Genomic DNA, 57,671 nt, shown 5'->3' on the forward strand with positions numbered 1-57,671 from the left:
GGCTCGCCGTACCAGCGATCCTGCTGAGCCTCGCCGCATGCGGCTCGACCGAAGTCGCCGGCTCGCCCGTCGCGCCCACGACGAGCAGCGCGCCCAAGACGTCCGAGCCGAAGCCCGGCGCTCCGACCTACCAGGCCGCGGTCGAACGCTGGGTCACCCAGATCCTGCAGAAGCACTACGAGAAAGCCTGCCTGTCCAGCGCTCCGGTGCTGCCGCCCGGCCAAGACGCCAAGACGCTCTGCAAACGCCCCGAAGCACAGAAGAGCGCGGCGTCGCTGCACGAGGCCTGGGCCAAGCCCGGCGTTGCCCTGCCGCCACAAGGGAAAGTCACCGTCGACGAGGTCAGCGCGACCGGAGACCAGGTCACCGTGCCGGACACCGCGGTCAAGCTCGACGGCCGTACCTTGCGCAGCCTCGAACTCATCGGAGCCACCGGGAACACGGGCTCGTTCAGCCTCACCTTCAAGGTGCAGAAGCACGAAGGAGCCTGGTACGTCCAAGGCTTCGACCTCGGCTTCTGAGCCGATCCCGACTTTCGTCGGTCCGATAGGTCTGGACAACCCGCTAAGTGGTCTAGACAATAGCGGCCAGGGGGTCGCATCGGACCGGAGGAACGCAATGAAGCGTGCTCGTTTCCTCGTCGTGCTCCTGCTCGCCGCCGCCGGACTTGTCGTCGGCGGGCCCGCGCAGGCGGCGAACCTGCTCGCCAACCCCGGTTTCGAGGCCGGTTCGACGTCGGGCTGGACGTGCCCCTCGGGCGCGGCCGTGAAGACGCCAGTGCACTCGGGAACCTACGCGCTGGCCGTCACACCAGGCGCGGCTGACCTGGGTAAATGCACTCAAACGGTCTCAGTGCGCCCGAATACGACTTACTCGATATCGGCCTGGGTACAGGGCTCGCCGGTCTACCTCGGCGTCACCGGCGGCTCCTCCACCTGGACGAATGCCGCCGCGTACAGCCAGCTTTCGCTGTCCTTCACCACCTCGGCGAACCAGACTTCCGCGGAGCTGTACCTGCACGGCTGGTACGGCGGAGGCGCGTACTACGCGGATGACCTCGTCCTCGACGGCCCCGGCGGCGACACCCCAGGCGCCCCCGGCGTCCCGGGAACCCCGACCGTCGGCACTGTCACCAGCACATCGGTCACCCTGAACTGGGGTGCGTCCGCGGGCACCGTGACCGGCTACCGCGTCTACGAGGACAACACTCTGCGCGCCACCGTGACCGGCACGTCCGCGACGCTTTCCGGTCTGGCCGCCTGCACCTCGCACAGCTATTCGGTGACCGCCTACAACGACGCAGCCGAATCCGCACACACCGCCGCGGTTTCCGCGTCCACCACCGGCTGCACCAGCACCGGCCTGCCGAAACACGCGCTGATCGGCTACGTCCACGCGAGCTTCGCGAACGGCTCGGGTTACCTGAAGCTCGCCGACGTCCCGGCCGCCTGGGATATCATCAACCTCTCCTTCGCCGAACCGACGTCGGTGACCTCCGGCGACGTCCGCTTCAACCGCTGCTCCGCCACCGAATGCCCCAACGTCGAAAGCGACGCCGACTTCATCGCGGCGATCCGCGCGAAGCAGGCGCAGGGCAAGAAGGTCCTGATCTCCATCGGCGGCCAGAACGGCGAGGTCCGGCTCACCACCACCGCCGCCCGCGACGCCTTCGTCAACTCAGTCGCGGCGATCATCGACAAGTACGGCCTCGACGGCCTTGACGTCGACTTCGAAAGCCAGTCCCTGTCCCTGAACTCCGGCGACACCGACTTCCACAACCCGACCACGCCGGTGATCGTCAACCTGATCTCCGCGCTGAAGACGCTGAAAGCCCGCTACGGAGCCAAGTTCGTGCTCACGATGGCCCCCGAAACGTTCTTCGTCCAGGTGGGCTACCAGTTCTACGGAGGCGCGGGCGGCGGCGACAGCCGAACCGGCGCGTACCTGCCGGTGATCTACGCGATGCGCGACGACCTGACCGTACTGCAGGTCCAGGACTACAACTCCGGTCCGGTGATGGGACTGGACAACCAGTACCACACCATGGGCGGCGCGGACTTCCTCATCGCGATGACCGACATGCTCCGCTCCGGCTTCAAGGTCGCCAACACCGGCCAGACCTTCCCCGGCCTGCGCGAGGACCAGATCGCCGTCGGCGTGCCCGCGGCCGTCAGCGCGGGCAACGGTTACGTCTCCCCGGACGAGGTCCACACCGCGGTGACCTGCCTGGCCCACGGAACCGGCTGCGGCTCCTACACCTTGCGCGGCGGGCCCTCGCCGGCGTTGCGGGGGCTGATGACCTGGTCGGTCAACTGGGATCGCTACTACAACTGGGCATTCCAGAACGCACACCGGCCGTTCCTGGACGGCCTGGGCTGAGGCCTGCTGCGCCTGCGCTGCCCCAATACAGCGCAGGCGCAGTCAGCGTCCGCGGCCGTCACTAGCCGGGACAGTCTCCAAAGCGGGTTCCGGCGGCGCGGCATCCGGCCGACGCCGCCCCAGCAACGGCAGCAGAATCGCCGCAACAGCAGTCAGCACCCACCCAACGCAAGCCACCGCACCGATGACCGAATACCCACTGTCCGCGGCGAAACTCTCACCCGCCGCCGTATGCGCCTGCAGGATGGTCACGCTCAACGCCCCGCCGGTCGAGTACCCGACCGTCCGCAGGATCTGGTTGAAGCTCATCGCCCGGCTCGTCTCGTGCGACGGCACGCCGCGCAGGAGATATCCGGGCAGTACCGCGAAAATGCTCCCGGTCCCGACCCCCGCGATCGCCATCACCACCACGATCTCCCAGATACTGCCGCGCGCCAGGCTGAACACCAGCGCGCTCCCCAGCATCATCGCCGTGGACAGCGGCAGCACCACCTCGTACGACGTGCGCCGCACCAGCCACGGCACCGCCTTCGCGATCAGGTAGCTGGCCGCGGAGAACGGGACCAGCACCAAGCCCGCGACGACCACGCTGCCACCCAGCCCGTACCCGGTGCTGAGCGGCGTCTGCACCACCGTGATCACCGGCGTGATCAGCATGTACATCCCGACCGCGGCCAGCAGGGTGACCACGCTCGCGGTCAGCACGGCGCGCTGTCCCAGCAGCCGCAACGGAACCAGCGGCTCAGCCACCCGCAGCTCCCACCACACCCAGACAGCCAGCACCACCACGCCCGCGACGAGAAGCCCGAGCACTGGACCCGATCCCCAGCCCTGCTTCTCGCTTTCGCTGAGCGCCAGCAGCAGACTGGCCAAACCGATGCCGAGCAGCACGGCACCAGCGATGTCGAGCTTTCCCTGGCGACGCTGCGCCGACTCGGGGACGACGCGCCAGGAGACGACCAGCGCGAGCGCGGCGACCGCCGCCCCGAACCAGTAAGCGAGGTGCACGCCGCCCGCTTTCGCCAGCAGCCCGGTGATCGGGTAGCCGAGGCCGATCCCCACCGCGGTAGTAGTGGAGAGCACCGCGATCCCGGCCCGCATCCGTTCCGGCGGCAGGGCTTCGCGGGCGGCCGCGATGGCCAGCGGCGTCAGCCCGAGCCCCATCCCCTGCAGACCGCGCCCGACCAGGAACGGGCCGAACCCGACCGGCAGCGCCGCCAGCACCCCGCCCAGCAGCATCGCGACCAGTGAGAACAGGAAGAACTGCCGCCGGTACGGCCCGTCGCCCAGCCGGCCCATCACCGGCGTGACTACGGAAGCCACCAGAAGCGTCACCGTCAGCGACCATTGGGCGTCGGCGAGCGTCACGTGATTTTCCGCGGCGATGGTCGGGATCAGCGGTGCGCCGAGGCTGCTGACGACCGCCACCACCATGCACGCGAGCGTCAACCCCGGCAGCAGCGCCCGGCTGGCACGCGGTCTCTCCGGTCCGTTTTCCGTTTCCCTGCGGGGGTTTCCGCGGGTCCCCCTGGCCGAGTCCACCGGACCCGGGCCTTCCCCTCGGTTGTCCATAAACGTGATACTACAGTTCAAATGAGACGGCGTGTCAATGTTTTCCGGAGCCAGCTCACCGCCGAAACCGCACGTGGCACAATCAGCGTGTGAACCTGCGGGAGCGGAAGAAGGAGCGCACGCGCGCCGAGCTACAGCGTCATGCCCTGCGCCTGTTCCGGGACCAGGGGTACGCCGAGACGACGGTCGACGACATCGCCGCGGCGGCCGAGGTCAGCCGGAGCACCTTCTTCCGGTACTTCGGCACCAAGGAGGACGTGCTCCTCTTCGACAACGTCGACCCGGTGATGTTCCGCATGATGGCTGAGGTGCCGGAGGGCGTTCCGCTGCTCGAGGCCGTGCGCGGCGTGCTGCGGGATTCGTTCGCCGCGCTGGACGACGAGGCAAGGGACATCGAGGAAGTCCGGATGGAACTGGCCCGCACGCCCGCCGTCGCGGCGATCCTGCGCGAGCGCAACGCGTTCGGGATCGAGCAGTACACCGGGATGATCGCGTCCGCGACCGGCCGCGAGGCCGACGACCCGGACGTGCTGCTGTTCAGCGCCATCCTGATGGGCGCCCGGCACGCCGCCCGGGCCCGGATCGACGCCGGGCACGCGAAAAGCCACGTCGAAGAACTGGACGCGATGCTCGAGCGGCTGACCGGCGGCGTCCCGCTGGCCGCCGAGCCGGTCCGCGCCCAGGACCAGGTCCTGTCCCGCTCCTCCTGACCCAGCGGATGTCCGGCCGCTCCGGCGAGCCGAGTGCGAGCCACATGTCCGGCTCAACCGAAGCGCAAGGCCGTCCCCTTAGCGTAGGCAATGCTTACGGCGAAGGGGACTCCCAGTCATGCGCAGCAAGGAAACACTGCATGCTCTCGTCCAGCGACAGGCGTCGATCGACGGGGACCGAATCGCAGTGGTCCACGGATCGGATTCGATAAATTATTCCGGGCTGATTCGGCGAAGCCACGAAATCGCCGCCGAACTGCTGGCCCGAAAAGTGCGGCACGGCGATCTGGTCGGCGTCTGCCTGCCGCGCGGGATCGATGCTGTCGCGGCGTTGCTCGCGATTCTTGAGGTGGGTGCGGTCTGTGTGCCGCTCGCGCTCGAACAGCCGCCGGCGCGGCTGGCTTTCATCCGGGAGGACAGCGGCCTGGTCCTTACCGTGACCACGACGGAGATTTCCGGCGAGATCGGCATCGACCCCGCGCAAACGGTGTGTCTCGACACCGCTATCGCGCCGGTCCCGGCACCGCGAACCACCGTCGAGGTGTCCAGCGACGATATCGCGTATGCCTTGTATACGTCCGGATCGACCGGAACTCCCAAGGCCGCGTTGCTCACCCATGCCAATATGTGCAATTTCGTCCAGTTCTGCCTGGAGGAAGGCTTCGTCGATCGCGACGGCCGGGTCGTGCACGTCAACAACCTCGGTTTCGACGCGGCGATTTTCGACATCTTCGTGCCGCTGGCCGCCGGAGCGGCGGTCTGCGTGGCCGAACGCGACGTCATCGTGTCGCCTGCCGCGACGGTGCGATGGTTCGTCGAAAACCGCATCACCGCAGGGCTTTTGACCACAAAGGTGGCCGAGGCTTGCATCGCGGAGCAATGGCCCGCCGAAACCGCCATGCGCTGCCTGGTCACCGGCGGCGAACAGGTCACCATGTGGCTGCCGCCGGATCTCCCGTTCAAGGTCGTGCAGGCCTACGGGCCGACGGAATGCACGGTGTGCGCGGCGACCATGTTCCTGCCGCCGGAACCCGAGGGCGGTGGGGTCCCGTCTTTCGGAAAGCCCATCCGGAACGCCCGCATCTATCTGCTGGACCCCTCAGGCCAGCCAGTTCCCGACGGCGAGCCGGGGGAACTCTACATTTCCGGCACCGGAGTGGGTGCCGGTTACCTCGGCCGCCCCGAATTGACCGCCGAGCGTTTCCTGCCGGATCCGTTCGCTCCCGGCGAGCGCATGTACCGCACGGGAGATTTGTGCCGCCGGAACGCCGACGGCGAATTTGAATTCCTCGGCCGGATGGACCACCAGGTCAAGCTTCGCGGCCACCGGATCGAACTCGCCGAAATCGAGGCGACGCTCGGCACCCATCCGGACGTCAGCGGCGTCGCGGTGATTGTCCGCGAGGACCGGCCCGGCGACCGGCGGCTGGTGGCCTATTTCACCGGCGGCGAACCTCCCGCCGCTGAACTGCGCCAGCACCTCGCCGACCGGCTGCCCGCCTACATGATCCCGGCCGCCTACGTCCGTCTCGACCATTTCCCGTTGACCACCAACAACAAAATGGACCGGGACGCTTTGCCCGCGCCGGACAACGTCCGCGAAATGCCGGTGGACTACGTCGCGCCGCGGACGGCTGTCGAACGCGATCTGGTCAAGCTGTGGGAAGAACTGACAGGCGCGGCGCCGGTCGGCGTCGGGGACGAGTTCCACGCGCTCGGCGGTGACTCGCTGATGGCGGGCCGAGTCGTCGAGTGGATCCGCGCCCAGCACGCGACCGAAATCCCGTTCTCCCGGGTCTTGGCCGGTGCGACCGTCGGAGAGCTGGCGGCCCTCATCGAAACGGGATCAGCCGATACCGCTCAAGCACCGGGGCCGACCGCCGTGCGGAAGTCCAGCGGTCCGGTCGCGGCGACGTCGGGCCAGTTCGGTCTCTGGCTGCAGGAGAATCTGGCTCCACAGGACGGCGTCTACAACGAGACGGTGCTGCTCACCATCCGGGGACAGCTCGATCCCGCACTAGTCCAGAACTGCCTCACCGATCTCGTCCGACGGCACGAGGCATTGCGCACCTGCCTGCGGCTGGTCGAGGGAAGGCTGCGGCAGATCGTGCTCGAACCGGCCCCGGTTCCGCTCGAACTGCACGACGAGCGCGGTGGCCAGGACGACGGCGTTCTGTCGTCAGCACAACGGAAACTGGTCGACGCGCTGGCCCGCACTCCCTTCGACCTCACGAACGGGCCCTTGCTGCGCGCCGCGCTGCTGCGGTCGGGCCAGGAGTCGCACGTCCTCGTGCTGGTCCTCCACCACGTCGCGGTCGACGGCTGGTCGCTGGACGTACTCTTCGAGGAGTTCACCGAAAGCTACGCCGCCGCGTCTTCGCAGGTATGGCCGCCCAGCCCCAGCTTCGCCGATTTCGCCGCCTGGCAGAACGAGCAGATCCAGTCCGGCGGCTTCGAACCCGGCGTCTCCTATTGGCGCAAGCAGCTGGCTGGCGCGCCCGAAGTGCTGGAGCTGCCGCTGGATCACCCGCGACCAGCCACCGCCACCGGCCCGGCGGCCGTCGTCCACGCGACGCTGGCGCCGACGACCGTGCGGATGATGCGGAAGTTCGGCAGGTCGGAACGGCTCACCCCGTTCATGCTCGTGCTCGCCGCCTACCAGGCCGCGCTCGCGGGCTGGACCGCGAGCACGGACATCGTGGTCGGCGCGCCGCTGGCCAACCGCCCGGCCGGCTTCCATCGGACCGTCGGGTACTTCCTCAACCTGGTGCCACTGCGGACCGATCTCGCCGATCCGCGGACCTGCCGGGAGCTGTTCGGCGAGGTCCGCGACACGGTGCTGGCCGCCCACGACCACCAGATGGTCCCGTTCCCGCACCTGGTCGACCAGCTGATGACCACCCGGCCGCCCGGCGTCGCACCGATGTTCCAGGTCGCGATCGTGTCGCAGGAGGTGCAGCGGCGCACCTTCTCGGCCGCCGGGATCGAGGTGGAATACCGGCACGGCGACCCCATCGGCGCGAAATGGGACCTGACGCTGCACCTCATCGCGAACCGCGGCGGCCCGCTGCCCGGGATCGACCTGGAATTGGAATATCGCGCGGACCTGTTCGAAAAAGAAACGGTGCAACGCCTCCTCGACCGGTTGTGCGGGCTGCTCGAATCGGGCCTCGCCGATCCGGACCGCCCGATCGGGGAATGGATTTCGCTCACCGGCACTCGCCAGTTGTTGAATTCGTCGAAGGGGAATGGCAGTCATGAGTGAAGCGGTTCACGTTCTCGTTGAACGGCAGGCGTCGATCGACGGGGATCGAGTCGCGGTGGTCGACGGACCGGACTCGGTGAATTACGCCGGGCTGCTGCGGCGGAGCGACACGATCGCTGCCGAACTGCTGGCCAGAAAGGTGCGCCGGGGCGATCTGGTCGGCGTGTGCCTGCCCCGGGGCATCGACGCCGTCGCCTCGCTGCTGGCGATCCTGCGCATCGGCGCGGTGTGCGTACCCCTCGCGCTCGAACAGCCCGTCGCACGGCTGAAACTGATGCGGGAAGACAGCGGCGTGGTCACCACCGTGACGACCACCAGCCTTTCCGAGCAGATAGGAATCGATTCCCCACAGGCCGTATTCCTCGACACCGATCTCTCCTCGAACCCGACCCCGATCGTCCCGGTCGAGATGTCCGACGACGATATCGCGTACGCCCTCTACACCTCCGGATCGACCGGAACCCCCAAAGCCGCACTGCTCACCCACGGAAATATCAGCAATTTCGTTCAATGGTGCGCGGAAGAAGGAATCGTCGACCGCGACAGCCGGGTGGCCCACGCGACCAACCTCGGGTTCGACGCGGCGATCCTGGACGTCTTCGTCCCGCTGGCGCTGGGCGCGTCGGTCCACGTGGCCCGCCGGGAGACGATCGTGTCGCCCGCCGAAACCGTGAAGTGGTTCGTGGAGAACAAAATCACCGCGGGCTTCCTGACCACGAAGGTCGCGCAGGCCTGCCTCGCCGAGCAATGGCCCGCCGACACCGCCTTGCGCTGCCTCGTCACCGGCGGCGAACAGGTCACCACCTGGCTGCCCGAGCACATCCCATTCCAGGTCCTGCAGGTGTACGGGCCCACCGAATGCACGGTGTGCGCCGCGACCATGTTCCTGCCTCCGGAGCCCGAGGGCGGCGGGATCCCGCCGTTCGGACGGCCGATCCGGAACACCCGCATCTACTTGCTCGACCCGTCGGGACAGCCGGTGCCGGACGGCGAAACCGGAGAGTTGCACATCTCCGGAGCTGGCGTCGGCGCGGGCTATCTCGGCCGTCCCGAACTCACCGCCGAGCGCTACCTGGACGACCCGTTCACCCCCGGCGCGCGCATGTACCGCACCGGCGACCTGTGCCGCAAGAACCGCGACGGCAACCTCGAGTTCGTCGGTCGCATCGACCACCAGGTCAAACTCCGCGGCCACCGGATCGAACTCACCGAAATCGAGACGACGCTGGTCGCCCACCCGGCCGTCGACGACGCCGTGGTGCTGCTGCGCGAGGACCGCCCCGGCGAAAAGCGGCTGGCCGCCTACCTGACCTACCGCGGCGACGAGCCACCGGCGGTCAGCGAGCTACGCCGGCACCTCGCCGACCGGCTGCCGCCGTACATGATGCCGTCCGCCTACGTCCGGCTGTCCCAGTTTCCCTTGACCCCGAACAACAAAGTCGATCGGAGCGCATTGCCCGTGCCGGAGGAGACCCAGCGCACCGCCGGGGTGCCCGCCTTGGTGGACCGCGTCCGCGCGATCTGGGAGAAGACGATCCAGGTCACCGACATCGGACTGGACGACACGCTTTTCGAACTGGGCGGTTCGTCGCTGCACGTACCGGAAATCCATCGCCAGGTCAGTGAGCTGGTCGACGCCCCCGAACTCGGCATGATGGCGCTGTTCACCTACCCGACGCTGCGCACATACACGAACCACCTCACGGAGTTGCTCGGAAACACCGCCGCACCGGCCCGCACCGAAGCCCGGCCCACCGCCGATCCCGTTCCAGAGAACGACGACGGCGACCGTTCCATCGCCATCGTCGGCATGTCAGGCCAGTTCCCGGGCGCACGCAGCGTCGACGAGCTGTGGGCGTTGCTGCGGGACGGACGAGAAGGCACCACGCACGGCATCGCCGGTCCGATGGAACCGGACTGGGTCGCCTCCGCCGGGCTCATCTCCGACCGCGACGGCTTCGACCCCGCGTTGTTCGGCATCAACCCGGCCGACGCGGACCTGATGGACCCGCAGCTGCGCAGGTTCCTCGAAACCGCGTGGGCAGCGCTGGAAGACGCCGGATACGGCCCGAAGACACGCGGCCTTCCCACCACCGGGGTTTTCGGCGGCTCGTCGTTCCCCCGCGACTGGGCGGAGCGGTTCGCCGCCCTGCGGCCCGAGCCCGGGAGCCCGGCCGAACTCCGGCTGATGAACGGGAACCCGTGGCAGAACCTGGCCACCCAGATCGCGTACCGGCTCGGCCTGACCGGACCGGCGGTCGACGTGCAGACGGCCTGCTCGACCTCGCTCGTCGCCGTGCACCTCGCCTGCCGGAGCCTGATCGACGGCGACTGCGACCTCGCGATCGCCGGCGGCGTCGGGCTCACCCAGGACACCGGTTACCGCTACGAGGAAGGCGGAATCCTTTCGCCGGACGGCCGCTGCCGCCCGTTCGACGCGGACGCACAGGGCACGCTGCCGGGCAGCGGAGTCGGCGTCGTCGTGCTCAAGCGGCTGTCCAAGGCGCTGGCCGACCAGGACACCGTGCACGCAGTCATCCGGGGCTCCGCGGTCAACAACGACGGTGCGCTCAAGGTCGGTTTCTCCGCACCGAGCGTCGAAGGGCAGCAGAAGGTCCTGCGAGCGGCCTGGCGGGCGGCGAACGTGTCCGCCGACAGCATTTCCTACATCGAAACCCACGGCACCGGCACTGTTCTCGGCGACTCCGTCGAGGTCAGCGCGTTGACCAAGGCCTTCCGGGAGGACACCGGGCGGGCGGCGTTCTGTGCGCTCGGATCGGCGAAGAGCAACTTCGGCCACCTCGACGCCGCGGCCGGCGTAACCGGTCTTATCAAGGCGGCGCTGGCGGTCAAGCACGGCGTCATCCCGGCCACCCTGCACTTCCGGAAGCCGAACGCCGAACTAGCCGTCCCGGACAGTCCGTTCTACGTCAATGCCGACACCATCCCGTGGCCGGACTCCGGTTCGGCCCCGCGCCGGGCGGCGGTCAGCTCGTTCGGCGTCGGCGGGACCAACGCCCACATCGTCGTGGAAGCCCCGCCCGCACCGCAGCCGCACGACCCCGCGACCGGACCGCAGCTGGTGCCGATCTCCGCCCGGACGCCGACCGCACTCGACACCGTGACCCGGCGGCTGGCCAGTCACCTCGGCTCGACCGAACACGCGCTGTCCGACGTCGCCTTCACCCTCCGGCACGGACGTACCGCACTGCCGCATCGACGGGCCGTGATCTGCCACAGCACGGAAGACGCCGCCTCCGCACTGCGCTCGGTTGAGATCAGCGGAGTGGCGAGCCCGCAGCGCCCGCCCCGCGTGGTGTTCATGTTCCCCGGCGGCGGTGCCCAGCACGCCGGAATGGGACGCGATCTCTACGACCTCCACCCCGTTTACCGCGGCGCGATCGACCGGTGTGCGGACCTGTTCGCGCAAACCCTCGGCATCGACATCCGGGAACTGCTGTTCCCCGAACCCGCGGACGAGGAAACCGCCGAGAAGGAACTGCTCCACCCGTCGAACAACATGGCGGCGATCTTCGCCACCGAATACGCGTTGACCGTGCTGCTCGATTCGTGGGGCATCCAGCCGGACGCGGTGGTCGGACACAGCCTCGGCGAGTACACCGCGGCCTGCGTGTCCGGGATGCTGTCCGTCGAGGACGCGGCCGAACTCGTTGCGCTGCGCGGCAAACTCGGCGACGGGCTGCCGGAATCGGCGATGCTTTCGGTGTCGCTCGACCTGCCCGCGCTGAGCGCCCGGATGGACGACCGCCTGACGGTAGCCGCGGTCAACGGCCCGCGCGCCCACGTCGTGTCGGGTTCCCTCGATGCGATCGCGGAACTCAAGTCCACATTGGACGCCGAAGGGATCCGGACGCATCAGCTGCCGCTGCGAGGCGGATTCCACTCGCCGCTGGTGGAACCGGTCATGGACCAGCTCGCCAGCCGGGCGGCCACCAAGACCGTGCACGCGCCCAAGGTGCCGGTGATCTCGAACGTGACGGGCGACTGGCTGCCGGAAGCCGGCGTCACCGATCCCGCTTACTGGGCACGGCATCTGCGGCAGACCGTGCAGTTCGACAAGGGCCTCACCACGCTGCTGGACACGACGGACGACAACACCCTGCTGGTCGAAATCGGCCCCGGCAAGGCACTCACCACTCTCACGCAGCTGCATCCGCTCGTTAGCAAGACCCAGGCCGTGGTTCCGACGCTGTGCGCCACGACCTCGTACGGTGCCGAGCGGGACACGTTGCTGGCGGCTGTCGCGCAATTGTGGTGCGCCGGCGTCGAAATCGACTGGGAAGCGTTCGACGCGGACGAGCGGCACTCCCGGGTCCGGCTGCCGGGTTACGCATTCGAGCGATCGGCGAGCGGCCCGGTGAAGATCGCAGCACCGGTCGCCGCAGCTCCGCGTCCGGCCATCACCGACGAAGCCAGCCTCACGCGCGGCCTCGCGCAACTGTGGAGCGAACTGCTGGGCGTCCCGGCTCCCGGCGACTCGGACAACTTCTTCCAGAGCGGCGGATATTCGCTGCTGGCCGTCGAATTCAGCACCCGCGTCCGCCAGGAACTCGGCAGCCCGGTCGGCGCGCACCTGCTCCTGGAACACCCGACCTTCGGCGAACTCGTCAACCACGTGCACAAGCTCGCCTTCGGCCGCGAACGACAGGCCGTCGAACGCCCGGACGTGCTGATCGAACTCCAGCGCGGCAAACCGGGCAAGGCACCGGTGTTCCTGGTGCAGCCGGTCGGCGGCACCGTCTTCACCTACCAGGCGCTCGCCGGACGCCTCGGCCCCGACCGTCCGGTGCACGCGTTCCGAGCGGTCGGCTTGGAGGCGGACGAGAAACCCTACGAGGACATTCCCGAAATGGCCGCGATGTACGTGGCCGAAATGCTGGCCGTACAGCCCGAGGGCCCGCACATCATCGGCGGCCATTCGTCCGGCGGCGTCGTCGCGTTCGAAATGGCGAACCAGTTGATCGAGCGCGGGTTCGAGCGGCCGCGTCTGGTGATGGTCGACACCGTGACGTCCGAACAGTCCCACTCGCTCAAGGACGCCAAGGACGTGGAGAAGCTGGTACAGACCCTGTTCGGCATCGCGCCGGAGGCCACCGCGGCGCTGCGCAAGGGAATCACCGAGGACCCGCTGATCAGGGGTGTCGTCGTGACGACCAACCTCGCGCTGTCCCGCTATTACCCACAGCCGTGCGCCGCGGACATCGTCTACTTCCAGGCGGAAGAACGAGACGAATTCCTGGACAGCAACGCCGACGTCTGGTGGGAAAAGTACTGCGAGGGCGAGATGACCGTGCACGTCGTCCCCGGAAACCACTTCTCGGTGATGGACGAACCGTACATCGCCCGGACCGCCGAATTGCTCGACGAGCACCTGAACCGCTGGGAAGGGCAGAACTGACATGTCCGAGGAAGAGATCAAGGACGTCATCGTCGTCGGTGCCGGTCTCTCCGGCCTCACCGCCGCCATTTCCTTGCAGCAGCGGGGATACTCGGTCCTGGTACTGGAGCGTCGCCCGGTCGCCGGCGGCCTGTGCGGAAGCACGACCATCGACGGATACCAGTTCACGATCGGCTCCAACGACTTCGGCTCCGCGATCAAGCGATACCTGCACCAATTGGGCGTGGACCTGGAGTTCGAGAAAAACCAGACGGTATTCTACTGCGGACGGGAGAAATACGTCCTCCCCGCCACGTCGCGCACCGTGTTCGACCTGATCCGGCACCTGCCGGACACGACGCGAGTCGGCCGGGCGCTGCGCAACCCCGAAATCGGGAAAAAGTTCGACTACGTGGGCCAGTTTCTCGACGCCACCGTACGCAACAAGACCTTCCGGGACTTCCTGTCTTTGCCCTCGTACGTCGCCGGCCATTCCCCCGCCACCCACCGGTTCGACCTGTTCCGCCAGATCTACAGCAAAAACCCCGATTACGGCTACCACGAACTGTGCGCACCGACGGGCGGCCCGCAAGCGATCACCGACTCCATGACCGCACGCTTCGCCGAACTCGGCGGACGCATCGAGTTCGACACCGACGTACTCGACGTCCGCCAAACCGACGACGGCAAACTGGTGACGACTTCGCGGGGCACCTATCGCGCCAAGCACCTCGTGTCCAGCGAAGCCCGGACGGGAAGCCACTCGGTCCGCTCCAGCCTGGAAATCGGCGTCCTGCACCTCGCCACCCGACCCGACGTCCCGTTCCCGGAAGGGGTCCACACCGTCGGATACCTGCCGCCCGGGGTGCAACACTGGCTAGGCCAACTCGACGACGGCCAACTCCCGGACCAGTTCGGCTTCCACAGCTTCCCGTGCGCCACCACCGAGGAGTACCGCTCGTTCAACGTCTACTTCTACTACCCGCGCGGGGTAGAAGAATTCGACTCAGACACCTTGGCCACCGTCGAAAACTACATCATCAACCGCCTAAGCACATTAATCCCCGGCTTCGGCTCCCGACTCCTGTTCCGGCGAAGCGTGTCCCCCGCACAGTTCAAGAAGGAACACAACCTGCGCCGAGTGTCGATCGAAGACATTCTTCCGCTCGGCGTCGAAAAACCAGCCGTCTACGACGCTGAAACCGACACCTACTACGTCGGAAACACCGTCGGAGCGGTCGCCTACCACGCGTGCGCGGCGATGTACTCCGCCCTGGACGCCGCCGACCAGCTGGCCTCCGCCAATCCGCGCGCCTGACCGGCACAACACCGAATCGCACTTTCACAGAATGGAATGGCGTATGTTCGTCGAAACCGTAATCATCGGCGGTGGCCAGCAGGGCTGCGGGGTCGCCGGCGCCCTCGCCCGGCTCGGCTACGAATCCGTGATCCTGGAACGAGGCGAGGTCGGCCAGGCCTGGGCACATGACCGGTGGGACACCCTTTATGTCAACACCCCCAACCGCATGGTCGCCTTTCCCGGACAGCCCTACGACGGCGACGACCCCGAAGGCTTCATGCCAGCCCGCGAGGTAGCCGACCGGCTGAAGCGCTACGTAGCGGAAATGGGCCTCAACGTCCGCGAAGGCACCGCCGTACAAGCCGTCGAACCCCTGTCCGACACCCCGTCCGGCACCCGATTCCGCGTCCACCTAACCGACGGCGAAGCTATTGATTGCCGCAACGTCGTCGCCGCCCTAGGCGGATACACCTCGCCGCGCGTCCCCGCACTGGCCGCCGACATCGACCCGTCAATCACCCAGCTGCACAGCCGCTACTACCGCAACCCACAGTCCCTTCCGGACGGTGCCATCCTCGTGGTAGGCGCGGGAAGCAGCGGCCAGCAAGTCTGCGACGACCTCCGCGAAGCAGGCCGAGACGTCTTCATCTCGGTCGGCCGACACAAGACCGCCCCCAGGTACTACCGCGGCGCGTGCGTGCTCGACTGGCTGCAGTTCCTGTCCATCGAAGGCCAATTCGAGTCCCCCGACCTAGGCCGCGGCGTCTCGCCGTCCCTAACCGGCGCATCAGTCCTCAGCGGCCGGGACGGCGGCCGCGACCTGAACCTGTCCATCCTGGCCCAAAAAGGCGTCACCCTGGTCGGCTCGATCCGGAGCGCGCAGGGCAAGGTCCTGGAACTGGAACAGAACGTCCGCGAAATCGCCCACGCCGCCGCCCGCGCGGAAAAGAACCTCCTGGAAGCCATCGACGCCGCCATCGAAAAGCGCGGCCTGACCGTCCCCGCCCCCACCCCCGCCAGCCTGGTCGACGACTCGCTCCTCGGCGGCTACGAGCCAACCCTGGACCTCATCGCCGAAGGCATCACCACCATCGTCTGGGCAACCGGCTTCGTGCCGGACTACCGAGTCCTGCCCAGCGAAGCCCTAGACGAGAACGGCGTGCCCATGCACAAAAAGGGAGTCGGCATCCTCCCCGGCCTGTTCTACGCAGGCCTGCCCGAGGGCCGCGTCGTCCGCCCGCTGCTGATCGGAAACGCAAGGGCCAACGGAGAGTTCATCGCCCGCCAGATCCAACTGGACAACCTCCTCCGCCACGATTCCCCCGCCTTCGCCGCCCAAACCCGCTGGACGACAGAATCCCTGGACGTGGTACGGAATCTCGGCGGGGCGTAACAGACGCCCCCGTAGCGGTACGCGGCTCAGCCTCACTGAGCCGCGTACCCGCGTCGCGCTGGTTCGGCGGCCGAATTCGCTGTAGATGCGAGCAGCCTCGCCGCGGTCAGATTCGGCCTGGCTGTTGCGGGCCCGTTTCCCCGGGCCTGCGGCGATAGCGCCGACGGCATTGTCTGGATCCGCGATTCAGACACACGACTTCGTCTCCAAGCATTGCCTTCCGCGAACCAAGATCAAGGAGAGGCTCCGAGACAGCATGAGCAAACACCTCCTTCCGGAGGGATGCCTTGTGCAAGCCCTCGATGGGCATGTCGGCCCTACAGCGCCTTCTGCGTCAGATCGCGGTTAAGGAGCCGCGGCACGACGGTGAGTGGGTTGAACTTGCGCAGCGCGAAATTCCACCTTGAGTCAGCGTCCGCCTCAGCTCTGCTTGCAGCAGATACGCCGCTAAGGCGAGAGTCGGCCTGCGTGTATCGAACGTGTCGAATCACCGACAGTCTCCGAGCCCAGCGCATACGATTCGGATGCGTAGCCGGATCACGCTGCATGTTTTGCCCAGCCGGGCTTTCAACGCATCCAGTTCCTCGAGCGACTCGTATGGATGCACGCACGATTCGAAGGAACCGTCAGCGAGCTCAATTGACAGGAAGGCGAACACCAACGCAGGGCCTTGGCCATTGTTTCGCCGGTCTGCCTGTTGGTCATCCGAAACCGGTGCTCTGCCTACGCACGAACCTGACCACCATCGTTAGAAATAGTTTGATTCCTAGAACCAGTTCGTCAACAGTCAGACGCTCGGCATTCCTAGAGCGAGATCACACCACCTCCCGTTGCAAGTTAACGACGACCAGTTCATCACGGGCACGAGTGGCAGCCACGTAGCGCAGCGATCGACGACGGAGATCGGCGTCAGCTCGTTCCGACGGAGCCAGCGCTTCCAAGCGTGCCAGTTCCATCGGGGACGGACGGTCGGCCGCGATCACGACCTTGGAGAATTCGGTTCCCTTGGCACGGTGCATGGTCATGACTGCCACGCGTCCCTCTGGTGGCCGGTCACGATCGACAGCGCGAGCACCGACGCCACGTTCGGTCAGCGCCGTCACCACCCGGTCACGATGGAAGCGATCCTGGACGAGGACCGCTACGGTGTCGGAATCGGTTCCAGCCTCAACCCAGGCCTGGACTTGGTCGCCAATGACCTGCAATTCAGCATTGAGGGATTCGACAGGAATTATCGTCGGCTCGGGTCCGGTGCGTGCCGAACGGTAGCCGGTGGTCTCCGCCTGGTCTTCCAGATCGAGGTACTGCCCGCCTTCAATGATGTTCATCGCGTAGTGCAGGTTCTGCGCGGTGGTTCGGTAGTTCAAGGTGAGTCGCTGCGAACGACCGACAATCGCCACGCCGTACCGGCTCAGCACCACACGCGTTCCGTAGATGCGTTGGTGTGTGTCCTCGGCTATGAACAGATCGTCCGGATGCTCCCTGGTGACAGCACGCAGCAACTGCCAGTGGCTTGGCGAGAGGTCTTGGCCTTCGTCGATAAGCACGTGGTCGGCGGGCTTGTCGGCCTGCTTGGCCAGATGTGCAGCGGCGACGGCGGCAGCCTCGGCGAAGTCGAGGCTGCCATCGATACGACTCTGCGCTCGATATGCTGCGATTAGCTCCCACACGGCTGAGCGTTTGACTCGATCGAGTGCCACGCCCCGGCCAGGCCGGCGCACCCGGAGGTATCCCGCCTCGTCGTGGATCTTATTGGGCAGCACGACGTGGCCGTACTCGCTGGACAGGAACGACTCGTTGGTCAACTCTGGAGGAAGTGACGTACCGGTCGACTCGACGATCTCCCGCCATCGGGTGCTGGTTGTTCGCGCTAGCGGCGCGGAACGGTCTTCACCAAGCACCTCACGCACGCTGGCAGCCAGGCTGCTGCCAGCACCGCGCAGCACCGCAGAGACAAGCGCGTCCACACCTGTGACGTACACACCCGACTGGCCGAGTTTCTTCGTCTGTGACACTCGCGGATCAAGTTCTGTCAGGCTGGCGCTGAGTGTCTCGGCAAGGTTGGTGGTAAACGTGGTCAGTACGATTCGTGCGTTGGGGTCACGGCGAGCCAGTGCGCGCGCACGGTGCACGAGCACGACCGTCTTACCGGTACCTGCTCCTCCGGACAGCCTGAATGGACCGTTGTAGCTGCGTTCGACGTAGCGACGCTGCTCGGGGTGCAGAAAAATTCGCCAGGCTCCGAAATCGCCCCCTTCAATGACGCGACGCAGCTCGTCCTGATCACCGATCAGGGCGTACTGGAAGGCCGCTCCTGGTCGTTTCAGGGAGTGCAGAACGTCCGCGTCGGCATCGCCCGAGAGAGCGGCCTTTTCAAGGTCCATCCGCGCAACGACTGAATCGACGGTGTCACCAGCTGCGAGATCGACCAAGATCGTGCCTATCCAGCCGTCGTGCTGCTGAGCAAGATCCAACACGGCGTCCTCGTCGACGGCAGCGAGTGCCTGGCCGGCTATCTGCTCCGGCAGTCCGAGAGTCTCGACCAACGCGTTGCGATCATGTCCCAGACTTACGAGCAACGACTGGCTGGCCGGTGGCTTGCTGCCGACCGTGACTGGTTCTGCCGGTGGTTCGATCTCGGTGATCTGTGGCAGGCCGTTGATCGGGTTGACGCTCAGCCGTACCCGGCGCGCCTCGGCAATTGCGTCGTCATGCGGCCAGATGCCGTGGATGACGTAGTGGCGCTCACCGTCGCTGTCGAGGCGGAACATGACTGCTCGCCAGAAGAGGTCCACCCGGCCGGTGCGAACCCGTGGATCGGCAGCGTTCTCGATGGGTTCGATGTGCAGGCCGGACATAGTGTCGTCGGTCCCGAGTTTTTGCAGGAATGACATCGCCTTGCTGCGGATCGATCCGTCGATCTTGCTGGCCAGCTTGCCCATGATGATGGTCGGCATCGTTCCCCGAATTTCTATGCTGCTGCGAGTGCGTCGACGATACGTTCGAGTTCGGCTTCCACGACTTGCCATCCGGCCGCGATCAAGTCCTCTCGGTCCCGCTGGGGCGTGTGATCGAAGGCAACAGCGACGCGCTGTGCCGGCCAGCTGACATCGAGCATGATCCCGTCGGGGCCCTCGGTGCCGATCGCGGGTGGCGCAATTCCGCCATGCGCGGCAAGCTGAGTGATGATCTTGCGTTCGAGGTCCGACGTGGCAGCGTCGTATACGTCCGCCCAGACACCGAGTGGCCTGTCTTCCCGAGTTGGTTCCGCCACCAGTGTCGCCACCGGGGTGACCTGACTGGTCGTGGTGATCACTGTCGGCCAGTCACGCGCGGAAAGCGCGTTGGCCAGCCGCAGCCAACCACGCCACGCATCGGCGTGCGCATCTTCCAACGCCTCGTCGCGGTCGTCCAGCACGACCGCCACTTGCACCACCATGGTCGGCAGCATCTCGACGACGGCGGCGAGCGCCCCCGCCCGGTAGAGGTGAACCTTGCGATCGCCAACGGGGAGGTGTTCGTCGAGCAGGACCGCTCTGGCAACGACCTCAAGGGCGACGGTGTCGGGGACGGTAACCGGTTGAGCGCCGCGGGACAGGAACATTGGCACCGCCCGGCTGACGGCGCGAACAGCGTCCAGTGCCGGCGCGAGCACCCAGTCGACCAGCCAATCCACCGGGCTGCGCCCGAGTGCCCGGTACGCCTCCGGCGGTGCCTGGAACTGCGGCACATTCAGGAAACTTCCCGCCAGATCCGGGTGGTACCAGGGCGGCTGCTCGGTCGGGCCGAGGTCAGCCACGGTGACGGCGACGACGAGCACGCCTGCGTCGCGCAAATTCGCGCGTTTCGCGGCGTCGTCGGCAAGCCGGTTGCAGGTCGACGTGGCATGGTAGGCCCGGCCGTCAGTGAAGATCGCGACGTCCGGAACGTTCATGTCGTTGGTGTGCAGAAGAAAGTCCGGTCGGGAGTCGACCACATTAGCTTGCGGGGTCAGCGTCCATTGCCGGTGCCCGCCGGGCAAGGTGAACCGGACGACGTTCCCGGTGGGACCGGGAGTCTCGGTGACGGTGGCACCCGCGCGGCGGAGCTTGCCGACGAACAGCCGGTGGAACGCACGCTCCAGATGGGATTCCGGTTCCTCGTGTGGTGCCACTTCGGTCACCGTCCAGGTCGTTCCGTCTGCGGTCGACGCGTCGTCAGGCAAGCCGAGCAGGGTGCGCAGGTGCCGCTCCGCCGACGACCTGGACGCTCGGCGGACCATCCCAGGAGCCACGAACGGCAGCAGACAGCGATGGCAGGCCAGACGTTGCTCATGCCTGCATTCGCACTCACGAACCCGTTGCCAGGCAAGCACCAGCAACTCACGCAGCCGCTCCGGGTCGGCGGTTTCGGAGAGATAACCGGTACCGCCGGGCACCACGTCGTGCAGCAGGATCGCGTCGTGATTGTCGGTGCCGTCCGAGTGCGTAGGGTCCACCACGAACTCGACCTGGATGTGGTCTGGGTGACCACCCAGGCTTTCGCGCAATCCGAGCAGCAGCGCAGCACCGATGCTGGGAACCGCGAAGTCGTCACCAAGGGTGACCACGCGTGGCAGCCTGATCAGCAGCCCCTGAGTGCGCAACGTTCTGGACAATGCGATGGTGCTGGTCACCTCGTCCGTCGCCGTCCGATAAGGACACCAGGGCCGGTGCTCGTGCGGCCGGTTACGACCGGTCTCGGTGTCCTTCTTCCCGCATCCGGAGCACACCCGGAACAGCAGGCCCTGCCGCTCCTCACCGCTGATCGTGCGGGTGACGCCCTGTCCGGGTGAGCCAAGATTGATCCAGCGCAGGTCAACGCTGCGCAGGTAGGTACAGCCGAGCCCGGTGTCCTCGACAAACCAGCGACGCACCGCGTTCGCCGGGTCGATGTCGGCGGCGGTGACGATATGGAACGCAGCCCGGTCACGGTCGTCACGACGGTCGGAGATCGCCACTTCGTCCCGCCGGACCTCCGCGGAGACCCTGGTCAGCTCGACCATGTCGAGGCGTTGCCCGGTGTCCGAAATGCCCCGGCTGCCGCATCGGGGACACGGCGGGACGGGCAGGTCGCGGCCGGTCTCGGCGACGTCCGCAGCATAGCCACAGGATGGGCAGAACGCCCAGGTACGAATGGACGCGCCGTCGAGGCCCAGGTCCACCGCATCGATGGTGATCTCCCAGCCTCGAGCGTAGAACGTGGCACCGGGAGCGAAATCACGCAGCGCCAGCGCGGAACCGCGATTGAACTGGGCTGAGCCGTATTCGTGCGCGCCGGTGTCCGGGTCCGTCCAGGACAACCCGACGTCGAGGGTGACCGAGTCGTCAAGCAGCGTGTAGTTGGGGAATAGTCCGTACTCCTCCAGCACGCTGATCCAGTAGGTGCCGCGCAGGTGCCCGAGCTGCCCGGCGGTGAGCTTCGCTGTGGCTTTCGCCGAACGCAGCGCTTGTTTGTCGTCGTCGGTGGCGGCGGGGGAAGCAACCCTGGCTTCGAGATCCGGCAGCAACTCGGTAATCGCTTCCGCCCGTTGTTGCAACGTGCCCACTGTGGCCTGCCAGCGTTCGCTTGCGGCGTGCACGTGTGCGGCGAAGCCGCTCGTTGCCTGCCCGGAGCTTGGCCGAAGCCACTCGCGTAGTTCCTCGACGACGTCGTCAGGCAGGTTTGCGAAGGTCGCTGTGAACGCGGCAAGGCGCTCGTCCGCACCCCGCTCAGCATGCCGGACGAGTTCGCCAAGGAAGGTACCTGGTCTGTCCGACCCGATCGCGCCGATCGCGGTGCGCGGGTGCGGGCGCCGGGGATCGCGGGCGAACCCGTCGGCGAGGTATGCGATGTATTGGCGGCGCAGGATCTCTTCCGCGGCAAGGTAAGTGGCGGGCGGGCGAACCTCGCCGTCCACGACAGACAGCGGATCGCCGATCTTGGGCAGCTGGTCACCACGTCCGGTGACGAACGCCAGGTTCAACGCATTGCCGGTGAGCCGCCCGGCGCGGCCGACGCGTTGCAGATAGGAGGCCACGGTGCGCGGCAACGAAGCCAGAAACACCGCGGACAGGTCGCCGATGTCGATACCCATCTCCAGCGTCGGCGTCGCGACCAGCACGTTCGGTGCTTGCGGACTGCCTGCCGCGTTGCGGAACCCGTCCTCGTAGGACTGCCGGGTCTCGTCGTCGAGCAGGCTGGTGTGTTCACGGGCGACGACGCGGCGCATGTCCGGTGACGTGTAAAGACGCCGGTAGAAGTTGTCCGACGACTCCTCCTCCCGCAATCGACCACGGCAACGGACGTGCAAGCAGGGCGCCGCGAGCAGCTGGTCCACCGTGGCTGACGAGCCAGGCGTCACGGCGCGGCAGGTGTCGCATACCAGCAGCCGGGGCTCGGAGTCGGCAGGCGAGACCACCACCCCCGCAGTGGGGATGGCGTAGACGATCGCGCCGTTGTCACTGATAGTGGTGGACAAGACGCCGTCGCGGGCGAGCCGATCGAACAACAGCTTGGCCAGCCGTCCGCCGTCGAGCGGGGATACGTCGAGTACGCGGCTGGTCCAGCGGGCGTACCAGGATTGGGATCCGGTGACTGCGTCGACACCACGCCCGGTCGCGCCGGTCCCACCGACCCTCGGATATGCGGGGGCGGGCCGGGTCCGGGGGAATGCGGGCATGCCCTCGCTGCGCGGTCGGCCGCCCCAGATCGACCAGTCGTGGCCGTCCTCGGCCCGTAGCCGAGCGAACCAAGGGTGGTCGATGGCACCCTGCGCGCGCATCCGGTCCAGCACACCACGGACCCAGGCGATCATCGTTGCGTCGGAGCGCGGTTGGCTGTCGAGTTTCTCCTGCCAGGACGTGCCAGCCAGCGCGGCTCGCGCGATACCGGCGATGCGTTGCGACGTACCGACTTCCACCTCGACGGCGACCGTACCGGTGAGTTCCAGCGTGCGGCCGGTCCGTGAATTGAGCCCGAACTCCAGTGCGGCAGCGAGTGCTAGGCGCTTCTCCACCCTGGACCGCACGGGCGCGCGCACCGAGCGCAGCGTCGGGGCCTGCCAAAACGGGACGAACGATTCCCGGTCGGCACAGTCCGGGGCGAGAATCCGATAGCGGGCGAACCGATCGTCGCCTGCTTGTTGGACCACCTCGTCAACCAGCGCATCCAGCGCAAGCGGGCCGTCGGCGACAGCGTCGGCGAACACCGAACGCAGGGTGAGGGTATGCGAGCGGGCCTGCACGAAACCGGCCCGGTGTGCGGCATCCTGCACCGAATCGGTGAATACGAGCGCCTTCTTCTCCCGTGCATCCAAGGCTGGCGTGCCGAACAACGTGGACAGCGACACCGATAGCAGAGTGGCGATCGCGCTGCCGAGGAACCGGATACCGTCTTCCTGGCTGCAAGAAGGGCACGTGTCCTTGGCTGCGTCGGCATCTGCGCCGGGGCCGGTGGTGGTGAGCACCGGCAAGATCCAGCCGTTACGCAGTTCTGGGTCGTCCTCGGCAACGCTGGTCAGCAATTCCCGGTGCCGCACGGAAAACCAAGTAAGTCCGTCGACTGGCCGGTCACTGTCCAGCTCGGCGGCAGCTTCGACTGGCGCGTAGAGCAACGCCCGGAATCGGCCTTCGCGGGCGGCGTGATTGCGCCGGATGTCGTCGTCTTCGACGGCCAGGCTAGTGCCGACTGGGGCGAGCCCGACACCCCAGCCCGACCGGCCGCAGTGCCGGCAGAAGATGGCCGGGAACGACGGCCGGACTTCAGCATCATCCGCGACGGCCGGGCCGTCGTCGCCCCAGCGGAACCGGGTGGTCGCGGCAGCAGTCCGGTCGATGCGAGTCAACTCGCGCACCCATTGGTGCAAGTCCACCGACAACGCTTCTCGGCCGGCAACGGCACGAACATGCCCGAGTGCGCCGAGCACATAGCCGACGAACTTCGGGTCGGTGCCCAGCACGTCGGTGGCCAGCTCGTCGAGCGCAATCGCGGATTCGGCGTGCCGGGCAAGATCGTGGACCAGCGGGTGCGCCCGGCAGGCGGCGTTGAGCTGTTCAGGGGTGGCGTTGGCGAACTTCGTCGCGCCAACACCGTAGAGCGCGCCAAGGACAGTGTGTGCGAGTTGCTCCCCGGTTGGGTCGTGCCCGAGCGCCTTGATCTCGCCCATGATGTCCGGCACTTTGAGTTCGGCCAGCGGGATCGGGGGATGTTTCGTGTACGCGCCCGCGAACCATTCGTCGAGGCCGAGCCGGGTTTCGGTGACTACCGCGTCGGCGTCGAATTCCTCACCGAACACGGTGGCAGCGAAGTCGAGCATGACCGTCGGGTCGCCCTTGTCCCCCAATGTCGCGGAGGTGGCAACCGGTGCGGCAAGTCCGAGCGGCCGTCGTCGCGCGGCGGCGTCGATAGTGGGGTCGTCGTCTTTCCAGTGGCTTTTCAACGCGAGGCCAAGGCGGCGCAGCAGCATGGCGACGTCGGTACCCTGGGCGCCGTCGTAGGTGTGGAACTCGTCGAGCACCACGTACCGCAGGCTGGTCGCAGACTGCCGCCAAAGCTCCTGGTCCTCGACGCGCAGCAGCAACTGGTCAAGCATCTTGTAGTTCGTGAGCAGGATGTCTGGCGCAGTGTCCTGAATGATGCCGCGGTCGGTAATCAGCCCCGCTTTGGTCACACTGGTGCGCTTCGGCCCGTCCTGGCCGGTGTAAAGCGCCGCAGTGACGTCGGCGAGTTCGCGGTGCGTGGTGAGCAGCCTGGTCAACCGGTCCGCCTGGTCGTTGGCCAGTGCGTTCATCGGGTACAGGATCAGCGCCTTGATGCCCTTTTCGCCGTTACGGAGGGCGCGCAGGACGTGGTCGATGATCGGGTACAGGAACGCCTCGGTCTTTCCAGAACCAGTACCGGTGGTCACCAACGTCGGCAGGGGGCGGCGATCCCGTCCAGCGGCTTTCGACGAGAGCCGAGCGAAAGCGGCGGCCTGGTGTCCGTAAGGCGGGAAGCCTTCGTACCAGTCGAGCGTGTCGCGCCAGCCGTCGTCGGCGGGCCGGAACGGGAGGCGGAGGCGGACGTACGGGCCCTTGAACATGCCGGTGTCCGGATCGGAGAGAAACCGATCGAGCGCTTCGCGTGCGTCCCCGTCAGTCAGCCCGAACGTTGTAGTCAGATAGTCGACGAGACCGGTCCTGATCCGGTCTGCCTGTAGCGTCGGCAGCAGCTCACTCACGAGCGCTCCTCAAGCCGCCGCTGGAATTCCGCGTACGCCACGCGCATGTCGTGCTCTCTGTCCAGCGTGACGAACGGCAACTCGTACGTGTAGGTGGTCCCAGCCTGATTGGTGGCCGTCCGCTCCTCCTCGGACATCCGCTCCCCCTTCTTTCGCCACACGGACAACACCGAATTAGGAACCAGTCGCCCGTTGACATCGTAGTAATAGACATTCTTGTCGTACCCGTAGAGCACCGAGAACTGCGTCCGGTAGATCGTGCACAACTCGGCGACGGTAAGCCCAAGCGCCAACGCAACCAACGCATCGATCTCCACCAAGCCCTGCCGCCGATCGACCGCGGTTCGAAGAGGCGTCTCGGCTGACCATTCAGCATCAATCCCACCAAGCGGCTTCCGTCGCGCATACTCATACCCGCCTGCCCAGGAATCGGTGCGGAACATCGGCGCGTAACACTCCTGCCACAACTCGCCATATGCGTCCGTAACACAGTTCAGCCTCAACACGCGAAGAATCAACTCTTCCCGCAAGGCAAAGTCGAGAACCATCGGCAATCGTGCAACGGTACTGAATCGGATATTCGCTTTCGGTGCAACCCTTACCGAAAAGTCAGACACCAATGACGACATCGTCGCCAGCAAGATTGCTAGGTCAGTCATAGACTTCCCAGGAACTCCGAGCGAGAACACGCCATCAATGTGCGCAGACCCCGGTGGAATAATGGAAGGAATCAGCGTTCTTTCGCCAGCATTGGCCGCCATCTTGCGCCAGGCGATGCGGTAGCAAGCTCGGGCTGGGCACTCGCCATCTTCACCCCAGTGGGTGTACTTTTGGTCGTAGCGAACTCGGTTGCCTCGCGGTTTGTAAGCGGTGACCGGTATCGCCTCGGCAGCCAACGCCTCAAAGTCCGTCGCCGACCAGTCGAGGTGATTCAGCATCGTCTCGTTCGGCGACTTGTAGAGCGGCGTCGCCACGAACAGATGCGGACCTTGCAGGATCACGTCATCCCACCCCGACGGCATTCCCCACTCTGCCTCGAAATAGCCCTTCGTTCGGTCATTTTTCTCATGCCAACCAGCAGAGAACTGAAGGTCGAGTTCGCCGATTCGCGGCAAGCGGGCAAGCTTATCGAGGACGGCGGCAGCGGAGCGGTTGGCAGCGTAGACCATCCGAGTTTCGCGAATCGGAACGTCGTCCGATTCGAGGACCGCGTGCCAGGTGGCCAGGGTGTCGTCAGTGACCGTCGCAACCCTGCTCCGGTGCGGCCTCAGATCCCAGTTCCCGTCGAGGTCCTTAAATCCCGGCTCGGGCCCGGATCCATCGTGTTCCTGCGAACGAATGGCCGTGTCGGGATGATACATCGAAACCGCACTTAGAAATTTTACACACCCTCGCGAAGAGCCATAAATATTCACGCCGTAATGCTTTTGATGTTGAATCTCAAAGAGTTGAAATTCATTGATAAACTCCCAGTGTCGCCTCAGTCGAGAATAGGCCGCAGCCCGCAGATCACCAGCTTCTTCGTCAGTAAAGTGGGATTCAAGACTGATCAAGCCAATGGTGCCAGGCGGCGAAACGTGCCGCCAGGTTTGTTCCATGAAGCAGCGGTAGAGGTCGGGTTGCAGTCCTTGTAGGTGCGGATACTGAGCCAATGAACCAGTGTATTCGGCTAGGCAGACGATGTCAGTGGTTCCGTCCAGCACCAAGTCACGGATGCCGCGCAAGGCCAGCGTCGTTTCGCGCTTCTCCGCTCGTTTCTCTTCTGACGGTTTGACGGCCAGCTGCCACCAGGGATCGCCTTCGGCCAGTAGCGCGTCCACGTCGGAGCGGGGGCGGACCCAGGGTGGGTTTCCTACTTGGAGGTCGAAGCCGCCCCTGGCGAAGACCGTGGCGAAGTCCAGGTTCCAGTGGAAAAAGCCCTGCTGCTGGGCGACCCGTTCACTTACCGCCAACCACGGGTGAGCACGGAGGACCATTTCTGCCGGCCAGGCACCGGAAAAGGTGAGTTCGAGGTCTTCCGCCTGGTTGAGTTCGTTCCAGTCGGCGGCCTGGGCGAAGGTCGGGCCCGAATTCTTCTTGCGGATCTCCGGGCTACGTCCGAGCAATGCCTGTAGCGCTTCGATCCAGTCGTCCAGGTTCGGGGGCGGTGTGTCGGTGGTCAGCGGCCAGAACCACAGGGCTGCCCAAGCGTCCATGACGCGCCGCAGGCGCTGATAGGCACCGTTCGGATCGGTCAACGCGACTTCAATCTGTTCGCGTTTCACCGCGCCACCGACAGGGAGATCGTCGGCACCCCAGACCAGAATGTCCCGCCGGATCTCCTGCTCGGCGATGTTCAGCCGGCGGTAGGCGATCTGCCAGAGGACTTCGACCCGGTGCGCGAGTTCAGTGAGCGCGTTCACCTGCTTCTGAGTCGGCTTCTTCCGGACACCGTTGCGCCAGTTCTTCATCGCCTTTGCCGTATCCGGCGCGAGCGCGGCGACTTCCTTCGCGTCCGCAGCGGCACCCCAGCCGTCGGCGGGCAGCAGGAAATGGTGGATGCCGTCGGCTGAGACCCGATCGTTGGCGATGTCGTCAACGAGCGAGGCGAGCGGGATGTCACGAGGAATTTTCGTGAGCCAGGACTTGGTACTCACCTGATTGCGGGTGTACACCGCGCGGCGCGCGCCGACCAGGGAGTTGCCCCGGCGTAAGTGCAGACCAAACCAGGGTGCGGACAGGCCGGAGACCATAGTGTCCAACCAGAGCGAGATCTCCGCTAGCTCCACCGCGGTGGAGTTCAGGTCGACCCCGTACACGTTGTGCAGGGCCAGGTACGCCTTCACCTCCTGCAGCCGACGCGGGTACTCGTCCGGGTCGATTCGGATGCCGAGTTCGTCCTGCTTGCGTTTGAGGTACTGGTCAGCCAGCTGCCGGACCGCTTCGATCGCGAATGCGCCGGAACCAAGCGCGGGTTCGCACACGGTGAACGTGAGGATGTCCGCCGCGCGCGTCTTCCCGTCTTGGTCGAGGAGTTCTTCGAGCGCCTGGCCGACTGTGAAACGAGTGAGAACTTCCGGGGTGTAGTACGACGCGGACTGCTGGCGTTCTCGGCCGGCGAGACGGAAAACGAACGAGCCCTTCGGGTGCAGCACCGGACGTTTCTCCCCGGTACGGGGATCAACTGTCTTCACGAAGTCGTCCTTGTGAATGCCGTCTGCTCGATCGACCGGCACCACCCAGGAACCCTTCGCCCCGTCGCCACCCTTGGCCACCTCGTACAGGTCGGTCTCGGCGAAGAAACCGGTGTAGGACATCAGGCCCTCGTACACCGCACCCAGCTGGTTGATTCCGAGTTCCGCGTAGGAAATGAAACCGCGGTCCTTGCCCCGAGATTCCTTGCTGAGCAGCAAATGCGTGAGCACTTGCTGCAACACGGCATTCCCAAGCCGCACCGCATCGATGTGCGCGGTTTTCGCGGGCTGGAATAGGTCGGCCCGCAAGGCATTGAACGTGAGTCCGCCCGCCGACTCCGACTCGTCGTCACTCGTCAACGGAACATGGCCGTTATCGACCAGCCGGAACAACACCGCGAGGGATTCGTACAAGTGAGTCCCAGTGCGAGCCTGCGGAGTGGCCAGCTCCACCTGGATCAGCTCCCGCAGCCGGTCGAGGCTATAGCCCTGATCGTATTCCGGGGCACCCACCGGGAGCACCCCGAGCTCGGGCGACGCCTCGGCATAGAGCAGGAACAGAATGCGATACAGGAACCGCAGCGACTGCTTCGCCAGCTCCTGCGCCTCGCCGGAGGGAAGCGGATCGAGCCCCCGAGCGCGGCGGCGGTCGAGCACCTCGTTGGCGATGATCTCGATCGACAGGCGAACGCCGTCGCGGAGATCCTTCGATACCCCCACCGTGTGCTTGACCGACGCCTCCAGCACGCCGTGCCACCAGATGGAGCCTTCCGCGTCCGGAGCGATCGACTCCACGGACAGGCAAGTGAGCGCCCGATCGATCTCGCCGGCCTTCTTGGTGTCGTTGCGTTCGCAGACCAATTGCAGGTCGACCGCCAGATAACGGCCCTCAGCCCAGCGCTCCCGCTCCGCCAGCAATGCCCATCGTCCGGCCAGCACCAGCACGAACTCCGGGGCTTCCTCGGCGACGAACAACGACGACGTCAGCCGCGCAACGGACTTGATCTCCTCACCGTTCTCGGTGAGCTGCACCGGTTCCGGCAACGTCACCGCGTCACGGGCAAGCAGATCCTCCACCGCGCCAACCGGGCGAGCGGAAAGCACCACCAACGCAGCATGCTTCTCGACTCCGGGAGCGGACACGCGCAGCAACGGGCCAGTCCGGTCGAACACCAAGCCGTGACCGGTCAAGCCGAGGATGTCGAGCAGTCGCTCGTGCACGTCCCCGGCGACATCGTCGGCGGTACGGCCGTCCCGAGCAGCCGCCTGCGCGGACGGGTCGAGTAGCTCGGCCATCACGGCACAATCGCGCTCAAGATCCTGCCGGGCACCGACAAACTTCGAACGCGGCGTCTCGCGGCCCTCAGCGGCTTCGGTGTCCCAGAACTTCCGCCGGTCCATCACCTTCGCGCGAAAGGACTCCTTGGTGGCGTCAGCGCTGAAGTAGTGCTCGGAGATCCAGCCTTCACCGACGACGATCGCATCCGAACCGGCCATCAGTTTTCTCCTTCGGATTCCGGAACAACCACCAGCAACGGGCGGACCAGTTGCCGGTCCGGGGCCATCGCGGCCACCATCGCCCGCTCCTGGTCGACAGTCGCCCGATGGACTTTGAGTTCGCTGCGCTGGATCAGGGCCTCAGCCTCGTCGTCCCAGTGGTCCAGCCGGGTCGACCATTGCTCGACCCGGTTCGCCACATCTTTCGCTGCCGCTTCGAACAAGGTGCGCAGGTGGCGTTCAGCCTGATGAACAGCCGGGGCGACGAGTCCTTGCAGGCCCGCGACGTCGACTGGACCAGGGTTTGTACGCGCCTGGTGCCAGCCGAGTTCCGTCAGCGCGTCGCGGACCGAGGCCATGCGGGGCGATCAACGCGAACGACGGGTTCTCCGGAGTCGGGAACTGCGCTGTCAGCCAGGCGACCGCGACGACCTGGCCGCGCTTGTTGGTCAACGTGCCGACCAGCAGCACCGTGGGCGCGTCCACGGCACCTCGCACGGCGAACACCTCGTTGCGGCCCAACGCGGCCAGCGCTCGGTCCGCCGCCCAGTCCAGCACCGGGTGCAGTGGCGCGAGATAGTGCGCGTCCGGCCAGCTCAGCTTCGTGGCGTCGCGCAACGCGGCAGCCAGCCGGTCCTTGCCGCGCGCCGGGGTGGTGGCCAGCACCAGCTTCTCGGTGACCTTGCGTTCGGCGAGGTATCGCTGCGGAAGCACATCGAAACGCTGCGCCAGATCCGGCGGCGGAACGAGTTCCGCGGTGCCGAAGCCGACATCCCTTCGCCAGCCGACACCGCCCTTCGCCGGTGCCGCGGTCGGGTCGATAAACGCCTGACGTAACGCGTCGTCCAGATAGGACACATCGTCCGGGTAAAGAGCGGGGCCAGTTTCAGTCGGCTCCGACAGTCCTGGCTCCGGCTGTGATGTGCTGGGAGTATCGAAGAGCTGGGCGAACAATGCGGTGAGGTCGTTGCCCGCGGCGACGTCCGTGACCGGGCGGACCACATCGTCGAGTTCCTTGCGGCCAGCCAGCACCATGCGAATGTCGTCCTCCTCGCTCTTCACGTCGTAGTGGCCCATCAGCGAGGCGACGTCGCCGAGCGCAGTGTGCGCCTCGTTCTCCTTGTCCAGCAGCCTGGCCAGAATCCGCACGTCACCGGCGAACTCCTCACCGTCCGGATCCAGCAGCAGCGCAGTGATCAGCGGCGGATTTTTCTGCCCGTACCGGTCGATCCGGCCGTTGCGTTGCTCGATCCGGATCAGGCTCCACGGGATGTCGTAGTGGATCAGGTGGTGGCATTGCGCGTGCAGGTTGACGCCCTCGGACGCGACATCCCCGGTGACGAGCACCCGCACCGGTGCCTGTTCCTGTTTGAACTGCTCGACGACCGCTTGCTGTTCGTCGTCGGCGAGCCCGCCGTGCATCAACGCCACCGCGTCGGCGGGCATTTTCAGGTCCTTCGGCAGAGTGCGGTGAAGCCAGCGCAACGTCTCCAACCGCTCGGCGAACACCACCGCACGCACCGGCTTGTTCTTGCCGACCCCGATCCGCTTCAGGTGCTCCACCAGCCGCTGGTACTTCGCCGAGGTCCGGCAGTTGTCGTTCAGCTCGGCAAGTTCGTGCAGAGCCCGGCGTTCCCGCGCGGCCCGGTCGTCGTCGCCGAGTCTGCCAAGCCTGCCGTCAATGCTTTCCCGCAAAGCGGCCGGTGAGGACAGGAACGCCTTGGCCAACGTCCAGGGAAACAGCGATGCATTCTGTCCCGAATACGGGCTCCCACCCGCTCCCGGCCACAGCCAGGTGTCCGCGAGTTCTCGGGCAACCGCGTTCTCCTCGGCCGTCGCCCGGACGAGCACATTCTCTGGTTCCTGCCGCGGAGCCCAGTCGGCACCGACGACCTGTGCGACCTCAGGGCTGTGCCGGTGCCTGCGCACGACCAGCCTGCGGACCTCGTCTTTGTCGAGCCGACCGTCCGGTGGGACTGCGGACGGGTCGAGCAGCCGGAGCAGTTCGGTGAACGAGTCCGCACGGCCGTTGTGCGGTGTGGCCGACGCCAGGATCAACGCCTCGGCGTTACGGGCGAGAATCCTCGCCAGCCGGTTGTTCAACGTCGCCGAGTTGGACAGGTTGTGTGACTCGTCGATCACCACTGCGTCCCAGCGCTGCTTGCTCAGGCTCGCCACGTAACGGTCGGACTTCAGCGTGTCGATCGAGATGATCGCGCGCTTGAAATAGGTGAACGGATTACGGGTGGCAGGCAACTTCTGCCGCACCCGCTGAATGCCCGCCGAGTCCAGCCGGACGAACGGCAACGCGAACCGGCACCAAAGCTCGTGCTGCATTTGTTCCAGCACGTGCCTGGGCGTCACCACGAGAATGCGTTCGCCTCGCCCACGACGCACCAGTTCCGAGAGGATCATGCCGATTTCGAGGGTCTTGCCGAGCCCGACCGCGTCAGCGAGGAGCAGCCGTGGCCGTAGGTTTGCTGGATCGAGCGCCTTGCGAACCGCCGACTGCTGATAACTCAACGCGTCGGCGAGCCCCCTTGTAGCCACCGACAACGCCTGCTCGCCGATGGGATGCGGGATCTTGCGGGTCGTCGACTCCAGCCACAGCCGGGCAGTGCGGTAACGCGGGCTTTCGTCGGCAACGACTGCAGCGTCGGCTGGCTCCAGCGGAACGATCTCGTCGAGACTGCGGTAGAATGACGCGCTGGTGTCCCTGACCAGCTCGCCAAGTCCTTGCACATGCACGAGCTTCCCGTCAGCGGTGTCTTCCACCGCGCTGACCAGCCATTCCTCTCCCCTGATCAGCACCGTCGAACCAGGCGCGAACGCATCGTCGTCGGCTTCGGGCTTCGTCGCCGTCACAGCTGCCTCTCGGTCGTTGTTACATCACTGATTGACATGGTCGACATCGCGGCGGGCTCGTTACCGGCTAGTCCGGGCCCGCGGTTTCGACCCAACCGTCCGCCTGCTGAGCCGAGACCAAACGGCGACGCCGGGTTATGAGCCGATTCGCAGGTAACCGCCGCGGCCGAACAGCGTGCCCCGGTTCAGAAACCGGTTAAAGAACCGGCACGACGGCTCACCAAGGTGCACGCAGGCGCTGCACGCTCCGCTACCGCGGCTGCACCCCGGATCCAGCGGACATCGGTGCTCGGTGTCCACAAATGCCGTGACCAAATCGTCCAAATTGGACTCGAACACGGCCTGCAAACCGCCGAGAACGAAGTCACCACGAGCCGCCGCATACACGAAAAACCCCAGGTGACCGGGCACCAGGTACTCGCTCAGCGCGTCTCGTTCGATGCCGGAAAACGCCGCGGTCTGCCGGATGAACCGGTGCGCATAGGTGTGGATCAACCGCAGCAGGTCCGCGCCCGGTGAAGTGGCGGACTGAGAGTCCTTCTTGTCCGGCGGTATTGCGGACTCCAGGATCGCCACCCTGGCCCTCACAGGATCGGTGGAGCCAGCCGGCCACCCGGCCAGCGCATGGCCGTTCCCGGTCAGCCAGTTCGCCACCCGCACCGGGTCCAGGCGAACCAGGTACGCCTCAGTCTTCGCTAGGTTGCCGTAGAGCCGATAACCGCCTCCACGCCGACGGAACGGCACCAGCGTGCACTTCGCCGGGTTGTCGTCGCCCCTGGTGAACCCATACATGGCCGTGAGGACCGGGAACCGGTCGACCAGGTCGAGTCCGTCGATCCCGGCGCGCGCCAGCGCCGCTGGGTAGGCCCTGCGATAGCGCTGATCGAGCTGGTCACCAGCCGTGGCGCTGCGCAACTCGGTGCTCTGCTGCCTGCATTCGGCCAGCGCCATGGCGATGTCGACAGCCGCGCGCTCAGCATCCTCTCGGCGTGATTCAGATAAGGAATCAACCGGATGCTCGCCGGGCTTGGCCAGTTGTCCGCCCTGCGCTGCCATGTTCGCCATATTTTCAGCGAACGTCTCGTCCATGCCGCCTTTGATCAGTTGGGCGAGTAAATCTTCCTTGGTCTGCTTCGCAACAACGTCCGCTGGACGCTGGGCGACGAGACCGTCCACCACCCACGCCAGCGCTTTTCGGGCACCGCCAGCCAATTTGAGATTCTCCCGATGTTCCGGGTGCGGCGGGTTGATCAGCACCATGCCTCGTGGCGTATAAACGGTGCGCGCCTTGTGCACGTTCCAGCGGAACGTGCCGTTGCCACACGGACATTGCCGGTTGAACCCTAGTCCGTTCATCGTCGTCATGCGGCATTCCGGACACACGAACGTGATGTCCGCCGCCTTAGCACTTTTCGGAATGACAACCTTGACGTCGTCGTGTGTGGCACACCGTCGGATCCACGGAACTTCGACCCGGCCGCAGTCGTGAATACCGACAAAATGCAGCTGTCCCCAACGGCGCTGTCCGCATTTACACGGCCTGTTCAGGGATTTACCAATGCGCTTGCAGGCACGGCACAACCACACCTCCGGATACCGTTCGACGGTGACGCCTCGCCGCTCGTCCAACTCGACGACGTCAACCGGTGCCCCACGAAGCAGTTCCGCCCCGACTCCGCTGTCTTTGTCTTTTGCGGTCCACGCCGCGATCTCGCGCAGCAAACTCCATCGCACCCGGTCTGTGTCCACCTCAATCGACATGGGTGCCGACCACTCGGTGACCCGGTAGATGTCGCCGCGAAGGTCGACAGTCTGATCCGGCAGAAACGTCCGCAAGATTTGGCTGCCGCTTCGACTTCCCAAAATCGTCATGTCGTTCCAAGCTCAATCGTGAATGGGTGCGGTCGCTTCGACGTCCCGCAGGCTCATCATCGGCGGATTCGGCCCGACCTCGCCAATGAAGTTCGTCTTCAGGGTCGGATCTTCGAGGTCGGCAAACCATTCCTTCAGCCAGTCGACGATCTGCTGCTGATGCAAGGAGTCCTCGGCACCGTCGAGGCCGAACACCGCCGCGACCGCGTTCGCCTCGTCCTGCGGCGTCAGCCCGATGGCGCGCAGGTAGTCGCGCAGCTTCTTCGGCGTACTCAACCGCTGCTTGCTCGCCGGTTCCCGGATCATCAACGTCCGAGCAGCGACTGCACCCGCGATCGTGAGATCGAGGACGCGACGGCTGCGCCTGGTGATCGGGATCGGATCGACGAACCGGTCACCCTGGCGCACATACGGACCGAACTGCCGGAACGTCTGAGCATCCCGCTCTCGGCCGATCTTGTGCAGCACGTACACCAGGCCCGGCCGCGTACGGCCGACCCGGGCGGTCGTCTGGATGAACTCCGCGGTGGTCAGCGGCAGGCCGAGCATCACCATCGTGTTGAGCCGTTCGACGTCCACCCCATGCGAAAGCATCGAACTCGCGGCGACCACGTGCACCCGCTCGGCGAAGTCGTCCTCCGGCTTCTCCAAACGTTCCAGAATGGCCCGGACCTCGTCGAACTCAGTCTGGCCGGTGAGCTGTTCGACGTTGATCCCTTCGACGGTGTTGTTGCTGCCGAGACTCCGCCCGGCAGCTTCTACGTCGTAGAGCGTGGAGCCGTACACGACGTTGGTGCCATATTGGCTGACCAGCATCTCGGCGTGTTTGGGATCGACGCCTGCTTCCGAGCAGACCCTCACCGGGTCGTCGATCAACTCCCTGACACAGCGTTGCAACGTGTCGAGGGTGCGATCGCTGACATGTTCGAGAGTCACCCCCGAGGTGCGACGGCAACGAACCGGCGCAACGGCTGGGAGGTCGGCACCGTCCAGAACGACTCGCCGGCGCGCGGACCGGGCTGTGGGAACACCCGGCCTTCGCGCTGGTAAAGCACGTCGATCTGCCGTTCATAGCCGGTCAGCGTGGCGCTGCTGGCCACGATCTTGGCTCGGCTCCCGGTCGTTTCGTGCTGCAGATGATCGAGCAGGCTCTCGTAGTGCGCATCGACCGCGCCGAGGCTGTCCCGCAGTAGGTGCAACTCATCCTGGAGCCGTAGCGTCGGCGCGAACCGTTTCGGGTCCATCGGCAACTCCTGCAAACTGCCCTGGCAGTTCGGCACCAGGCAGCCGTTCGGCGACTTCGCGCGGTCCGCGTAGGTGAACCCGTGCCACTTCTCCGAACAGAACCTGCGAGGTGGACCAACCAGTCCACGCATGGCCTGCTGCATACCGATCGACGCCGCCTTGTCCAAAGTCCCGACCACCACTGTCGGCAGGAATCGGTACACCTCCTGGTCCACCACGTACACCGGGAGCGGTCGACTCACGGAACGACAACTCTTGTTGGTGCACCAGTGTTCGAGCGTCCAACGCTGCCTGTTGAAGTGCATGCGCAGGTTCTCGTCACGGCAGAACGGGCAGCGCAACAGTACTTGGTACTTGCCCGGCATCACCGGGCTGTCGGGGGTGACGTCGTCGTCCTTCGCCGTCGCTGTCGGCACGATCTTGTTGGGGGTGCCTGCCTGCCCGACAAGGAAGCCAAGGCTGAACGGCGCCCCACCGACCTCGTGGTTCTGACGCACGGTTTCCGCAGAGGCCAGGCTGTCGGCGAACCGTTGAGTCTGTTGCAAACTGAGCAAACGCAAAGGAAAACGGGACCAGGCCGTCACACCCATGATCTTTCCGGTGAGCCGGTCGTAGAACGCGGCCGTCAGCAACAACCCCAGGTACGTTTCGGTCTTGCCTCCACCGGTGGCGAACCAGACGGTGTCGACATACTTGGCTTCGTCCGCCGGTTCGGCCAGGAACCGGATCGACGACAGCAGGAAACCAACCTGGAATGGTCGCCAGTCCGAGTACTTGCCCAGGGTGCTGTCCCCGATCGCCTCGTTCATCAACTGGAACGCTCGCAACAGTGTCGGCGTGGATTCCAGCAACGCCAAACCGGTACGTAGCCGGTCCAGCTCGGCAATGACGGCCTGCGCCGACGTGTCGGCCTCGGCACGCATGTCGTCCGTCCAGCCCTTGGCATCATGCCGCTTGTCCAGCACGGCTGGCGACCAGTGCGCGTCGTCGTACTCAGCCAGCGCATCCACCAGCTTCGCCAGCTGCGGCAACGGGTCACGGGCTAGGGTCGCGAAGCTCAGATCCGGCTTCGCATAGGTATCGTCCCAGTAGGTGGGCCTGCTGGTTTGCACGCTGACGGTGTCCGTGCTGCGGAAGAGTCCTGGCTTCAACTCGTCAACCCCGACGTTGACTCCGTACGCTGGCACGTCCCGCTCGTAGCGGAAGCTGTCAGGAAGCGACTCCATCTGAAACGGCACCGTTGCCAGACCCGAGATTTCGATCTCGGTCTCGTACAGGTGCGAATCGGTGAGCCCCTTCTCCGGGCTGGTGTTAACCAGCTGCACCACCACTTCGGTCCGCTGGTGCCAGTCCTCCACCTCGACGCGTATCTCCGCGGTCAGACCCGGTGCACCCACGGCAGCGAAGGCTGCGGCCAGTTGCGCGGAGCCGAACGACCCGCCGTTGGCACCGACCAACACGGGCACCTTTTCTTCGACGAGGTCCGTGCGCCACCAACGCTTGTCCGGATCAGGCCCGTCTTTGTCATCCTTCACCCATCCCCTGGCGCGTACCGTCACAGTCATCGACCACGGCGGGGGGCTTGCCGGGCGTAACCGGATGCCGATAGCACAGGGGTCCAGTCGCTCGGACCGTTCGTCACCAGCAGCTTTCTGGATTTCTGCCTCACAGGCCAGCCGACCCAGCCAGAAGGTTCCCGACGGGGCAACCTCCAGGCGGTCCAGACCATCCCCTCGCCCGGCTGCGACGACGCGGCGGTCAAGCCAGTCGACGAACGCCTGGCACGCTTGTTCCGGCGACTGGGCGCTGCTGCCGTTCACTTGCTTCGATCCCCTCCAGGACAACGTCGGCTCAGCCAAACTTCGAGTCATCCATGATGTACGACCGCAAAGAGGTTGTACATCTGCTCTCGCGCAACTTGGTGAACGAACGCTTTTCAAGCTGCCGGATGCGCTCGCGGGTCACACCCAACGACGCGCCTATGGCATCGAGCGTCTCATCGTCGCCGGTACCGATACCGTACCTGCGTTCCAGCACCTGGACCTCTCGCACCGAGAGACAAGAGCGAAGCGCGCAGGTCAAATCCTCCCTCATCTGTGCATGGACAGCGATCTGCGCCGGATCGGTCCGCCCATCGCGGTCGTCCTCCGTGGCGAGTACGTCGGACAAACGAAGATCACCGTCGTCCCCCAACAAGCCATCGAGGCTGATCACTGGCTTGTCCAGGTCTAATAGCGCCTGAATCTGGCCCGGTTCCATCTGGGTTTCATCAGCGATCTCGGCCAACGCGGGTTCCCTGCCGAGCCGCCCGGTAAGATCACGCACCGCTTTCCGTACTTTCTGGACTTTCTCGTGCATATGAACGGGGATGCGGATCAACCTGCCGCGATCACCGATGCCGCGCTCGATTGCCTGCCTGATCCACCACGTGGCGTACGTCGAAAACTTGAACCCCTTCGACCCGTCGAACTTCTCCGCTGCCCGGATCAGGCCGCAGTTCCCATCCTGGATGCGGTCCAGGAACTCCACCCCAGACGACTCGTAATGCCGGAGCTTGGCGATTGACACCACTAGCCTCAGATTGGCGCACACCAATTCGTTGTGAGCACGTCGCCCGCGCTCGACCCGCGCCTGCAGGCTCCGGCGCAGAGCGTCTCCCAACGCGTCGACCGCGGGCTGGTTCAGCTCGCCTCGGGCTGCGACACCCTGCGAGATCAACGACCACAATTCGATCTCTCGCGGACCATCGATCAGGAGGCAACTAGCCAACGTCTTCAAGTACTGGCCGACCGCATCCTGATGATGCCCCAGACTCACCTCCCTCCGCCGCCGGAGCGAAGCGGAGTCGTCCGGCTCAACTCCAGCGTCTGCCAGCCGCTCCAACAGCTCGTGATGCTGGAAAGTACTGAACCCTCGCTTGCTGACGAGCAGTGCGATGTCTGCCTGAGTGAGTCGCTCGCCTTTCCGCAGCCAGTCCCCGAGCAAATCGTCGAACGCCTGTCCCACGGCGTCATCGGCACTCCGCAAGACGGTTGGTTCTGGCTCGTCCCCGAACATCCAGGCGAGGTCAACGCTAGGTGGCTCATCTGCGGAATCGGCAACCTCCCGACTCAGTTCGTCAACTGACGTGCCGGTAACTCCTTCACCGGTCGAGTTCAACTCGTCTTGCTCCAAAGCCCCCAACAACCGATCGACGTCGCGGTGGCTCAGACGATGACGTACGACGAACTCGCATATGATCCGCCGTCCCAGACGTCCGCCGTGATTCGTCGAGATCGAACGCAGTTCGTCGGCAAGACTGTCGACATCCGGCGCGGGGCGCGCAAGGGCCGCCATGGTCAAACCTCCCTTCGGTTCCAGAGAAACGTCGGGGAGAAACACCCCAACGTTAAACACGCAGGCGAGGTTGTTACCAATCGTTATCAAGACCGACGTTCCGCGCAAGTCTCGCCGGCAGCATCTCCGTCGCAGGTCCGAGAGCCAACTGGCCAAGTTCTTCGCGTCCACCGGATTTGCCGCCCCCCGGACCGAGCATCCGGTCACCCTCCGCAGCCCTAAATCGACTAGAGTCCCATCGTGACCGCTCGACCCTTGATGATCTCTGCTGTCGACCTCTTTTGCGGCGTGGGCGGCCTCTCGTATGGCCTGCGCGAGGCTGGCGTTCACATCGCCGCCGGCATCGACATCGACGCAGCCTGCGCATACCCGTTCCGCACCAACATTCGGGCACCGTTCCATCAGCAGGACATCCGCCATGTCGAGGCAGCCGATCTCGCAGCAATGTGGCCTGCCAAGGCCCGCATCCGTGTCCTGGCCGGCTGCGCCCCGTGCCAGCCGTTTTCCTCGTACCGGCGAGGCGTCGACACGTCGAAGGAACCCGCCTGGCCGCTGGTTGACGAGATGTTCCGGCTCATCGCCGGGACATTGCCAGAGGTGGTCACGATGGAAAACGTCACCCGCATAGGCAGTGCTTCGGTCTTCAGGAACTTCGTCACCGGCCTCCAAGAACTCGGCTATCACGTCGATGCTCAGTCCTGCTACTGCCCAGCACACGGCGTACCTCAGCACCGCAGACGAATGGTCCTCCTTGGTTCACGATTGGGCGAGATCACCGTGCCGAAGGGCACCCTTGGTCCCGAGGAGTACCCCACCGTGCGTCAGGCGATCCATGCTCTCTCACCGATAGCACACGGAGAAACAGACCCTCTGGATCGCCTCCACAAGAGCCGTAGTCTGAGCACGACCAACTTGAAGCGGATCAAGCGGTCCAAGCCTGGCGGGACATGGGAAGACTGGCCGGAAGAACTTCGATCCGCATGTCACCGGAAGGCGTCCGGATCGACCTTCCGCAACGTCTACGCGCGCATGGTTTGGGACGAGCCCTCGCCCACGATCACCACCATGGCATACAACTTCGGCACTGGCCGGTTCGGCCACCCCGAACAAGACCGGGCCCTCACCTTACGAGAGGCAGCCAACCTGCAAAGCTTCCCGCCGGATTACGAGTTCGTAGCCCCAGACGGGCCAGTCCAGTTCGCCCCGCTTGGCCGGCTCATCGGCAACGCCGTACCACCCCGGCTCGCCGAAGCCGTAGGTCGAACGATTGTGGATCATGCCAAAGCAACCGCTGGGAACTCGACCAACACCGCAGTCACTCGGCAGGCTAGCCGACGCTCAAAACAACGAGTCCGCCCTCGCGAACGCAACGGCTGATCCGATGCGAACACCGGGATGCCGACCGTAGGCGTCACCCCGCTTCAGCAGACGATCCGACTGGAGAGCATCCCTTTCGTGCATGGGATGGCAACGCGAGAGTCACCGGCCTGATAGCAGCGGGTGAAGTGATCATCGCTCGCGATCGGTGTCCCCGAGTAGCCCGGTGAACCGCCACAGCGCACCGCCATCAGCAATCTCGGTCCTCTTGTCTGGATGGTGTCGTTTACCGCACGTGCAGTAATGCTGGTTCACCGTCGCCGGAACTACGTCGAGGCGACCGACTTCGAGCAGCGAGGGCGTAGTGAACAGCACGCCGATTGCCACATTCTTGTCGCGGTGGGCGCAGGCGACACAAAGAAGCGAAAATGGCTCCGACTCTTGATGCAGGTCGGAGCCATTTTCTACTGTGGAGCTGAGGGGAATCGAACCCCTGACCTTCTCGATGCGAACGAGACGCGCTACCAACTGCGCTACAGCCCCTAGGAGCGTGAGCCCCTGTTGTTCAGTGCTTGGAAAGCTTAGCAGCGCCCTCCAGGCACCGAACAGCGGGGGTCACTCTCCGACCGCCCGGCGGTAGGGGCCCGCGCTGGGCTCGTCGAGTTCCTCGAAGGCGGGGTCCTCGTCGTCCAGGTCGACCACGACTGCCTGCCGGCGGATGCGGGACATCGGCGACGGCTTGCGCTCCACGATGTCGCGCGGTCCCTCAGGGGCGACGACCTCGACGTCCTCTTCTTCTTCCTCGAAGGAGTCATACGGCTCGTAGGACGCGGGCGCCTCGCGCGTCGACGTCGTCGCGTAGCGGGCCATCCGCCGCTGCCGGATCTCGTTCTCGATGCGGACCTGGCGGCGGAGGTACACGAGGTAGCCGACGAGGGCGAGGTCGACCGCGCCGTGCACCCACCACGCGAGCGAGAAGGCGAATCCGGCGATCGCGGCCGTGACGACGGCGGCGATCAGCAGGATCACGACCACCCGCTGGCGGAATGCGTACTTGGCCTTGGCCGCGATCTCCGCCGCTTCCGGGTCGAAGCCGCCCCGGCCCGGCCGGTAGCTGCGGCGTTCGCGGCGCGGTTCGGCGCGTTCCACTCGTTCCGCGCGCGAGGGCTGCGGGAGCGGCTCAGGCTCGGGTTCGGGCTCTTCGTCCAGGTCAGCGTCGAGTTCTGCCTCGAGTTCGGCGAGATCGTCCTCAACCAGAAGGCTTCGCATTGTCGGACACGGCGTCGTCCTCCTGTCCCTCGTTGCGCGCGCTGCCCCTTCGCACCACCCGGGCGGCCAGCGCGGAGGTAGGCGTCCGCGCGACTTGCTGGCGTTTGCGGGCCACCATGGGCACGAGAACGACGAGCCATGCCGCGGCGAGCGCGACGATGATCACCGAGCTGGGCATCTCCCGTCACCTCCCCCGATCCTCTGCTGTAGTCACGCTAGCCACAACAGTCACACAGGAGGCGCAGACTCGCCGGGTTCGATCACGAAAATGCATCACCGCATTAGGTGAATCTCACAGGATGTGGTAACGCGTGATCAACCTGGGACGCGTAGTCACCATCAGACCAGGTCGGCGCGCCCGGATGCCACCAGACGGGACACCAGGCCGTCGCCGGTCTCCTCTTTCGTCACGGCGAAACACAGGTGGTCACGCCAGGCTCCGGCGACGTCGAGGTAGCGCTCGAAGAGCCCTTCCTGCCGATATCCGGCCTTGGTGAGCACGCGGATGCTGGCGTTGTTCTCCGGACGCACGGTCGCCTCCAGCCGGTGCAGGCCGGCGGCATCGAAAGCGTGATCTGTCACGAGCGCGACGGCCGCGGTGGCCACGCCTCCCCGGACGATCTCGGCCGACACCCAGTACCCGATCCAGGCCGACCGGAGTGCGGCGCGGATCACGTTACCGACAGTGATCTGGCCGGCGAACTTTCCGTCCACCGTGATCGTGAACGGCAGGCATTGCCCCCGTCGCGCCAGCCCGCGCAGCGCCGCCCACTGCGACGGCCATGACCAGAACGCGTTGCGGTCGGCCCACGGCCCGATCCCGGTCGGCTCCCACTCCTCCAGGTGCTCGCGATCGCGCAGCCGCACCCGGCTCCACTCGCCGGCGTCGCGCAGCCGGACCGGGCGCACGGCGACCACGCCTGCCGGGATCCGCAGGGGTCCGAGCGTGGCGGGCCAGCCGGGGTGCCGGTTTTCGACCGAGTCGGCGAGTGCGGCCACGGATCAGGCGCGCTGGGCGAGGAAGGTGACCTTGACCTGGTCGCCCGCGGCCACCTCGGTGAGGTCCTCCTCGACGATGATGAGGCAGTTGGCCTCGGCCAGCGACGCCAGCAGGTGCGCGCCCGACGTGCCGAGCGGCTGCACCAGGTACTCGCCGTTCGCTTCGTCGCGCAGCAGCTGGCCGCGCAGGTAACCGCGGCGGCCCTTGGTCGAGGTGATCGACGACAGCAGCCGCGCCCCGACCACCCGGCGGTGCGGGTTGCGGGTGCCGCGCGCGGTGCGGATCAACGGCCGCACCAGCACCTCGAACACCACGAGCGCGCTCATCGGGTTGCCGGGGATGAGGAACGTCGGCACCGAGTCCGGGCCGAGCCTGCCGAAGCCCTGCACCGAGCCGGGATGCATCGCGACCCTGGTCAGGTCGATGTGCCCGAGATCGGACAGCGCGGCGTGCACCTCGTCGCCGGAAGTTCCGCCCGCCCCGCCCGCGACGACCACGATCTCGGACATCAGCAGCCGTCCTTCGACGACCTCGCGCAGCCGTTTCGGGTCGCCCGGCACGATGCCGACCCGGCTCACCTCGGCGCCAGCGTCGCGCGCGGCGGCGGCCAGCGCGTACGAGTTGACGTCGTAGACCTGGCCGACCGACGGCGTGCGGTCGATGTCCACCAGCTCGTCGCCGACCGACACGATCGACACCCGCGGCCGCGGGTAGACCAGCACCTTCGCGCGGCCGACCGCGGCGAGCAGCCCGACCTGCGCGGAGCCGATGGTGTCGCCCTTGCGCACCGCGACGTCGCCGATCTGCACGTCCTCGCCCGCCCGGCGCACGTAGCCTGCCGACGGCACGGACCGGGTGATGGTGACCTTGGCCTGGTGGCCGTCGGTGTAAGCGGTAGGGACCACGGCGTCGGCGAGCGTGGGCAGCGGCGCGCCGGTGTCGACGCGCACCGCCTGCCCGGGCTGCAGCCGCCGCGGCTGACGCGAACCGGCCGGGATCTCGCCGACGACCGGCAGCTGGACCGGTTCCTGTCCAGCCGTTTGCACGTCAACGCTGCGGACCGCATACCCGTCCACCGCGGCCTGGTCGAACCCGGGCAGCGCGTGCTCGGCGACCACTTCCTCCGCGCACAGCAGGCCCTGCGCCTCGGAGATCGCGACGCGAACCGGCCGCGGGCGCACCGCGGCGTCGAGGGTCAGCGCGATCTGCGCCTCGACCGAGCGGAAATCTCCCGACTCGACGGATTCTTCCGCCGGGGCAACGATTTCCGCCGATTCCGCAGCGGCGACCGCCTGAACCGCCGGTTCGGTCGCGGGGTCTTCGGCCGGGGTGACTGGAGTGGAGTCGAGAGAGTCCGTCATGGGCGATCGTTTCCGATCCGTTCGGTCAGCCAGGTGCGCAGCGAGGGCCCGTAATCCGGGTCCTCGAGCGCGAAATCGACGGCGGCGCGCAGGAATCCGCCGGGGTTGCCCAGGTCGTGCCGCCCGCCGCGGTGGACGACGATGTGCACCGGATGCCCTTCCTGGATCAGCAGCGCGACGGCGTCGGTGAGCTGCAGCTCGCCGCCCGCACCGGGCTCGATCCGGCGCAGCGCGTCGAAAATCGCCCGGTCGAGCAGGTACCGCCCCGCCGCGGCGTAGGTCGACGGCGCGTCCTCCGGCTTGGGCTTCTCGACCATGCCGTGGACCTGCTTGACGTCCGGGTCGCCGGTGTCGGTGACGTCGAAGACGCCGTACGGCGAGATCTGCTCCTTCGGGATGTCGAAGGCGCAAAGCACACTGCCGCCGTACTGGGCGCGGACGGCCGACATCCGGTCGAGGACCCCGGCGGGCAGCACCAGGTCGTCGGGCAGCAGCACGGCGACCGCGGTGTCCTCGTCGGTGAGATTCGGCTCCGCCTGCGCGACGGCGTGCCCGAGCCCGAGCGCCTGCTCCTGGATCGCGACCTCGACGTCCAGCAGCTCCGGCCCGCGACGGACCTTCGCCAGCAGCTCGGTCTTGCCCTTGTCCTCGAGCGTTTTCTCCAGGTCCGGCTTCGCCTCGAAGTACCGGACGACAGCTTCCTTGCCCGGCGAGGTGACGATCACCAGCCGCTTCGCACCCGCACTCGCCGCCTCCGCGGCGACGATCTCGATCCCCGGCGTGTCGACCACCGGAAGCAGCTCTTTGGGCACCGCTTTCGTCGTCGGCAGGAATCGCGTGCCGAGGCCTGCGGCAGGCACGATGGCGGTTCTGAAGGTCTGGGTGGTTGAGGCGCCCGTCATGGGCGCAAAGCCTAACCTGGTCTCATGCACGAGCCGGGCAATGAGACCCCGAGCAAGGCGGAGTGGCGGACACGAATCCTTCGCACCCGCGCCGAACTGCCCCCCGAAGCCCACGCTCGCGAGGCAGCCGCCCTGGCGACCGCGGCATCGTCGATCCACGCGGAAACGGTCTGCGCGTACCTCCCTTTCGGCACTGAGCCTGGTCGAATTTCCCTGGTGAACGCCCTGGTCTCGGCAGGTGCCAGGGTCCTGCTGCCCGTCATCCCGGACACTCCCGGCCCACTCGACTGGGCCGAGTACACCGGCCCGGACGCCCTGGCCCCCGGCCGCCTCCGCGGCGTCCTGGAACCGTCCGGCCCACGCCTGGGCGTCGCGGCGGTGGAGACGGCACAGGCGCTGCTGATCCCAGCCCTGGCCGTCGACCGCCACGGCACCCGCCTCGGCCGCGGAGCCGGCTACTACGACCGCACCCTGGCCAACGCGACAGGCACCGCCCGCGTGGCTGTAGTGCGCGCAGAGGAGCTAGTGGACCGTCTCCCGGCCGAACCCCACGACGTGCCCATGACCGCCGTCCTGACGCCCTCCGGCCTCATCCAGCTACCTGCTGCCGCCGCGGCCTCGTGAGGCAGTGGTCAAGACCACTCGCCCGGGCGCGCCCGTCCTCCGACGCCGCCTGAGCCGGGGCGACGACCGCTCGGGCCGGACGTCCCCGCCACAGAACGTTCAGCAGCGACCACACCACCAGCCTCAGCTGACACCCGACGGCCACGGCTTGAAGCCGTCGGCTGACTACGCCACCACCAGCGTCAGCGGACGCCCGACTCCGCCAGCCGCCCACCGCCAGCCGCCAGCCGTCCGCCGCCTGGCGTCCACAGCCAGCCGCCCACCGCCCGGCGTCCGCTGCCTGACGTCCACCGCCTGGCGTCCACAGCCAGCCGTCCGCCGTCCGCCGCCTGGCGCCAGCCATCCGCCGCCCGGCGTCCACAGCCGCACGAACCACCCAAACCGCACATCCGCACCCAACCCACGCCGCCAGCCACACCCGGCAGCCGCCGAACCCGCCGCGGCCCAGCAGCCCACAAGCACCGTTCTGGCCCCACCTGAGCACCCCAGCGACGGCCCAACCGACCGAACCAGCCGCAGTCCAGCCGAACAGCCACCCCCTCGACAGGCACCCTGACCAGCGCTAACCCGCCGCTGCCCCTTCCGCCACAGCACTGTGAGCAAGGGGTAATTGCGCTGGGGGAATGTCGTCCAGCACAATTGGGTTAGCACTCTTGTAGGTCGAGTGCCAGTGCATGAAGGAGCTTCAGTGCCCACGTACCAGTACGCCTGCAAGGAATGTGACCACCGCTTCGAGGCGGTGCAGTCCTTCTCCGACCCCAGCCTGACCGTCTGCCCGCAGTGCTCCGGTCCACTGCGCAAGGTCTTCAGCTCAGTCGGCGTGGTCTTCAAGGGCAGCGGGTTCTACCGCACGGATTCGCGTGATTCGAGCAAGTCGAGCACTTCCGCGACCCCGGCCAAGTCCGAGAGCGCCAAGTCCGACTCGTCGTCGACCACCTCCTCTTCCTCGTCGTCGACGTCTTCTTCGTCCTCGTCCACATCTTCCGCCTCGAGTACGACGAAAACGGCTTCCACGCCCTCCTGACCCCCGAGTTATCCACAAGGGGCCAGTTGTCCACAGGTTCGCGAATCGGCTCTTCCGGCCGGTTCGCGAGGTCCTTAACGTCGGATTCGTGCGGCATCCCGTCGCATCGGAACCGACGAGGGGACAACCGTGAACACCTTGCTCAGCCGCCTTCCCGCGCTGCCTGACCTCCGTCTGCCGCGCGGGCGGCGAGCCCGGATGCTCCGCCGGTGTCTCGCGGCGGCCCTGTTGCTGGCCGGCCTGCTCGTCCTGTTTCTCCCGCCTTCCGCGCGAGGCGCGCCCGCCACCTCCACGGTGGTCTCCGCACGCGACCTGCCCGCGGGCTCCGTCCTGCGCGCTGCGGACGTACGGACCGTCGCGCTGCCGGATGACCTCCGCCCATCCGGCGCGCTGTCGGCATCCGACGCGGCAGTGGGCCGGCTTTTGTCCGGAGCCGCCCGGGCCGGCGAGCCCATCACCGACGTCCGGCTCCTTGGCAACAACCTCCCCGTAACGGGTGAACCCGGTGCGGTCACTGTCGCCGTCCGGCTGGCGGACGCAGCGGTCGCCGAGCTGCTTCAGCCGGGACAGCGCGTGGACGTCGTCGCGGGCGCGGATACCACAAATTCCGCGTCTGTGCTGGCCAGAGGGGCTACCGTGGTCACCGTCCGGCGATCCGACGACGCCGGGAACCGCGCGCTGGGCCCGCCGCAGAAGGGTCCGCTCGTCCTGCTCGCGCTGCCGATGGAGGGTGCCACGCAGGTCGCTGCTTCCTCGCTCGAACGACCGGTAACGGTTACTCTCCGCTAACCCGACCCTGTCCCGACGGGCGACGGCTGTCTGAGGACGGCCAGACGCCCGTCCTGATTTCCCTGGGAGCAGCAGTGCTGAAAGGTTTCAAGGACTTTCTGATGCGCGGCAACGTCGTCGACCTCGCGGTCGCCGTCGTGATCGGCGCCGCGTTCACCGCGATCGTCACGGCGTTCACCAACGGCCTGATCAAGCCGTTGATCAACGCGCTCGGCGGCTCGGACGCGGCGAAGGGCCTCGGCTTCAACGTCCTGCACGGCAACGACTCGACGTTCATGGACTTCGGCGGCGTGATCAACGCGGCGATCAACTTCGTGATCGTCGCCGCGATCGTCTACTTCCTGATCGTCCTGCCGATGAAGCACATCCAGGAGCGGCGCAAGCGCGGCGAGGAGAAGGGTCCGGCCGAGCCGACGGACGTCGAGCTGCTCACCGAAATCCGCGACCTGCTGCGCGCGCAGCAGGGCAACGGCCCTTCCAGCCGCGGCTGAGGGGTCACCGATCGTGATGCGGGGGCCGGTTCTCGAGATACCACGAATCCGGAGTGGTCTCCGGGCCCCGGCCCCGCTCATCCGACGTGGTCTCCGGCAGCACGTCGCCGAAGACCTCGTCGACCCGGCGGCGGCGCTGGGCCTCGGTCACGCGGGGGCGTCGTTCCTCGTGCGGCATGGGTCCATCGTCCCACCTGCTGTTTGACAAGTGCAGAGAGATACCCGGCCGGCCTCAGACCTCTTCGAGGCCGGAAAGCTCGTCGATCACGTGCGGGACCAGCGACGAGAGGGTCGCCATGCCGTCGCGCACAGCCGCGCGCGAGCCGGCGAGGTTGACCACCAGCGTGCTGCCCGAAACGCCGGCCAGACCGCGGGAGATCCCGGCGTCGACCGCGCCCGCGGCCAGCCCCGAGGCGCGCAGGGCCTCGCCGATGCCCGGGATCGGGCGGTCGAGGACGCCGGCGGTCGCGTCCGGCGTGCGGTCGCGCGGCGACACTCCGGTGCCGCCGACCGTGATCACCAGGTCCGCCCCGCCGATCACCGCCGTGTTGAGCGCGTTGCGGATGCCCGCGGTCTCGGCCTCGACGACCACGACGCCGTCGACGATGAACCCGGCCTCCTCGAGCAGCTCGGTGACGAGCGGCCCGGAGGTGTCCTCGTGCTCCCCGTGCGCGACCCGGTCGTCCACAATCACCACGAGTGCCCGGCCCAGCCGCTGTGCGCTCCGTTCCATGCCGACACCGTATCCGGTTCCGGGCCCGCTTCGCCGCCACGGGCCCGGTGATTTCTGACGATTCGGTGACGTGGTCCGCGCGGGCCGCGCGGACGACCGGGCGGGCGGCTTACCGTCGGCCAGGTGCGAGTGCTCCTCACCGGCGGCGCCGGGTTCATCGGGTCCCGGATCGCCGACCAGCTGGCCGACGACGGCGACGAGGTCGTGGTGCTGGACAACCTGCTGTCCACCGCGCACGGCTCCACCACGCCGCCCGAATACACGCGGCGGCATCGCTTCCTGCGCGGCGACGTCACCGACGCCGAAATCGTCGCCGAACTGCTCGACGGCGTCGACGCGGTCTGCCACCAGGCCGCGGTGGTCGGCCACGGAGTGGATCCCTCCGATGCGCCCTCGTACGCGCTGAACAACGACTACGGCACCGCCGTGCTGTTGGCCGCGATGCACGCGGCGAAGGTGCGCAAGCTCGTGCTTGCCTCGTCAATGGTGGTCTACGGCGAGGGCCGTTATGCGTGCGCGGAGCACGGTGTCGTTCCGCCGTCACCTCGCCGGCAGTCCGATGTGGACGCCGGACGATTCGAACCCACCTGCCCGCATTGCGGCGCGGAGTTGGGCTGGCAACTCGTGCCCGAGAACGCACCGCTGCTGCCGCGAAGCACCTACGCGGCAACAAAACTGGCGCAAGAACACCTCGCGGGTGCCTGGGCGCGGCAGACTGGTGGCACGGTCTGGGCGTTGCGGTACCACAACGTCTATGGCCCCCGGATGCCGCAGAACACGCCGTACGCGGGGGTGGCGTCGCTGTTCCGGTCGGCGCTGGAGCGCGGCGAAGCGCCGACCGTGCTGGAGGATGGACGGCAGCAGCGGGATTTCGTGCACGTGGACGACGTGGCCCGAGCGAACGTCCTCGCGCTCCGGAGCGACGGTCCGGAGGCGGATCTCACGCCGCTGAACATCTGTTCCGGACAGCCGCACAGCGTCGGTGACCTGGCCCGGGAACTGGCCCGTGCCTGCGGAGGGCCGGAGCCGCGGATCGTCGGCGGTGCGCGGCCTGCCGATGTCCGGCACGTGGTCGCCGACCCGGCCCGGGCACGGGAGCTGCTCGGGTTTCGGGCCGAAACGTCCTTCGAGGACGGCATCGGCGCGTTCGCCACCGCGGAGCTGCGCGCACCCGTCACCTGATGAGGTGAAGATCACGTTCCGGAATGAATTCGCCCTACGGGATCTTGATGCTGGGCATGCGTTCCATCGTGGTGGGGGACATCGAAATCCACGCACTGACCGACGGGCGGCTGCAGCTGCCGTCGTCGTTCTTCCCGGGACTACAGGGCAAACGCTCGGCGCCGAGCACGGTCCCGGTGGTCATCGGCGCATTCCTGATCCGGACGGGCCGCCGCACTGTGCTGGTCGACGCCGGTTTCGGTCCGCGGCCGTCCGGCGAGCCGCATCTGCCGCAGCACTCCAGAGAGCAGTTGCACCCGGTGGTCAGCGCCGTCGAGGCTGAGGACACCGGAGGCTTGCCCGCAGCGCTCGCCGAAGCCGGGGTCGCCCGCGAAGACGTCGACACCGTGGTGCTGACTCATCTGCACGCTGATCACATCGGCTGGGTCGCGCCGAACGGCGAACCGTACTTCCCGAACGCCGAAGTGCGGTACGGCGCGCCCGACTGGGACGCCTTCGTCAAGCCGGCTGGACGGCACGACCGCGGCCGCGTGGCGTTGGAAGTCCTTCACGTCCAGGGCAAACTGCGCACGCTGCAGGACGGCGAACTGGTCGCGCCCGGCGTGACCGTTCGGCACGCGCCGGGACACACGCCAGGGCATTACGTGCTGGAGGTGGCGGATCAGGACCGGCGCGCGGTCCTGATCGGTGACGTCTTCCAGATTCCGGAGCAGATGGCGGATCCGGCGATCGGAGCCGCGTCCGACGCCGATCTCCGGCAGGCGGAGCTGACCCGTCGCCGCTGGCTCGGCGAGGTGACCGGAACCGGCGCGATCGTCGCGGCGGCGCACTTCCCGGACGAGCCGTTCTTCCGGATCGCCGCCGACCGCACGGTGGAGCCGGTCTCAGCGGTCACCGCTTCCTGACTGTCCACAATAGACGATTCAGGACGCCGCCAGCGGCAACCGCACCTCGAAGCGGCAACCTGGGCCGTGGTTCTGCACGCCAATCCGTCCTCGGTGCGCCTCCACCAAGCCCTTCGCGATCGCCAGGCCCAGCCCGCCGCCGCTGGTGGTGCCGCTGCGGTCAGGGGTGCGGGCTTGCGTGCCGCGGAAGGCGACGTCGAAGACCCGGCTGATCTCGTCGTCCGGGATCCCGCCGCAGCCGTCGTCCACGGCCAGCAGCGCCTGGTCGCCGTCGATGCCGATCTGCACGGCGACCGTGCCGTCCGGCGGAGTGTGCCGGATGGCGTTGGACACGAGGTTCCGCACGATCCGCGCCAGCTCCGGATCGCTGCCGGACACCACCGGCCATGCCGACGCGTTTTCCAGCACGCGCACGTGTTTGCGGTCGGCCACCGGTGCTTGCGCGGCGACCGCGTCGCTCACCACGTCGCGCAGGGGCACCGCCGACATGCTCAGCTCGAGCGCTCCCGCGGTGATCCGGGACAGCTCGAACAGGTCGCCGACCATGCCGGACAGCCGGGTGGTCTCGCCGCTGATGCGCTGGGCGTAGTCGGCCACCTCGGCGCGTTCGGAGACCACCCCGTCGGCCAGCGCCTCCGCCATGGCCTGGATTCCGGCCAGCGGGCTGCGAAGGTCGTGGCTGATCCACGCGACCAGTTCGCGCCGCGATTTCTCCGCCGCGCGTTCGCGTTCCCGGGCCTCGCGTTCCCACACGCTGCGCCGCGCGATGACCCGGCCAAGCACCATCGCCGCGGGTACGGCCACCAGAGCGACCAGCAGGCATACGAGCAGTTCGGTGGTCAGGGCCTCGGTGAACATGAAGCCGCTCACGCCGAGGATCCCGACCAGCATCGCGGCGATCGGCGTCAGCACGAGGGTGGTCATCGTGGTGGCCAGCGACCGGTGCCGCAGCAGGTAAAGCGCGAGCCCGCCCAGCGCCGCCACCGGCAACGCGAACAGCGTCGCGAGCGGCAGAATGTGCAGGACGTGGACGAACATGTCCCACGCCGACTCACCCGAGCCGATCACGGCTGTGTCCGGTCGTAGCGGTAGCCGACGCCCCACACCGTCGCGACGCGAATCGGCTTGGCGGGGTCACGTTCGATTTTCTCGCGCAGCCGCCGTACGTGGACGGTCACCGTGGACTGGTCGCCGAAGTCCCAGCCCCACACCTTCTCCAGCAGGTCAGCCCGGCTGAACGCGACGCCGGGGTGGGAGAGGAAGAACGCGAGGAGATCGAACTCGCGAGTCGTCAGCGGCAGCACCGCGCCGTCGAGCGTCGCCTGGCGGGCGGTCATCTGGAGCCGGAGGTTGCCGTCCACCAGCTCAGCCGTGGGCGGCTCGGGGCGAGGCATCCGGGCGCGGCGCAGCACGGATGCCACGCGCAAGGTGAGTTCCTTGGGGCTGAACGGTTTGGTGACGTAATCGTCGGCGCCCAGCTGCAGCCCGGCGATGCGGTTCTCCTCCTCGCCGAGCGCGGTGAGCATGACGATCGGCACCTGGCTCGTCTGCCGCAGCCGTCGGCACACCTCCAGGCCGTTGAGGCCGGGCATCATCACGTCGAGCACGACCAGGTCCGGCACGCGGTCGGCGAACCGGGCGAGCGCCGCCGCGCCGTCCCCAGCGAGGTCGACCGTGAAACCGGCGGTTTCGAGGTAACGGCGGACGACGTCGCGCACGGTTTCGTCGTCGTCCACCACGAGCACGCGACCCGCTTGGTCCTCCATGCCTCACCTCACCAGTTCGTCAGCAGCAGGTGGTTGACCGCGAGCGCGACCACCGCCTGTCCGGCCAGCCACCAGCGGCGGTGGCCCGCCGGAAGCAGCGCCGTGGCCGGGATCAGCCACGCGCCGAACGGTAGCCAGATCCGTTCTACCTCAGCCTTCGACAGGCCGGACGAATCGGCGAACACGATTGTGAGCACCGCCGCGAGCACGATCAGCAGCACCGGATCGCGCAGCAAGGTCCGGCGAGAAGGCAGAAAGACCGCTGAAGCCACCCCTCGGCGAGCTGCCGCGACCACCGCCGGGCCGCACGCGACCGCCACCGCGGCCAGATCGGCCCACACCCAGTAGGAATACGGCCGCACCACCGCGACGCCCTGGTAGTAGCGCTCGACCACGAGGTGGTAGCCGTCGAACCACCAGAAACCGGCGAGCGCGAACACGGCGACCACCGCCAACGCGCCGACGACAGCGGTTATCGCGGCACGCCAGTGCCTGCCGAGCAAGGCGACAGCCAGCGCGACCAGGCCGAGCAGGACGAGGCCGTAGGAGAGGAAGATGCCGAATCCGATGAGGATCCCGGCTGCCAACGCGGTGGGCCAGGCGTAACCACGGCGCTCACGGAAGCCCGCCGACGCGAGGGCGAGCAGTGCGATGCCGGTGGCTGTCACGCCGGCGAAGAGGCCGTCCGCGGACACGCCCAGCCACACCGCGCCTGGGCTGAGCACGGCAAACGGCAGCGCCGCGCGGGCTGCGTCCGGACGGCCGAGCAGGGCGATCGTCGCTGGCACCGCGACCGCGACCAACGCCGCCACCAGCACCACGGCGGTCGACGCCCAGGCACCGCCGTGCAGGCCGAGGCGGTCGAGCCAGACGAAGACGAGCGTCGCGCCTGGCGGGTGGCCGGACACGTGGGTGGTCCACGAGTTCGGCTGGAAATCGAGGATGCGCGACGAGAACTCGCGGAGGAATCGCGGGATGTCCGTGATGCCGGGGACCTCGTGCAGGTACTCCTGCGGAGTGGTGAGCCGGCCGGTGAATCCGCGCGTCCAGCCGTCCACCATGGCGAGCGAGAAGATCCAGGCGAGCGAGGCCAGGTAGCCCGCGGCCAGGGCGCGCCGCCATCGCAGCCGGGTCGCCAGGGCCGGGCCGTAGAGGACGACGCCAGCGGCAATCAGGACGGCGAACACCGAGCCGGGACCGACGTGCGGCAGCCAATGCGCGAACAGCGGCGGCGCGAACGCGTAGATCACCACGCCCGAGCCTGGCCGGTTGTAGTACACGCCAACGGCCGTCGCGGCGGCGATCACCACAAGGGTGACGCCGACCGTCACGAGGTCACCGCGGAACCGGCGGCGGGCGGAAACCGGGGCAGGCGGCTCGGCGAGCCGGGCAGCCTTCGTCGACTCGCTCATCGCCGGTCACGATAACCCCGCGAACGGCGGTTCGGCGGGGTTCCGGCGGATCCGTGAGAACTCGGTAAGATCTCGCCCGACGTCAGGATTTGGTAAGCACAGCAAGGGTTCTGCACTGTCCTTTCCAGACTTACCGTACGCCTCGTGAACGAATTCGGAGTGGACGTCGTCCTCCCCTGCCTCGACGAGGCGGCCGCGCTGCCTGATGTGCTCGCCGGTCTGCCGCCGGGGTATCGCGCGATCGTCGTGGACAACGGATCCCACGACGGTTCTCCCGGCGTCGCGGCTGCGCACGGCGCGAAAGTCGTCGACGAGCCGCGGCGCGGTTACGGTGCCGCCGTCCACACCGGGTTGGAGAACGCGACCGCCGACATCGTCTGCTTCGCAGATGCCGACGGATCGCTCGACCTAGCCGAGCTGCCTCGTCTCGTCGCCGCGGTCGTGGACGGTGCTGATCTCGCCGTCGGACGGCGGGTGCCGGTGTCGAGGGCGGCTTGGCCGTGGCACGCCAGAGCGGGCAACGCGCTGCTGTCGCTGATGTTGCGGTCCCGTGGGTTGCCGGTGCGGGACATCGCGCCGTTGCGGGCGGTGCGTCGTCGAGAGTTGCTGGTTCTTGGCGTCGCCGATCGCGCGTTCGGCTACCCGCTTGAACTGCTGGTGAAGGCTCAGCGCGCGGGCTGGGTGGTCCGGGAACTCGACGTCGCCTACCGGGAGCGCGCGAAGGGCACGAAATCGAAGGTGTCCGGTTCAGTGCGCGGCACGTTGCGCGCGGTGCGGGACTTCGGGCGGGTGCTGGCCCGATGACGTTCTGCCTGCTTGTGGTCGCGAAAGCGCCGGTGCCGGGGTTCGCGAAGACCCGGTTGTGCCCGCCGGCGAGCCCCGAACAGGCGGCCGAAATCGCCGCGTGCGCGTTGCTGGACACGCTGGACGCGGCGTTCGCCACTGCCGGTGCGATCACCGTGGTGGCGATGACGGGCGACCTCGCCGCGGCAACGCGGGGCACCGAGATCGGCCGAGCGCTGCGGAATGCAACGGTGATCGCCCAGCGAGGCTGGGATTTCGGCACCCGGCTGGCCAATGCACACGCTGATACCGCTGCGGTGCACGCCGGTTTGCCCGTGCTGCAGATCGGCATGGACACGCCGCAGGTCTCCCCCGCGTTGCTGGCTTCGGCGATCGCGCCGGTCGTCGCCGGAACCAGCCCTGCGGTGTTGGGTGGTGCCGAAGACGGTGGCTGGTGGGGACTTGGGCTTACCGATCCGCGGCAGGCGCAAGTGCTCGCTGGGGTACCGATGTCGCGGCCGGACACGGGGTTCCGTACTCGGGCGGCGTTGGCGGGCGCGGGTCTCCGCGTTGGCGAACTGCCGACGTTGTCCGATGTGGACACCATGGAGGACGCGCTGCGGGTGGCCGCGCTCCGTCCCGACGGCAGGTTCGCGGCGGCGGTCGACGCGGTGGGGGTGGTGGCGTGAAACTCGCGACTGGCCGGGAATTCGATCGCGGGCTGCTTGGCTATCACTGCTGGCTGGAACTCGCGAACGGCGATCGGATCGAGCTTCCAGTCGGCCGCTGGGCGGACGGGTGCGGCGCGGGCGACGCCGTACTGCTGGACGCGTGCGAGGGCCCGACGCTCGATGTCGGCTGCGGGCCTGGCCGGCTTACCGCGGCGTTGACGCGCCGAGGCGTGGTGACCCTCGGCGTGGACAGTTCACCGATCGCGGTGCGGCTGACTCGACGGCGCGGAGCGAGTGCGTTGCAGCGCAACGTTTTCGCTCGCCTGCCTGGAGAAGGGCGGTGGAATCACGTGCTGCTGGCTGACGGCAACATCGGGATCGGCGGCGATCCCGATGCGCTGCTGCGGCGAGTGCGCGAGCTGCTCACCTCGGACGGTGACGTGCTCGTGGAACTGGAGGAACCGGGCCGCGGCGTGCGCCGGGACCAAGTCCGCCTGCGGCCGGATCCCGCTGGCGGGCGGTGGTTCACCTGGGCGTGGGTGGGAGTCGACGCCATCGCGGAAATAGCGGTGCGGACTGGGTTTCGAGTGGCGTGGACGACCAGCCGAGGGCACCGCTGGTTCGCGAAATTGGAACGCGCGTGAAACGCGGGCGGCTGGCTGCCGCGTGGCGTCGGCTCGACTCCCGGGTCACCGACGCGCAGGCCCGCATTCCGAAGGCGGAGCAGTTCAAAGGCGGCGCGCACGGCGAACGCGTGACAGCGAGAGTCGGCAGCCTGCTCGGGATTGCCTTCCTGATCTGCTTCGTCACCGGGCTGTTGAGCCACTTGATCCAGCATCCGCCGGACTGGTTCTTCTGGCCCAGCCGGCCGGTCTGGCTGTACCGGGTCACGCAGGGCGCGCACGTGCTGTCCGGGATCGCGGCGATCCCGTTGCTGCTGGCCAAACTGTGGAGCGTCTACCCGAAGCTGTTCGAGCGGCCGCTGGTGCGCTCGGTGCCGCACGCGGTAGAACGGCTGTCGATCCTCGTCCTGTCCGGGGCGGCGTTCTTCGAGCTGAGTTCGGGGCTGCTGAACGTTGCGCAGAACTACCCGTGGAACTTCTACTTTCCGCAGGTGCACTACGCGGTGGCGTGGGTGGCGATCGGGTCGATCTTCGTGCACGTGGCGGTGAAGCTCCCGGTGATCCGGCGGGCACTGACGCGGGAACGTGCGCCCGCCGAGCAGCCGGGGCCCGGGTTGTCGAGGCGAGGATTCCTGGCCACCACTGGGATCGCGACCGGAGTCGCGGTGCTCGCGACAGCGGGCGCGACGGTTCCCGCCTTGCGGAACATCTCCGGGTTGTCGTGGCGCTCGGACAAGGGCACGCAGAAGTTGCCGGTCAACCGCACGGCCGTGGCAGCGCAGGTCACGCGGACCGCGCGGGACCCCGGATGGCGGCTGTCCATGGTGACCCCGGCGGGGGCGCGGCAGTTCACGCTGGCCGAACTGCGGGCGTTGCCGCAGACCACTGTGGACTTGCCGATCGCGTGCGTCGAGGGATGGAGCCAGATGGCGACGTGGCGCGGCATCTCGTTCCCGGATCTGCTGCGCGCGGCGGGCAGCGCACCCGGCGTGGACGTGCGGGTGTCGTCGCTGGAGAAGACCGGTCTGTACGGCGTCAGCGTGCTGCCTGGCGAGCACACGGCGGACCCGCTCACGTTGCTGGCGTTGGAGCTGAACGGCGAGGTGCTGAACCTCGACCACGGCTATCCGTGCCGCGTCATCGCGCCCAGCCGGCCCGGCGTGCTGCAGACGAAGTGGGTCGCGAAGCTGGAGGTGCAGTGAAGATCGCGCGGATTGTGCTGGCGCTGCCCGGATTGGCGGCGCTGGCGTACGGGGTCGTGCTGTTCCTCGACTACGCGACGTCGGCGTGGCCGGACAGCTTCACCACGGTGCTGTGGATCGGCGGCGGCCCGGTCGTCAACGACGCGGTGTTCGCCCCGGTCGCGGGCGTGGTCGGCCTGCTGGTGGCGCGGGTCCTGCCGAAGCCGTGGCGGGGACCGGTGCAAGTCGGCGCGGTGCTGACCGCGGTGCTGGGTTTCGTGGCGTTCCCGCTGCTATGGCGTACCTATGGCGTGGAGCCGAAGCCTGGGTTGCACGACGGCAACACGTGGCTGGGCCTGCTGGCGACGCTCGCGGTGGTGTGGAGCGTCGTACTAGCGGTGGCGATCGTCCGGATT

The 57,671-nt window shown here is 67.0% G+C and carries 37 protein-coding genes, 1 tRNA gene and 1 pseudogene (2 of these 39 cut by a window edge); 19 read left to right on the forward strand and 20 right to left on the reverse strand.

Features of this window, described 5'->3' with window-relative positions; genetic code table 11:
• Nucleotides 1–521: the 3' portion of a hypothetical protein gene (locus RPX00_RS07335; protein ID WP_406638700.1), read on the forward strand. The gene continues 25 nt to the left of window position 1, outside the view; the window shows 521 of its 546 coding nt (coding positions 26–546); the start codon falls outside the window, past its left edge; the stop codon is at nucleotides 519–521.
• A gap of 97 nt (nucleotides 522–618) precedes the next feature.
• Complete coding sequence (locus RPX00_RS07340) at nucleotides 619–2,379, forward strand: chitinase (RefSeq protein ID WP_406638702.1); 1,761 nt, start codon at nucleotides 619–621, stop codon at nucleotides 2,377–2,379.
• Between the two features lie 42 nt (nucleotides 2,380–2,421).
• Here the strand turns inward: RPX00_RS07340 and RPX00_RS07345 are convergent, their stop codons facing one another.
• The gene (locus RPX00_RS07345; RefSeq protein ID WP_406638704.1) at nucleotides 2,422–3,813 is read right to left on the reverse strand and encodes an MFS transporter; all 1,392 of its coding nucleotides are present in this window, start codon (nucleotides 3,811–3,813) and stop codon (nucleotides 2,422–2,424) included.
• Between the two features lie 227 nt (nucleotides 3,814–4,040).
• Here RPX00_RS07345 and RPX00_RS07350 point away from each other — a divergent pair, with 227 nt between their 5' ends.
• The 5 genes from RPX00_RS07350 to RPX00_RS07370 all read left to right on the forward strand — a co-directional run bounded on the left by RPX00_RS07350 (nucleotide 4,041) and on the right by RPX00_RS07370 (nucleotide 16,017).
• On the forward strand, nucleotides 4,041–4,661 hold the full coding sequence (locus tag RPX00_RS07350) for a TetR family transcriptional regulator (protein WP_378300071.1): 621 nt from the start codon (nucleotides 4,041–4,043) through the stop codon (nucleotides 4,659–4,661).
• Between the two features lie 118 nt (nucleotides 4,662–4,779).
• Nucleotides 4,780–7,926, forward strand: coding sequence for an amino acid adenylation domain-containing protein (locus tag RPX00_RS07355; protein WP_406638706.1), 3,147 nt, complete (start codon nucleotides 4,780–4,782; stop codon nucleotides 7,924–7,926).
• Nucleotides 7,919–13,345, forward strand: a complete 5,427-nt coding sequence (locus RPX00_RS07360) for an amino acid adenylation domain-containing protein (RefSeq protein WP_406638708.1) — start codon at nucleotides 7,919–7,921, stop codon at nucleotides 13,343–13,345. Before RPX00_RS07355 ends, RPX00_RS07360 begins: the two co-directional genes overlap by 8 nt.
• A 1-nt stretch (nucleotide 13,346) precedes the next feature.
• Nucleotides 13,347–14,642: a phytoene desaturase family protein gene (locus tag RPX00_RS07365; protein WP_406638710.1), complete on the forward strand. Its 1,296-nt coding sequence runs from the start codon at nucleotides 13,347–13,349 to the stop codon at nucleotides 14,640–14,642.
• Between the two features lie 43 nt (nucleotides 14,643–14,685).
• Entirely contained in the window at nucleotides 14,686–16,017 is a 1,332-nt protein-coding gene (locus tag RPX00_RS07370) for a flavin-containing monooxygenase (RefSeq protein ID WP_406638712.1), read from the forward strand.
• Nucleotides 16,018–16,832: 815 nt separating this feature from the next.
• Here the strand turns inward: RPX00_RS07370 and RPX00_RS07375 are convergent.
• The 9 genes from RPX00_RS07375 to RPX00_RS07415 form a co-directional block, all read right to left on the reverse strand.
• On the reverse strand, nucleotides 16,833–18,974 hold the full coding sequence (locus tag RPX00_RS07375; RefSeq protein ID WP_406638714.1) for a UvrD-helicase domain-containing protein: 2,142 nt from the start codon (nucleotides 18,972–18,974) through the stop codon (nucleotides 16,833–16,835).
• A gap of 14 nt (nucleotides 18,975–18,988) precedes the next feature.
• On the reverse strand, nucleotides 18,989–25,234 hold the full coding sequence (locus RPX00_RS07380) for a DEAD/DEAH box helicase (protein ID WP_406638716.1): 6,246 nt from the start codon (nucleotides 25,232–25,234) through the stop codon (nucleotides 18,989–18,991).
• Nucleotides 25,231–29,904, reverse strand: coding sequence for an Eco57I restriction-modification methylase domain-containing protein (locus RPX00_RS07385; protein ID WP_406638718.1), 4,674 nt, complete (start codon nucleotides 29,902–29,904; stop codon nucleotides 25,231–25,233). The genes RPX00_RS07380 and RPX00_RS07385 overlap by 4 nt, the downstream gene beginning before the upstream one ends.
• A complete protein-coding gene (locus tag RPX00_RS07390) occupies nucleotides 29,904–30,128 on the reverse strand; it encodes a hypothetical protein (protein ID WP_406638719.1) in 225 nt (74 codons plus the stop codon). The genes RPX00_RS07385 and RPX00_RS07390 overlap by 1 nt, the downstream gene beginning before the upstream one ends.
• A gap of 16 nt (nucleotides 30,129–30,144) precedes the next feature.
• Nucleotides 30,145–32,769, reverse strand: a complete 2,625-nt coding sequence (locus RPX00_RS07395) for a helicase-related protein (protein WP_406638720.1) — start codon at nucleotides 32,767–32,769, stop codon at nucleotides 30,145–30,147.
• Between the two features lie 135 nt (nucleotides 32,770–32,904).
• Nucleotides 32,905–34,641 (reverse strand): hypothetical protein, encoded by a 1,737-nt coding sequence (locus RPX00_RS07400; protein WP_406638721.1) that lies wholly within the window; start codon nucleotides 34,639–34,641, stop codon nucleotides 32,905–32,907.
• Nucleotides 34,642–34,653: 12 nt separating this feature from the next.
• The gene (locus tag RPX00_RS07405; RefSeq protein ID WP_406638722.1) at nucleotides 34,654–35,577 is read right to left on the reverse strand and encodes a helicase-related protein; all 924 of its coding nucleotides are present in this window, start codon (nucleotides 35,575–35,577) and stop codon (nucleotides 34,654–34,656) included.
• Nucleotides 35,574–37,706 carry a hypothetical protein gene (locus tag RPX00_RS07410; protein WP_406638723.1) on the reverse strand — a complete coding sequence of 711 codons (2,133 nt, stop codon included), beginning with the start codon at nucleotides 37,704–37,706 and terminating at the stop codon, nucleotides 35,574–35,576. Before RPX00_RS07410 ends, RPX00_RS07405 begins: the two co-directional genes overlap by 4 nt.
• A gap of 31 nt (nucleotides 37,707–37,737) precedes the next feature.
• Complete coding sequence (locus tag RPX00_RS07415; protein WP_406638724.1) at nucleotides 37,738–39,222, reverse strand: RNA polymerase sigma factor RpoD/SigA; 1,485 nt, start codon at nucleotides 39,220–39,222, stop codon at nucleotides 37,738–37,740.
• Nucleotides 39,223–39,462: 240 nt separating this feature from the next.
• Here RPX00_RS07415 and RPX00_RS07420 point away from each other — a divergent pair, with 240 nt between their 5' ends.
• Nucleotides 39,463–40,599, forward strand: a complete 1,137-nt coding sequence (locus RPX00_RS07420) for a DNA cytosine methyltransferase (RefSeq protein ID WP_406638725.1) — start codon at nucleotides 39,463–39,465, stop codon at nucleotides 40,597–40,599.
• Between the two features lie 410 nt (nucleotides 40,600–41,009).
• Here the strand turns inward: RPX00_RS07420 and RPX00_RS07425 are convergent.
• The 5 genes and pseudogenes from RPX00_RS07425 to RPX00_RS07445 all read right to left on the reverse strand — a co-directional run bounded on the left by RPX00_RS07425 (nucleotide 41,010) and on the right by RPX00_RS07445 (nucleotide 45,071).
• Nucleotides 41,010–41,082, reverse strand: a tRNA-Ala gene (locus RPX00_RS07425).
• Between the two features lie 72 nt (nucleotides 41,083–41,154).
• A pseudogene (gene glpR / locus RPX00_RS07430) lies at nucleotides 41,155–41,986 on the reverse strand (gephyrin-like molybdotransferase receptor GlpR).
• A gap of 161 nt (nucleotides 41,987–42,147) precedes the next feature.
• Nucleotides 42,148–42,807 carry a GNAT family N-acetyltransferase gene (locus RPX00_RS07435; protein WP_406638726.1) on the reverse strand — a complete coding sequence of 220 codons (660 nt, stop codon included), beginning with the start codon at nucleotides 42,805–42,807 and terminating at the stop codon, nucleotides 42,148–42,150.
• Nucleotides 42,808–42,810: 3 nt separating this feature from the next.
• The gene (gene glp, locus RPX00_RS07440) at nucleotides 42,811–44,169 is read right to left on the reverse strand and encodes a gephyrin-like molybdotransferase Glp (RefSeq protein ID WP_406638727.1); all 1,359 of its coding nucleotides are present in this window, start codon (nucleotides 44,167–44,169) and stop codon (nucleotides 42,811–42,813) included.
• On the reverse strand, nucleotides 44,166–45,071 hold the full coding sequence (locus tag RPX00_RS07445; protein ID WP_406638728.1) for a UTP--glucose-1-phosphate uridylyltransferase: 906 nt from the start codon (nucleotides 45,069–45,071) through the stop codon (nucleotides 44,166–44,168). The genes glp and RPX00_RS07445 overlap by 4 nt, the downstream gene beginning before the upstream one ends.
• Before the next feature lie 24 nt (nucleotides 45,072–45,095).
• Between RPX00_RS07445 and RPX00_RS07450 the strand changes: the two genes are divergently transcribed.
• The 4 genes from RPX00_RS07450 (at nucleotide 45,096) to mscL (ending at nucleotide 47,999) form a co-directional block, all read left to right on the forward strand.
• Nucleotides 45,096–45,695: a 5-formyltetrahydrofolate cyclo-ligase gene (locus tag RPX00_RS07450; protein ID WP_406638729.1), complete on the forward strand. Its 600-nt coding sequence runs from the start codon at nucleotides 45,096–45,098 to the stop codon at nucleotides 45,693–45,695.
• A gap of 688 nt (nucleotides 45,696–46,383) precedes the next feature.
• The gene (locus tag RPX00_RS07455) at nucleotides 46,384–46,719 is read left to right on the forward strand and encodes an FmdB family zinc ribbon protein (protein ID WP_406638730.1); all 336 of its coding nucleotides are present in this window, start codon (nucleotides 46,384–46,386) and stop codon (nucleotides 46,717–46,719) included.
• A 129-nt stretch (nucleotides 46,720–46,848) separates the two neighbouring features.
• A complete protein-coding gene (locus RPX00_RS07460) occupies nucleotides 46,849–47,508 on the forward strand; it encodes an SAF domain-containing protein (RefSeq protein WP_406638731.1) in 660 nt (219 codons plus the stop codon).
• 74 nt (nucleotides 47,509–47,582) lie between these two features.
• On the forward strand, nucleotides 47,583–47,999 hold the full coding sequence (gene mscL, locus RPX00_RS07465) for a large-conductance mechanosensitive channel protein MscL (RefSeq protein ID WP_406638732.1): 417 nt from the start codon (nucleotides 47,583–47,585) through the stop codon (nucleotides 47,997–47,999).
• 4 nt (nucleotides 48,000–48,003) lie between these two features.
• Here the strand turns inward: mscL and RPX00_RS07470 are convergent, their stop codons facing one another.
• Nucleotides 48,004–48,177, reverse strand: coding sequence for a hypothetical protein (locus RPX00_RS07470; RefSeq protein ID WP_406638733.1), 174 nt, complete (start codon nucleotides 48,175–48,177; stop codon nucleotides 48,004–48,006).
• A 54-nt stretch (nucleotides 48,178–48,231) separates the two neighbouring features.
• Complete coding sequence (locus RPX00_RS07475) at nucleotides 48,232–48,732, reverse strand: molybdenum cofactor biosynthesis protein B (protein ID WP_009083558.1); 501 nt, start codon at nucleotides 48,730–48,732, stop codon at nucleotides 48,232–48,234.
• A 123-nt stretch (nucleotides 48,733–48,855) separates the two neighbouring features.
• Between RPX00_RS07475 and RPX00_RS07480 the strand changes: the two genes are divergently transcribed.
• The gene (locus RPX00_RS07480; protein WP_406638734.1) at nucleotides 48,856–49,914 is read left to right on the forward strand and encodes an NAD-dependent epimerase/dehydratase family protein; all 1,059 of its coding nucleotides are present in this window, start codon (nucleotides 48,856–48,858) and stop codon (nucleotides 49,912–49,914) included.
• A 23-nt stretch (nucleotides 49,915–49,937) separates the two neighbouring features.
• Complete coding sequence (locus RPX00_RS07485) at nucleotides 49,938–50,819, forward strand: MBL fold metallo-hydrolase (protein WP_406638735.1); 882 nt, start codon at nucleotides 49,938–49,940, stop codon at nucleotides 50,817–50,819.
• 18 nt (nucleotides 50,820–50,837) lie between these two features.
• On the opposite strand, the gene RPX00_RS07490 is transcribed toward RPX00_RS07485, so the two are convergent.
• Genes RPX00_RS07490 through RPX00_RS07500 form a run of 3 tightly spaced genes read right to left on the reverse strand, consistent with a single transcriptional unit; the run spans nucleotide 50,838 to nucleotide 53,997 of the window.
• Nucleotides 50,838–51,887: a sensor histidine kinase gene (locus RPX00_RS07490; protein ID WP_406638736.1), complete on the reverse strand. Its 1,050-nt coding sequence runs from the start codon at nucleotides 51,885–51,887 to the stop codon at nucleotides 50,838–50,840.
• Nucleotides 51,884–52,585 (reverse strand): response regulator transcription factor, encoded by a 702-nt coding sequence (locus tag RPX00_RS07495; RefSeq protein ID WP_406638737.1) that lies wholly within the window; start codon nucleotides 52,583–52,585, stop codon nucleotides 51,884–51,886. The genes RPX00_RS07490 and RPX00_RS07495 overlap by 4 nt, the downstream gene beginning before the upstream one ends.
• Before the next feature lie 8 nt (nucleotides 52,586–52,593).
• Entirely contained in the window at nucleotides 52,594–53,997 is a 1,404-nt protein-coding gene (locus RPX00_RS07500; protein ID WP_406638738.1) for a hypothetical protein, read from the reverse strand.
• A gap of 159 nt (nucleotides 53,998–54,156) precedes the next feature.
• Between RPX00_RS07500 and RPX00_RS07505 the strand changes: the two genes are divergently transcribed.
• The 5 genes from RPX00_RS07505 to RPX00_RS07525 all read left to right on the forward strand — a co-directional run.
• Nucleotides 54,157–54,801 carry a glycosyltransferase family 2 protein gene (locus tag RPX00_RS07505; RefSeq protein ID WP_406642816.1) on the forward strand — a complete coding sequence of 215 codons (645 nt, stop codon included), beginning with the start codon at nucleotides 54,157–54,159 and terminating at the stop codon, nucleotides 54,799–54,801.
• A complete protein-coding gene (locus RPX00_RS07510) occupies nucleotides 54,798–55,469 on the forward strand; it encodes a DUF2064 domain-containing protein (RefSeq protein WP_406638739.1) in 672 nt (223 codons plus the stop codon). Before RPX00_RS07505 ends, RPX00_RS07510 begins: the two co-directional genes overlap by 4 nt.
• The gene (locus RPX00_RS07515) at nucleotides 55,466–56,095 is read left to right on the forward strand and encodes a methyltransferase domain-containing protein (protein WP_406638740.1); all 630 of its coding nucleotides are present in this window, start codon (nucleotides 55,466–55,468) and stop codon (nucleotides 56,093–56,095) included. The genes RPX00_RS07510 and RPX00_RS07515 overlap by 4 nt, the downstream gene beginning before the upstream one ends.
• Nucleotides 56,096–56,160: 65 nt before the next feature.
• Nucleotides 56,161–57,276, forward strand: a complete 1,116-nt coding sequence (locus RPX00_RS07520; protein WP_406642818.1) for a molybdopterin-dependent oxidoreductase — start codon at nucleotides 56,161–56,163, stop codon at nucleotides 57,274–57,276.
• On the forward strand, nucleotides 57,273–57,671 hold the 5' portion of the coding sequence (locus RPX00_RS07525; protein WP_406638741.1) for a hypothetical protein. 54 nt of this gene lie beyond the right edge of the window; the window shows 399 of its 453 coding nt (coding positions 1–399); it begins with the start codon at nucleotides 57,273–57,275; its stop codon lies off the right edge, out of view. Before RPX00_RS07520 ends, RPX00_RS07525 begins: the two co-directional genes overlap by 4 nt.

Origin of the sequence: Amycolatopsis sp. WGS_07 (assembly GCF_045278895.1) — a bacterium.
Taxonomy (GTDB): domain Bacteria; phylum Actinomycetota; class Actinomycetes; order Mycobacteriales; family Pseudonocardiaceae; genus Amycolatopsis.

Coding starts and splice junctions, on each gene's coding strand:
- RPX00_RS07340 (WP_406638702.1), top strand. CDS start 619: ATGAAGCGTGCTCGTTTCCTCGTCGTGCTCCTGCTCGCCGCCGCCGGA.
- RPX00_RS07345 (WP_406638704.1), bottom strand. CDS start 3,813: ATGGTGGTGGCGGTCGTCAGCAGCCTCGGCGCACCGCTGATCCCGACC.
- RPX00_RS07355 (WP_406638706.1), top strand. CDS start 4,780: ATGCGCAGCAAGGAAACACTGCATGCTCTCGTCCAGCGACAGGCGTCG.
- RPX00_RS07360 (WP_406638708.1), top strand. CDS start 7,919: ATGAGTGAAGCGGTTCACGTTCTCGTTGAACGGCAGGCGTCGATCGAC.
- RPX00_RS07365 (WP_406638710.1), top strand. CDS start 13,347: ATGTCCGAGGAAGAGATCAAGGACGTCATCGTCGTCGGTGCCGGTCTC.
- RPX00_RS07370 (WP_406638712.1), top strand. CDS start 14,686: ATGTTCGTCGAAACCGTAATCATCGGCGGTGGCCAGCAGGGCTGCGGG.
- RPX00_RS07375 (WP_406638714.1), bottom strand. CDS start 18,974: ATGCCGACCATCATCATGGGCAAGCTGGCCAGCAAGATCGACGGATCG.
- RPX00_RS07385 (WP_406638718.1), bottom strand. CDS start 29,904: ATGGCCGGTTCGGATGCGATCGTCGTCGGTGAAGGCTGGATCTCCGAG.
- RPX00_RS07400 (WP_406638721.1), bottom strand. CDS start 34,641: ATGACGATTTTGGGAAGTCGAAGCGGCAGCCAAATCTTGCGGACGTTT.
- RPX00_RS07415 (WP_406638724.1), bottom strand. CDS start 39,222: ATGGCGGCCCTTGCGCGCCCCGCGCCGGATGTCGACAGTCTTGCCGAC.
- glp (WP_406638727.1), bottom strand. CDS start 44,169: ATGACGGACTCTCTCGACTCCACTCCAGTCACCCCGGCCGAAGACCCC.
- RPX00_RS07445 (WP_406638728.1), bottom strand. CDS start 45,071: ATGACGGGCGCCTCAACCACCCAGACCTTCAGAACCGCCATCGTGCCT.
- RPX00_RS07450 (WP_406638729.1), top strand. CDS start 45,096: ATGCACGAGCCGGGCAATGAGACCCCGAGCAAGGCGGAGTGGCGGACA.
- RPX00_RS07470 (WP_406638733.1), bottom strand. CDS start 48,177: ATGCCGCACGAGGAACGACGCCCCCGCGTGACCGAGGCCCAGCGCCGC.
- RPX00_RS07475 (WP_009083558.1), bottom strand. CDS start 48,732: ATGGAACGGAGCGCACAGCGGCTGGGCCGGGCACTCGTGGTGATTGTG.
- RPX00_RS07485 (WP_406638735.1), top strand. CDS start 49,938: ATGAATTCGCCCTACGGGATCTTGATGCTGGGCATGCGTTCCATCGTG.
- RPX00_RS07495 (WP_406638737.1), bottom strand. CDS start 52,585: ATGGAGGACCAAGCGGGTCGCGTGCTCGTGGTGGACGACGACGAAACC.
- RPX00_RS07500 (WP_406638738.1), bottom strand. CDS start 53,997: ATGAGCGAGTCGACGAAGGCTGCCCGGCTCGCCGAGCCGCCTGCCCCG.
- RPX00_RS07510 (WP_406638739.1), top strand. CDS start 54,798: ATGACGTTCTGCCTGCTTGTGGTCGCGAAAGCGCCGGTGCCGGGGTTC.